Origin of the sequence: Pelomonas sp. Root1217 (genome assembly GCF_001425705.1) — a bacterium.
In the GTDB taxonomy this organism is placed as follows: Bacteria; Pseudomonadota; Gammaproteobacteria; order Burkholderiales; family Burkholderiaceae_C; genus Pelomonas.
This window is the reverse complement of record NZ_LMDC01000030.1, coordinates 114,566-170,658: the sequence shown is the minus strand read 5'-3', so window position 1 is coordinate 170,658 and position 56,093 is coordinate 114,566. Positions and strand designations below refer to the sequence as shown.

Below are 56,093 nucleotides of genomic sequence, written 5' to 3'. Positions count from 1 at the left end.
GCCACCTCAGACCCCGGTTACGACCCCAACAAGGCCGATCCGGCACGTTCGAGCGCGCCGTACCGCGTTTTCAACATCGGCAACCACGCACCCATCCAACTGATGAGCTTCATCGAGGCCATCGAGCAGGCCGTGGGCCGTGAGGCGGTCAAGAACTTCATGCCCATGCAGGACGGCGACGTGCCGGCCACGCATGCCGATGTCGAGGAACTGGCGGCGTGGACGGACTTCCGCCCGGCGATGCCCGTGCCCGAAGGCGTGGAGCGCTTCGTTGCTTGGTACCGCGATTACTACAAGGTTTGATCCACAAGGCTGTCATGGGCCTGCGTTACAAACGCATGACCCGAACCTGAACGAGGACGAGGAATGAAAGTCACCGCCATTGGTACCGGCTATGTCGGCTTGGTCACCGGCGCCTGCCTGGCCGAGATGGGCAACCATGTGGTCTGCCTTGACGTGAACCCCGAGAAGATCCGCGTCCTCAACGATGGCGAGATCCCCATCCACGAACCTGGCCTGCTCGAAGTAGTGCGCCGCAATGTGGCGGCCGGCCGCCTGCAGTTCACGACCGATGTGGACATGGCTGTGCAGCACGGCACGCTGCTTTTTATCGGCGTGGGTACACCGCCCGATGAAGACGGTTCGGCCGATCTGCAGTACGTGGTTGCTGCGGCCCGCTCTATCGGCCAGCGCATGACGGACTACAAGGTCATCGTCGACAAGAGCACGGTGCCGGTCGGCACGGCCGACAAGGTACGCGCCGCGGTCAAGGAAGAACTCGAGAAGCGTGGTCTAGGTGACATGGCATATGCCGTCGTCTCCAATCCTGAGTTCCTGAAGGAAGGTGCGGCGGTCGACGACTTCATGAAGCCTGATCGCGTCGTCATCGGCTCCGACGACGAGCAGGCCACGCTGTTGATGCGCGCCCTGTACGCGCCCTTCAACCGCACCCAGGACCGCATGCTGGTCATGGACGTGAAGAGCGCCGAGTTCACCAAGTACGCCGCCAACGCAATGCTGGCCACACGCATCAGTTTCATGAATGAGCTGGCGCTGCTGGCGGAGCGCGTGGGTGCCGACATCGAGCTGGTGCGCCGTGGCATCGGCTCCGACCCGCGCATCGGCTATCAGTTCCTCTACGCCGGTGCCGGCTATGGGGGCTCCTGCTTCCCGAAGGATGTCAAGGCGCTGGTGAAGACCGCCGCCGACAACGGCATTCCGCTGAAGGTGCTGACGGCGGTGGAGGAGGCCAATGAGCGTCAGAAACGCGTGCTGGTCGACAAGGTCGTGGCGCGTTTTGGGGACGACCTCAAGGGCCGTCGCTTCGCCATCTGGGGCCTGGCATTCAAGCCGAACACCGACGACATGCGCGAGGCACCGTCGCTGGTCATTATCGACGAGCTGACCCGGCGCGGTGCAACCGTGGCAGCCTACGACCCGGTGTCGATGCCGGAGACTGCCCGTGTGATCGGCCCGCGCGATGATGTGACGCTGGTCGAGCGTGCCGAGGCCGCGTTGCAGGGTGCGGATGCGCTGCTGATCGTGACCGAATGGAAGGAGTTCCGCACGCCGGACTTCGATGCCATCAAGTCGACGCTCAAGGCCCCGATCGTCTTCGACGGCCGCAATCTCTACGATCCCAAGCTGATGAAGACGTTGGGCATCGACTACCTTGGCATTGGCCGAGGCTGACGGCCGCGACCTTTGAGGCATTGTCGGCCGGGCTTGCTTGGCCTTATTCCCTCGAGCGGGCATTGCGTCGACGAACGATCCATCCGAGGGCACCCAGGCAGAAGCTGGATTCGCCGCCAAGCGATGCTTCAAGGGTCTTATACGAGGCAAAGCCGCCAGTCAGGGCCGACGTGCGGGACGCATTGCCAGGCCCCTCGATGGTTTCTCCTTTGGTCAGGGCGGCGATTGCCTGAGCGAGAGCGGTTGCCCCTCGGGCGGTGTTGTCAGGGGCCTTGAAATACCATTCGGCGGGCTCACCGGGCGGCGGGGTGCCGGTGTTGTCGTAGAAGCCGAGGGTGGGATGGTCCGCGGCGTATAGAAAGCATTTCTCGTAGCCGGCGGCGAATGATGCGAGCAAGGTCTGGAAAAAGATGCGCTTCAGCCCTGCCTCGGTCATCTTGCGCGGATGCCAGCCGGAATTGCCCACAATGCCGGTGACGTTGCACTCCGTGTTCCAGCGAGGTCCCGACCAACCGCCTGCATTTGCAGCCGCGGTAATGTTGCGTCCCTTGACCAGCATGTCGGAGAAAGCGGTGTTGCCCGGATAGGCATCATCAGCGGCGGGATCGTTGATTCGGGCTGTGTCCAGTTTGGCCGTCGGTCCGCCTGCCGCGCGATCGCTGAAGCTACCGTAGTTGTGGTGGGCCAGCACGTCGATCCAGTCGCGCCCTCTTGTTCCGGAGCCGTCCTTTCCGCCAACCGCGATGCCGGCTGCCGAAGCGTTCAGGAACGATGAGATTTCCTTGACTTCCCCACCTTGGAACGGCGGAGAAAGGACCAGAGTGCGTAACCCGCGTGCGGTGATCTGCTGTTTCGTCAACCGACACAAGACGGCCAACCGCTCGGTATGCCCAGGGCCGACGACGGCATTGAGCTGCACCAGGCGACCGGGCTCGTTGGCCAACTCGATGGCGGCGATGCGTTTGCCTGCATGGTCGAACAGCGCACCCAGGAACTTGAGCACTCGACTCTGGTAGGCCTCCCAATTCTGCGAGGCGAACTCACCTGTCGGAAGCGCGTACTCCAGATACTTGCTTCCGTCCCAATAGGCGCCCTGGGCGCCTATCGACAGCAGTACCTTCAGGTTCTTGCCTTCACAGGCGCTCAGTACCAAATCAAGCTTGCTGAAGTCGTAGCTGCCATCTGACCGCAGCATGCCCTGGTACCACTTGCCGCCTTCCATGCGTCCATAGGGGTAGGAAGGTCGTTCGGCTGTTGTGCCGACCTGCACGAACGCACCACCGACATAACGACCAAACAGATTGGGATCGAAGGCCCGGAACCATCCGACGCTGTCGCCCAATTCGGTCTGCCAGCGGCTCGGGTTCTTGCTTGCAAACGTACCGTCCGTACGGACCGCCGGGTCGTAGGGCCAGCGGACGTAGTGGATGCCGAAGTTGTCGCGAGTCAGTTTGAGACGAGGTAAATACTCGCTCAAGCCAGAGGCCGCCAGGGTCAGGGTGAAGGATTCGGATGCCATGTCTGCCTCTATTCACGTCGCCGGGACGTTGAAAACGGCTCCTAGCTTAGTAGCTGCGGCTCTCCTGACGGCGCAATATGGGCCTGCACGTTAGGTGTCGCGCAAAGGGTTGTGACGATTGAAACGGGACCGCAACCCAGCGGCAAAACGGTTCACCTCCCACTCAATCGAAAGTCTTGGCTTCACTCAAACATGGCGCCGCGATGTCCTTGCCTGAAAGCTGCGGCGTGATGCCGTCCAGCGGCCAAGCGACGGCAATGCTGGGGTCATCCCAGCGTACGGCGCCTTCAAATTCAGGCGCGTAGCGGCCGCTGGTCTTGTAGAGGAAATCCGCGCTTTCGCTGACGACGACGAAGCCATGGGCGAAGCCGGGTGGGATCCAGAGCTGGCGCTGGTTCTCGGCCGACAACTCGAAACCGACCCAGCGCCCGAAATTGGGGCTGGAGCGGCGCATGTCGACGGCCACGTCGAACACGGCGCCGGCGACACAGCGCACAAGCTTGCCCTGAGCGTGCGGGTGAAGCTGATAGTGCAGGCCACGCAGCACCCCGCGCGAGGAGCGCGAGTGGTTGTCCTGCACGAAGTGGACGTCGTAGCCCAGCGCCTTGTTGAAGCGTTCCTCGTTCCAGCTCTCCATGAAGAAGCCGCGGGCGTCGCCGAAGACCTTTGGCTCGATCAGCAGAACCTCGGGCAGAGCGGTGGGGATCACATTCATGTCAGAAGGTGCGGTCGGTCAGCAGCTTGAGCAGGTACTGGCCGTAGCCGTTCTTGGCCAGCGGCTTGGCGAGGGCCTCGACCTGGGTCGCGTCGATCCAGCCGGCGCGGTAGGCGATCTCTTCCGGGCAAGCCACCTTCAGGCCCTGGCGCTTTTCCAGTGTGGCGATGAACTGGCCGGCCTCCATCAGGCTGTCGTGCGTCCCGGTGTCCAGCCAGGCATAGCCGCGGCCCATGATCTCGACATTGAGCTGGCCCTGGCGCAGGTACTGGGCGTTGATGTCGGTGATTTCGAGTTCGCCGCGGGCGCTGGGCTTGATGGCGGCAGCGATGTCGCAGACCTGCTCGTCGTAGAAGTACAGGCCCGTGACGGCGTAATTGCTCTTCGGGCTTTTCGGCTTCTCTTCGATGGACAGCGCGCGCTGCTCGGCATCAAAGTCGACCACGCCGTAGCGCTCGGGATCGGTCACGTGATAGGCAAAAACGCTGGCGCCTTCAGTCCGTGCGGTGGCGTTGTTCAGCAGCCCGGCGAAGTCGTGGCCGTAGAAGATGTTGTCACCGAGCACGAGGGCGCTGGGCGCGCCGCCGACGAAGTCGCGACCGAGGATGAAGGCCTGGGCCAGGCCGTCGGGGCTGGGCTGGACGCAGTAGCTGATGTTCAGGCCCCAGCGTGAACCGTCGCCGAGCAGGGCTTCGAAGCGCGGCGTGTCTTGCGGCGTGCTGATGAGCAGGATGTCGCGAATGCCCGCAAGCATCAGCGTGCTCAACGGGTAATAGACCATGGGCTTGTCGTAGACCGGCAGCAGTTGCTTGCTGACGGCCAGCGTCGCCGGGTGCAGCCGCGTGCCGGAGCCGCCTGCGAGGATGATGCCTTTGCGGTTCTTCATAGGGCCCCTACAGAATTTCTTCGAGCATGCGTTGGACGCCTTGCTGCCACGGCGGCAGGACGAGGCCGAAGCGCTGCTGCAGCTTGGCGGTGGCCAGGCGCGAGTTCAAGGGGCGCTTCGCGGGCGTTGGATAGTCGCTCGTCGGCAGGGCGAGGATCTGGTCTGGCGCGACCTTGACGTTGGCGCCGCGGGCGCGCGCAAATTCGATGACGAAGCGGGCGTACTCGTGCCAGCTCGTCGCACCACCCGCTACGGCGTGATAAGTGCCAGTCAGCGCCGGGTTCACGCGTGCGGCACGCAGCATGTGCACGGTCAGGTCGGCCAGCAGGTCGGCCCCCGTGGGCGCGCCGATCTGGTCGGCGATGACCTTGAGCTGCTCGCGCTCGGCGGCCAAGCGCAGCATGGTCTTGGCAAAGTTGCCGCCCCGGGCGCCGTAGACCCAGCTGGTGCGCAGGATGAGGTGCTGGCAGCCGCTGGCGCGGATGGCGTCTTCGCCCTCGGCCTTGGTGGTGCCATAGATGCTCAGGGGGCCGATGGGCGCCTCTTCGTCGCGGGCATGGCTGCCGCTGCCGTCGAAGACATAGTCCGTCGAGTAGTGCACCAGCAGGGCGCCCATGCGCTTGGCCTCGATGGCGACCAGGGCGGGCGTGGCGGCGTTGATCCGGCGAGCCAGCGCGGGCTCGCTCTCGGCCTTGTCGACGGCGGTGTGGGCCGCGGCATTGACGATGACCTGCGGAGCGATGGCCCTGACCCGGGCCAGCAGCGCTTCGGGCTGGGTGAAGTCGGCGCCGTCGTCATGGTCCATCGCGACGACTTCGCCGGCCACGGCCAGCGAGCGTTGCAATTCCCAGCCGACCTGGCCGCCCTTGCCGAGAAGAAGGATCTTCATGGCTTAGCTGTATTGCTTGGTGACCCAGTCCCGGTAGGCGCCGCTTTGCACGCGCGCGACCCAATCGGGATGTTCCAGATACCACTGCACCGTCTTGCGGATGCCGGTCTCGAAGGTCTCGGCCGGGCGCCAGCCCAGCTCGCGCTCGATCTTGCGCGCGTCGATGGCGTAGCGGCGGTCGTGGCCGGGGCGGTCCTTCACATAGGTGATGAGGCGCTCGTAGGGGCCGTCCGCCGAGGGCTTGAGTTCGTCGAGCAGGGCGCACACCGTCTTGACGATGTCGATGTTGGCCTTCTCGTTCCAGCCGCCGATGTTGTAGGTCTCGCCGAGCTTGCCGCCGGCCAGCACGGCGCGGATGCCGCTGCAGTGGTCGGTCACGTAGAGCCAGTCGCGAATCTGCTGGCCGTCGCCGTAGACGGGCAGGGGCTTGCCCGCCAGCGCGTTGACGATCATCAGCGGGATCAGCTTCTCGGGGAAGTGATAGGGCCCGTAGTTGTTGGAGCAGTTGGTCGTGACGACGGGCAGGCCGTAGGTGTGGTGCCAGGCGCGCACGAGGTGGTCGCTGGCGGCCTTGCTGGCCGAGTACGGGCTGTTGGGCTCGTAAGGGTTGGTTTCGGCAAAGGGCGGGTCTGACGGTTTGAGCGAGCCGTAGACCTCGTCGGTCGACACATGGTGGAAGCGAAAGGCCGCCCTGGCTTCATCCGCCAGACCGCGCCAGTAGGCGCGCGTGGCCTCCAGCAGCGTGAAGCTGCCTTCGACATTCGTCTTCATGAAGGCGCCGGGGCCGTGGATGGAGCGATCCACATGACTCTCCGCAGCGAAATGGACGATGGCGCGCGGCTGGTGCGTGGCCAGCAGCTGGTCGACCAGCACGCGGTCGCAGATATCGCCCTTGGCGAAGATGTGGCGCGCGTCGCCGTCCAGCGAGGCGAGGTTCTCGAGGTTGCCGGCGTAGGTCAGAGCGTCGAGGTTGACGACGGGCTCGTCGCTCTCGCGCAGCCAGTCCAGCACGAAGTTGCTGCCGATGAAGCCGGCGCCGCCGGTGACCAGGATCGTCATGTCGTCATTCTCTTTGGAGTCCGGGACGGCATGCTAGACGGGGAAGCGGCGCGCGAGGCGCCGAAAAGCCGAATCTTTCAGGCTCGCCCGTAGGTGTCCTCGAAGCGGACGATGTCATCTTCGCCGAGGTAGGAACCCGACTGCACCTCGATGATTTCCAGCGGCACCTTGCCCGGGTTGGCCAGGCGGTGGGTCTGGCCCAGCGGGATGTAGGTGGACTGGTTCTCGGTCAGCAGGATGGTCTTGTCGCCGTTGACGATCTCGGCGGTGCCGCTGACGACGATCCAGTGCTCGGCGCGGTGGTGGTGCATCTGCAGGCTCAAGCTGGCACCCGGCTTGACCATGATGCGCTTGACCTGGAAGCGCTCTCCCGAGTCGATGCTGTCATACCAGCCCCAGGGGCGGTGCACCTTGCGGTGCAGGGCATGTTCGCCGCGCTGCTCGGCGCCCAGGCGGTTGACGATCTGCTTGACCTCCTGGCTGCGGGCGCGGTCGCTGACGAGCACGGCATCGGCCGTCTCGACGACGACGATGTCGGTCAGGCCAACGACGCCCACGAGGCGGCTGGTGGCGTGAACCAGGGTGTTCTTGCTGTCGGCGAACAAGGCGTCGCCGACGAAGGCATTGCCGTCGGCATCCTTCTCGGAGACCTGCCAGACCGCTTCCCAGGCGCCGAGGTCGTTCCAGCCGGCATCCAGCGCGACCATGCGCAGCGGGATCTCCGTCCCCGGGCAACGCTCCATGACGGCGTAGTCGACCGATTCGCTGGGCACGGCGGCAAACTCGGCCTTGCCTGGGCGCACGAATTTGGCGTCGGTCTTGCGCGCATCCCAGGCGGCGCGCGTGGCAGCGGCGATGTCGGGGCGGAATCGTTCCAGCGCCTTCATCCAGACGCTGGCACGCAGCACGAACATGCCGCTGTTCCAGTAGTAGTCGCCTTCGGCCAGATAGCGCTGGGCGGTCTCCAGGTCGGGCTTCTCGACGAACTGCGCGACCACGAGGCCCGCGGCGTCGCCCGAGGTGCGGATATAGCCGTAGCCCGTTTCGGGCCGGTCCGGCGTGATGCCCAGGATGGCGATGGCACCCTCGGCCGCGATACGGACGGCGTCCTGCAATGCCGCGGTGAAGGCCGCCGGGTTGGTGACGGTCTGGTCGGCCGGCGTGACGACGAGGACCGGGTCCTTGCCGCCCTCGAGCGCGGCCAATGCAGCCAGCGTCAGTGCCGGAGCCGTGTTGCGGCCCAGCGGCTCCAGCAGCACGCTGCTCGGCTCCTGCCGGGTCTCGCGCAATTGGTCCAGCACGAGGAAGCGGTGCTCCTCATTGCCGACGATGCAGGGACCGGCAAGCTCGAACTCAGGCGAGGCCAGCGCAGCCAGGCGGCGCGCGGCGAGCTGGAACAGGCTCTCGTTGCCGGACAGCACGAGGAACTGCTTGGGGTAGCCGCTGCGCGACAGCGGCCAAAGCCGGGTGCCGGAGCCGCCAGCCATGATGACGGGTTGAACGTGGGTCATGCGGTACTGAAGCCGTGAGGATTGAGTTGTTGCCAGCGCCAACTGTCTTGGCACATGCGGGCGAGATCGAGCTTGGCCTCCCAGCCAAGCAACTCACGCGCCAGGGTCGGATCGGCCCAGCAGGCGGCGATGTCGCCAGGGCGGCGCGCGACGATTTCATAGGGCACGCGGCGGCCGCTCGCTGCTTCATAGGCGCGCACAAGGTCGAGCACGCTGTAGCCCTGACCAGTGCCGAGGTTGACGGTCACCGAGCCGGTATTGGCCAGCAGCCAGTGCAGTGCAGCGACGTGCCCTTCGGCCAGGTCGCTGACATGGATGTAGTCGCGCACGCCGGTGCCGTCGGGCGTTGTGTAGTCATTGCCGAAGACTGAAAGCTTTGTGCGCCGGCCCACCGCCACCTGCGCGACATAGGGCATCAGGTTGTTGGGCGTGCCGCGCGGGTCCTCGCCGATGCGGCCGCTCTCGTGGGCGCCAACCGGGTTGAAGTAGCGCAGGCAGGCGGTCTGCCAGGCGGGATCGGCGATGCCGACGTCGCGCAGGATCTGCTCGCCCATCAGCTTGGTCGCGCCGTAGGGGTTGGTCGATGAGGTTGGTGCGTCCTCGCGCAGGGGCAGTTTGTCCGGAGCGCCATAGACGGTGGCGCTGGAACTGAACACCATGCGCGTACAGCCGTGGCGCTTCATGGCCTCGCAGGTATTGACCAGGCCACCGAGGTTGTTGCGGTAGTAGGCCAGCGGCTGGCTGACCGATTCACCCACGGCCTTGTAGGCGGCGAAATGGACGACGGCTGCCGGCCTGTAGTTGCTGAAGACTTCGTCCATTGCAGCGGCGTCGCAGACATCGGCACGCTCGAACTCGATGGGAGCGATGGCGAGCTCTACCAGGCGCTCCAGCACTATGGGCGAGCTGTTGACGAAGTTGTCCACGCCGACGACGCGATAGCCGGCGTCCTGCAAAGCGAGCCAGGTGTGAGAGGCGATATAGCCGGTCGCCCCGGTGAGCAGGACGGTGGTCATCAGTAGAAGATGGCTTGAGTCGTGCAGCCATAGCTGCCCGCGCTGTAGACGTATTGCGGCACGCTGCTGTTGCGGCTGGCGTGGTCGTACTGGCAACTGAGGTTGATGCCGCGGGTGAAGGCCCAACGCATGCTCAGGTTGTATGCCTTGAAGTCATCCAAGGCGTCGACCACCGTGGCTCCCGCCGTGCTTGCTCGTGACGCGTGGTTCCTGCTGGCCTTGGCGCTCAGATTGATTTTGCTCGTCAAGGCATAGCTGCCTCCCAACTGCCAGGAGGTATAGACCCGGTTCAGGTCCGCAGTGTTGACCACACTTTCCTGCCCCGTATCACGCGCATATTGCAGGTTGATCTGTAGCTTGGCAGTTGGCTGCCAGTTCCAGCCGACGGCGCCGGTCGTGCCGCTGAAGTCTCGCAACCGGTCATTCAGGCTGTTCTGGTTCTTGCTTCTGCTGATCCGCGTGTTCAGCGTGCTATGACCACCGGTGCTCCACCGGGTCGTGAAGTCGATGTCGTCGCGCGTGTAGTCGTTGGGAGCGGACACGACTACGAACGTCAAGGTCTGTGGATCGAACGCCAGACCGATGGGGAAGCGCGGATTCTTGCCCGTAGTGTGCCGTGCGGCCAACCCTAGCCTGACATTGCCGGCGGGGGTGGCGTAGATGCCGAGAGAGCCCGTGTTTTGCCTGAAGTCGAAGCGGTCGTACTCCGAAGCGCTGAAGTCGCGACGACGTTGCGTCCAACTCCCTTCCAGCGTGTAGCGTGTGGCAACACCCAGCCGTACCAATGCCTGGTATTCGTCCTCGCGTTCAACATTCTTCTTGACGATGGGATCAACGCCACCACCGATGTTGAAGTCGGCCAGTGAGCGGTCTGACTTGGCACTCAGCACGCCCGACAAATTGCCCACCGTTTGCCAGTTCAGTGCGCTTCGCAACGTATACGAGCGATTATTCAGGTCGTGGTTCTCTGAGTACCGGTTGTTCTGCAGCGACCCGTCAACCGTTAAATGCTGACGCCCTAATTTCTGGTCAATGCCGCCCAGCAATCCAACGCTGACGACGGTGTCGTTGTTGGTGGCGCTCGACTCCCTGTACACATTGGACACGCGCGCGGCGCCCAGTGACCCACCGATGTAGAAGGGCGTCGTGTCATCTGTCTGAGCCTGCGCGGACTGGGCCGCTGCAAGCGCGGCAATCAGCGGTGCAAGGCGGGTCCAACGGTGGCAATGGTGAGAGGGCTTAATAGGCATGGCGATCAAACACCACCAACCGCACGGTCCGCAGGATGATCTGCAGATCCAGGGCCAGCGACCAGTTGCGCAGGTATTCCAGATCGTATTCGACGCGCGCCACCATCTTGTCGATGGTGTCGGTCTCGCCACGCAAGCCATTCACCTGGGCCCAGCCGGTGATGCCGGGCTTGACCTTGTGACGCACCATGTAGGCCTTGATGAGCTTGCGGTATTCCTCGTTGTGGGCCACCGCATGCGGGCGCGGGCCGACGATGCTCATGCGGCCTTGCAACACGTTGATGAATTGCGGCAGTTCGTCCAGCGAGGTGCGGCGGATGAAGGCGCCAAAGGGCGTGATGCGCGCGTCGCCCTTGGTGGCCTGCTTGACCACGGCACCGTTGTCCTGGGTCCGCATCGAGCGGAACTTGTAGACGATGATTTCCTCGCCATCCAAGCCATTGCGGCGTTGCTTGAAGATGACAGGGCCGGGCGAGCTCAGCTTCACGCCAATGGCCAGGGCCAGCAGGATGGGCGAGATGAAAATCAGGATCAGCGTCGCCAGCACGACGTCGCTGACGCGCTTGATCAGCTGGTTGGTGCCGGTGAAGGGCGTCTCGCAGATGCCGACCACCGGAACGCCCGAGATGTCCTGCAGGCGGCCCTGGATGATGCTGATGCCGAACACGTCGGGTACGAAGAACAGCGAGGCCGTCGTGCCCTGCACTTGTTCCAGCAACTCGACGATGCGCGGCTGCGACCCCAGGGGCAGGGTGATGTAGACCTCGCGCACGCCTTTGTCGCGCACGAATTCGCTCAGCTGGGCCAGTGTGCCCAGGATGGATGCGCCGGCCTCGGGGTGCAGGCGCTCGGGCGCGCGGTCGTCGAAATAGCCCAGGCAGACGACGCCCTGGGAGTCGCGCAACGCGCGCGCCACCTTGTGGCCTAGCACGCCGGCGCCGACGACGACCGCCGTGCGGCGTGCGCCCGGGTCGCGTGCCCGCCACTGCTGGATGCGCCGGCCCGTTTCGATGGCGGCGATCTGGACGACAGGCGTGATGACGGCCCACCACAGCAGCACCTCGTCCTCGAAATAGTGCAGGCTGTTGGTGGCGTAGCCGCACAGCAGCAGGATGCCCAGCAGCACCAGCCAGGAGGAAAGCACGTCAACGATGGCGCTAGCCGGATGGTCGCCGAAGCGGTTGCGGCCCGGGAAGGTGAGGGCGAAGACGAGCAGGCAAAGCGTCAAGGTCGGGCGCAGCACCGGCTCGTCGAAGTGGCCGTTCACGACCAGGAAGGTCAGAACGATGATGCCGGGTTCCAGGAAAGCGGCAATCAAGGATTCGACCGACTGCGGTGCGCTGTAGAACGTCCTCTTGTAGCTGCGGTCCTCAAACATCGTGGCGGATTTGGTAGTCCTCGGGTCAGGGTGTACCCGAGGCTGAAAATGGATCAGGGATTCTCTATCAACAAATTTGACAGCCGAACCATCGGCGTCCCCTGTTCATGGTCCGCTGCCTACAATCTTGTATATGTCTGCTTCCTGGCCTCTGCCGCCCCTGCCTCCGCTGCCGTCCATCACGCCCTTGCTGATGCCGGCACTGCAGGACCGCCTTGTTTTGCTGATCAACCATGTCGTGTCGCGGGAGCCCATCGCGGCGCAGCGCCTGCGGCCGCTGGCCGGACGTGGTCTCGTCGTTCACCTGGCAGGCTGGCCCAGCCTGCTGCCGGCGGCGCCTGATTTGATACTGGGTGTCACACCAGCGGGTCTTTTTGAGCGCTTGGACACACCGCCGACAGGCGCCGGCGGCCTGCGCATCGAGATCGACGCGTCCAACCCCGCCAAGCTGGCCCTGGGTGCGTTCACGGGAGAGGCGCCCACCGTCAGCGTGCAGGGCGATGCCGCTTTCGCTGGCGAGATGCACTGGCTGATGGACAACCTGCGCTGGGATATCGAGGATGATCTGGCCGGCATCGTCGGGCCCTTGCCCGCCCGCCAGCTCGCCCAGTTCGGCCGCACTTTGCGGCGCACGCTGTCGGGCATGGCCGCGCGTTTCGCGACGACGACGTCCGGTAGCGGCGCATGAGGTTTGTCTCGCGGCTGCTGGTCATTCTGTGGACGGTCTGGCGCTTCGGTCTCGATGATCTGGCCTTGTCGGGACTGCGCCGCAAGCGCTTTCGGCTGCTGCGTCGGCTGACCCGGCTCGGCCGGCGCTGGCAGCAGCCGCGTGGCGTGCGCCTGCGGCTGGCGCTGGAGCACCTCGGCCCCATCTTTGTCAAGTTCGGCCAGGTGCTGTCGACCCGGCGCGACCTGCTGCCGCTCGATGTCGCGCTGGAGCTGGCCAAGCTGCAGGACCGCGTGCCGCCCTTCCCGGCAGCGCTGTCACGGGACCTCGTCGAGCGCGCCTTCGGCCGGCCGCTGGAGGAGCTGTTCGCCACCTTCGACGCCGAGCCTGTGGCCAGCGCCAGCATCGCCCAGGTGCACTTCGCGACGCTCAAGGACGGCCGCGAGGTGGCCGTCAAGGTGCTGCGCCCGGGCATGCTGGACATCATCGACGACGACCTGTCGTTGATGCGCCAGCTGGCGGTCTGGATCGAGCGCTTCTCCGCCGACGGCCGGCGCCTGAAGCCGCGCGAGGTTGTCGCCGAGTTCGACACCTATCTGCACGATGAGCTGGACCTGGTGCGCGAGGCGGCCAACGCCGCCCAGCTGCGCCGCAACATGGCCGAGCTGGATCTGATCATGGTGCCCGAGATGCACTGGGACCTGTGCAGCTCCGAAGTCATCGTCATGGAGCGCATGAAGGGCGTGCCGATCTCGCACCGCCCGGCGCTGGAGGCGGCCGGCATCGACATCCCGAAGCTGGCCCGCGACGGCGTGACCATCTTCTTCACCCAGGTGTTCCGCGACGGCTTCTTTCACGCCGACATGCACCCGGGCAATATCCAGGTGAGCCTGGCGCCCGAGACCTTCGGCCGCTATGTCGCGCTGGACTTCGGCATCATGGGCACGCTGACGGAAGTGGACAAGGACTACCTCGCGCAGAACTTCATCGCCTTCTTCCAGCGCGACTACAAGCGCGTCGCCGAGTTGCACATCGCTTCCGGCTGGGTGCCTCCCGAGACCCGCGTCGATGCGCTCGAAAGCGCCGTCCGTGCCGTCTGCGAGCCTCATTTCGACCGGCCGCTGAAGGACATCTCGCTGGGCCAGGTGCTGATGCGGCTGTTCCAGACCTCGCGCCGCTTCAACGTGGAGATCCAGCCCCAACTGGTGCTGCTGCAGAAGACGCTGTTGAACGTTGAGGGCCTGGGCCGCCAGCTCGACCCCGAGCTCGACCTCTGGGCCACGGCCAAGCCCTTCCTGGAGCGCTGGATGAACGAGCAGGTCGGCTGGCCCGCGTTCAACAAGCAGTTGATGAAGGAGGCGCCGCGCTTTGCACAGCTCATCCCCGAGCTGCCGCGCCTGCTGCATGACGCCCTCAAAAGCCAGGCCCGCCATGCCGACAACGCCGAAACCCGCGCGCTGGTGCGCGAGCTGCGGCGCACCAACCGGCTGCTGTCCGGGCTGCTCTGGGGCGCCGCGGGCTTTGCGATCGGCATCGCCGTGGCCTGGCTGACCGTGCGCTTTCTGGAAATCGGCCCGTAGCTGGGCTGGCCAACCGCGCCCTCATAATCCGCGCCAAATTTTCCGGCCTACCTGCGCTCATGAACACCACGCTCATCGTCTTCGTCGTGCTCTATCTGCTCGGCACGCTGGGCATCGGTGTCTGGGCCGGCACGCGGATCAAGAACACCAGTGACTTCGCGGTTGCCGGGCGCAGCCTGCCGCTGATCATGGTCGTCACGACCACCTTCGCGACCTGGTTCGGCGCCGAGACGGTGATGGGCCTGCCGGCCAAGTTCGTGCAGGGCGGGCTTGGTGCCGTCGTCGAGGACCCCTTTGGTGCCGGCTTCTGCCTGGTGCTGGTCGGTGCCTTCTTCGCTGCCCGGCTGTACCGGATGAACCTGCTGACCATCGGCGACTTCTACCGCCAGCGTTTCGGCAAGGGTGTCGAGGTGTTCTGCTCGCTGGCCATCATCCTGAGCTACCTGGGCTGGGTAGCAGCCCAGGTCACGGCGCTGGGGCTGGTCTTCAACATCCTGACCGACGGCGCCATGAGCCCGCAGACCGGCATGGTCGTCGGCCTGCTGGCGGTGCTGGTCTATGTCGTCATCGGCGGCTTCCTGGCCGTGGCCTGGACGGACTTCATCCAGATGATCGTGCTGGTCATCGGCCTGAGCGTCATTGCCGTGTTTGCCTCGGACCTGGCCGGCGGTGCCGGCAAGGTGCTGGACCTGGCCAAGTCGCGCGACCTCGGTCGCTTCCTCCCCGAGCCCAGCTTCACCCAGATCGCCATGTTCCTCGGCTCGGGCCTGACCATGATGCTGGGCTCGATCCCGCAGCAGGACGTGTTCCAGCGCGTCATGTCGGCCAAGGATGCCAAGACGGCCCAGCGCGGCGCCATGATTGGCGGCTTCAGCTACATCGCCTTCGCCTTCGTGCCGATGTTCATCGTGCTGGCTGCCGTGGCCGTCATGGGCGACAAGGCACTGGAGCTGGCCCAGAACGACTACCAGCGCGTGCTGCCCAGCTTCGTCATGGGCCACATGCCGCTGTTCATGCAGATCCTGTTCTTCGGCGCGCTGCTGTCGGCCATCAAGAGCACCTCGTCGGCCACGCTGCTGGCGCCCACCACCAGCTTCGTCGAGAACATCCTCAAGCAGATCCGCCCCGGCATGAGCGACAAGCAGGCCCTCGTGGCCATGCGCGTGACGCTGGTCGTCTTCGCCTTCGCCGTGCTGGCCTACGCCATCGCGCTGCAGGGCACGTCCATCTATGACCTGGTCAGCGCCGCCTACCAGGTCACGCTGGTGGCAGCCTTCGTGCCGCTGGTCTTTGGCCTGTACTGGCGCCGTGCCACCACCCAAGGCGCCGTGTTCTCGATCTTTGCCGGCATCGCCGTCTGGGTGGCTTTCTTTCCGCAGGTGACGACCTGGGGCGAGTTCTTCCCCGGTCAGCTCGCCGGGCTGCTGGCGGCCCTGGTCGGCATGGCCGTCGGCTCGCTGGCGCCGCAGCTGCTCACCGACCGACGCGAGCACGTCAGCCATCATCTCCAGCCTCATCCCTGAGCGTGTCCCTTAAAATGTCGGGCTTTGCGTCTCTTCGAGCCCGACCATGCCAATCTACGCCTATCGCTGCAGCGCCTGTGGCCACGCCAAGGATGTGCTGCAAAAGCTGTCCGACGCGCCGCTGACCACCTGCCCCGCCTGCGGGGCGCAGAGCTTTTCCAAGCAGGTCACCGCAGCTGGTTTCCAGCTCAAGGGCTCGGGCTGGTACGCGACCGATTTCAAGGGCGGCTCGACCGCCACCCCGGCGACGCCGGCCGCCAGCGATGCTGCCAAGCCCGAAGCCGCCAAGGCTGAAGCCTCCGCATCGCCTTCTTCCTCCACCTCCTGCGGCGGCTCCTGCGCCTGCCACTGACCGACAAGCCTCGTGGGCGCTTCCTTACGCAAATACCTCGTTGCCGGCCTGCTGGTCTGGCTGCCGCTGGCCATCACCATCTGGGTGCTGGCCCAGGTGCTGGACGTCGTCAACGGCGTCTTCGGCTCCATGCTGGCCGCCCTGGCCCTGGTCATGCCGGCTTCGCTGAAGGACGGCGTGCTGGAGCTGCGCCATGTGCCCGGCTTGGGTCTAGCGATCCTGGCCGGCGGCCTGCTGACCACGGGCGTCCTGGTTGCCAACATCTTCGGCCAATGGCTGCTGACGCAGTGGGACCGGCTGATGTCCCACATCCCCATCGTCAAGAGCATCTACAGCTCGGTCAAGCAGGTGTCGGACACGCTGTTCTCCAGCAGCGGCAATGCCTTCCGCGAAGCCGTGCTGGTGCAATACCCGCGTGCTGGCAGCTGGACAATCGCCTTCGTCACCGGCACGCCAAGCGGCGAGGTTGCCTGCCATCTGGAAGATGAGCACGTCAGCATCTACGTGCCCACGACGCCCAACCCCACGTCGGGTTTCTTCCTCATCGTGCCGCGCGCCGACGTCAAGCCCCTGCACATGACGGTGGACGAGGCGCTGAAATACATCATCTCCATGGGCACGGTGGCGCCGATGGCTCACCCGGACAGCCCTTGCGCGCCCGTCGACACGTTGGTGCGAAACCAGCCGGGTTGAACGCCCCGGCAGGCGTTCAATCCTGAGAGCCGAGCGAGCTCGCCAGCGCCCCAAGAACATCCCCTGAAAAGAATTCGGAGAACCCCATGCGTACCTGCTATGCCGGCCAAGTCAGCGAAAAGCTGCTCGACCAGACCGTGACCCTGATGGGCTGGGCCCATCGCCGCCGCGACCACGGCGGCGTCATCTTCATCGACCTGCGTGACCGCGAAGGCCTGGTCCAGATCGTCTGCGACCCCGACCGCGCCGACAGCTTCAAGATCGCCGAAGACGTCCGCAGCGAGTACTGCCTGAAGATCGTCGGCAAGGTGCGCGCGCGCCCGGCAGGCACCGAGAACGCCAACCTCGTGTCCGGCAAGATCGAGGTGCTGTGCCACGAGATCGAGGTGCTGAACCCGTCAGTGCCCATCCCCTTCCAGATCGACGAGGACAACCTCAGCGAGACGACCCGCCTCACGCACCGCGTGCTGGACCTGCGCCGCCCCTACATGCAGAACAACCTGATGCTGCGCTACCGCGTCGCGATGGAAGTCCGCAAGTTCCTGGACGAGCACGGCTTCGTCGACATCGAGACGCCGATGCTGACCAAGAGCACGCCTGAAGGCGCCCGCGACTACCTCGTGCCCAGCCGCGTGCATGACGGCCACTTCTTCGCGCTGCCGCAGTCGCCGCAGCTGTTCAAGCAGCTGCTGATGGTGTCGGGTTTCGATCGCTACTACCAGATCACCAAGTGCTTCCGTGACGAGGACCTGCGCGCCGACCGCCAGCCCGAGTTCACGCAGATCGATATCGAGACCAGCTTCCTGACCGAGGAAGAGATTCGCTCGATGTTCGAGGGCATGATCCGCCACGTCTTCCGCAAGGCGCTCAACGTCGAGCTGGGCGACTACCCGGTCATGAAGTACGCCGAAGCCATGCACCGCTTCGGCTCCGACAAGCCCGACCTGCGCGTCAAGCTCGAGTTCACCGAGCTGACCGACGCGATGACGACGGTGGACTTCAAGGTCTTCAGCGGCCCGGCCACGACGCCGGGCGGCCGTGTCGTCGCACTGCGCGTGCCCAAGGGCGCGTCCATGAGCCGCGGCGAGATCGACGCCTACACCGAGTTCGTCAAGATCTACGGCGCCAAGGGCCTGGCCTGGGTCAAGGTCAACGAGGTTGCCAAGGGCCGCGAGGGCCTGCAGTCCCCCATCGTCAAGAACCTGCACGATGAAGCCGTCGCCGAGATCCTCAAGCGCACCGGCGCCCAGGACGGCGACCTGCTGTTCTTCGGTGCGGACAAGGCCAAGGTCGTCAACGACGCCATCGGCGCGCTGCGCCTGAAGGTCGGCCACAGCGAGTTCGGCAAGGCCAACGGCCTGTTCAACGACGTCTGGGCGCCGCTGTGGGTGGTCGACTTCCCGATGTTCGAGCACGACGAGGAGAACAACCGCTGGGCGGCCGTTCACCACCCGTTCACGGCACCCAAGGACGGTCACGAGGACCTGATGACGTCGGACCCGGGCAAGTGCATTGCCAAGGCCTACGACATGGTCCTCAACGGCTGGGAACTGGGTGGCGGCTCGGTGCGTATCCATCGCGCCGAGGTGCAAGCCAAGGTCTTCGAGGCGCTGAACATCAGCGCGGAAGACCAGCGCATCAAGTTCGGCTTCCTGCTGGACGCGCTGCAGTACGGCGCGCCCCCGCACGGTGGCCTGGCCTTCGGGCTGGACCGCATCGTCACGATGATGACCAAGGCCGAGTCCATCCGCGACGTGATTGCCTTCCCCAAGACCCAGCGCGCCCAGTGCCTGCTGACCGGCGCGCCGTCGCTGGTCGACGAGAAGCAGCTGCGCGAGCTGCACATCCGCCTGCGCAACTCGGCGGCTGCAGTGCAGTAAGCCCGCAAGGCTTCGGCACGAAAAGCCTCGCAGTCGCGAGGCTTTCTTCTGTCAGGCCCCCCGCAGGCCCGGGGGAGGGCGCTCGGTCGTCCCGCTTTCCTGGGACGGGTCGGCTTAAGGGGCAAGGCAGACTCCCGCCGATGAAAATCCGTCCCCTGCTTGCGCTTCCCGTTGTCGCTCTGCTGCTCGTCGGCTGCGGCAAATCGTCCACCACGCTGGGCGATGGAGGCTCGGTCATCAGCGGCTCGGCCGGGCCGGCCGGCGCACACAAGGCCAGCCGCGAGCTGGTGAAATGCGATGCGCCGGTGGCGACGCTGGCTCTGGTCGAGAACCCCAACGGCTATGCCTACTCCAGCAGCTACCAGCTGCCGTCCAGCCCCGTGCCGCTGGTGCGCCTGCTGGCGCAGCAGAGCGGTTGCTTCCGCGTCGTCGACCGCGCCGCCGGCCTCAAGGCGACCGTGCGCGAGCAAGAGCTCAAGGAAGCCGGCATCCTGCGTCAGCAAGGCAACACGGTGAGCAAGGGCAAGGGCTACGAGGCCCAGTACAGCCTGACGCCCAGCCTGACCTTCAGCGAGCAGGACGCCGGCCGCCAGATCGGCGGCATCCTGCAGGCCATTCCTTATCTGAATAAGCTCGTCGGCGCGGCCGAGCAGGTCAAGCTCAAGCAAGCCCAGGCCGCGCTGTTGCTGACCGATAACGAGACCACCGAGCAGGTCGCCGCGTCCACCGGTTCGGTCGAGGTGACCGACCTCGGCATGGGCGGCGCAATGGTGGGCAAGCTCGGTGGCGCCACGGGAGCCGGTTGGAGCAATTCCAACGAAGGCAAGGTCATCGCTGCGGCCTTCCTGGACGCCCACAACCAGCTCGTTGCCCAGGTGCGCGAGTTGCAAGCCAAGGAGCTCCCGCCGGAGGTGGCGCGGCGCAAGAAGACCTGATTCTTCATGGGCCGGCCGGCGCTATGCTGGCCGCATGCCCCCGGCCAAGCCTTTCAAGATCCCCGAGTCCGTCCTTGTTGTCATCCACACGCCTGATCTGCAAGTCCTGCTGATCGAGCGAGCTGACCATCCTGGCTTCTGGCAGAGCGTCACGGGCTCCAAGGACACCCCTGGCGAGACGCCTGCGGAGACCGCCCGCCGCGAGGTGCTGGAGGAAACGGGGTTCGACATCGCCGCCGTGGGCGGCGAGTTGCGTGATTGGCATCTCGCCAATGTTTACGAGATTTACCCGCACTGGCGGCATCGCTACGCTCCTGGTGTCACACGCAACACCGAACACGTCTTCGGCCTACAACTGCCCGAGAAGTTGACGCCACGGTTGGCGCCGCGCGAGCATCTATCGTGGGTTTGGCTGCCCTGGCATGAGGCCGCCGACCGCTGCTTCTCACCGTCAAACGCCGAAGCGGTGCTGCAGCTGCCCCGCTTCAGCGCTGCAATCTTATGAAGCCCCTACGCTCACTCCGTTCGCTGCCCCCCGAGGGGGCGCTCATCGGCTTCGGGCGGCCGCACGCCGCTGAGATGCCATGAGATCCGTTGCCCGCCCCACCCCACACCCGCCCGGCGAAGTGCTGCGCGTGGCCACCTACAACATCCACAAGGGCGTGCGCGGCCTCGGGCCGGCCAAACGCCTGGAGATCCACAACCTGCAGATGGGCGTCGAGGCCATGGACGCCGACCTCGTCTGCCTTCAGGAGGTGCGCCTTTTCCACCACCGCGAGGCCGCTTACTTCGACCGTACCTGGTTCGGTTGGCCCGAGAAGGGCCAGGCCGAGTTCCTCGCCCCTGAAGGCTACGAGGTGGCCTACCGCACCAATGCAACGACCAAGTTCGGCGAGCATGGCAACGCGCTGCTGTCGCGCTGGCCCATGGGCGACATCGGCCACCACGACGTGTCAGACCACTCCCTGGAGCAACGAGGCCTGCTGCATGTGCCGGTGCATTGGCATGGCACGGTCGTGCACGTCGTCGTCGCGCATTTCGGGTTGATTCACTCCAGCCGCATGCGTCAGGTCGACCGCCTCGCCGCCTTTGTGCGCGACAACGTGCCCGAGGGCGCGCCCTTCCTTGTTGCAGGCGACTACAACGACTGGGGCGAGCGCCTGGACACGCCCATGCGGGCGCATGGCCTGCGCCGGGCCACGGCGCCTCACGGGCGCGCACGGGCGGCCACCTTCCCGTCGCGGCTGCCCGTATTCGCGCTGGACCGCGTCTACATGCGCGGCCTGCGCTGCACCGGTGTGCAAGTGCCGCGCGGCCCGAGCTGGGCGCGCATGTCCGACCATCTGCCCCTGATCGTCGAACTGGCCTTGGAATGAGACGGCTGGGGTCGAAACGGCGCCGGCGCCACCAAGCCGCCGACCCCGGCTTCGTTGGCGGCAATGAGGTCGAGCTGTTGCGCGGCGGCGAGCAGCTCTTCCCCCGCATGCATGAAGCCATCCACCGCGCGAGTCGCGAGGTCTGGCTGGCCACCTACATCTTTCACAATGACGAGACTTCGCTGGCCCTGGCCGACGCCCTGATCGCGGCGGACCGGCGCGGCGTGCGGGTGCGTCTGGTCGTCGATGGCTTCGGCAGCAACGGCAGCATCCGGGCGCTGCGCGAACGTTTTGCCGGCAGCGGCGTGGCGCTGGCGGTGTTCCGGCCCATGGACCGCTGGTGGCGCTGGTTGCAGCCCGGCCAGCTGCGCCGCCTGCACCAGAAGCTCTGTGTCGTCGATGGCGACGTCGCCTTCGTTGGCGGCATCAACGTCATCGGCGATTGCTTCGACATCCACCATGGCGTCTGCGAGTTGCCGCGACTCGACTTTGCCGTGCAGGTGAGCGGCGGCCTGGTCGATCTGGTCGCGCAGTGCGTGCGCTCGATCTGGTCGCGCGCCTGGCTGGGGCGGGAGTTCGACGACGCGCTCATCGATTACGTGCCTCTGCGTCGCCGCTTCGGCGTCTGGGTGACCCAGCTCTGGCGCGGGCCGCAGCGACTGGGGGAGCCGGTGTCGCAGCTGCAACCGGTCCGCGCTGCCTTCGTGCTGCGCGACAACCTGCGCCGGCGCCGCACCATCGAGCATGCCTACGCCGATGCCATCAACGACGCCCGCGAGAGCGTCGACGTGGTCTGCCCTTATTTCTATCCCGGTCAACGCATTCGCGATGCCCTGCGCCGCGCCGCCGACCGCGGCGTGCGCGTGCGCCTGCTGCTGCAAGGCAAGCTGGATTACTGGATCGCGGGTTGGGCTGCTGAAGCGTTGTATGCGGACCTGCTCGGCCACGGCGTCGAGATCTACGAGTACACGCCGGCCTTCCTGCATGCCAAGGTCGCCGTCGTCGACGGCCAATGGGCCACGGTGGGGAGCTCCAACATCGACCCGCTGTCACTGCTGGTCAACCTGGAGGCCAACATCGTCGTGCAGGACGCCGGTTTCGCGACGCGGCTCTACCAGGAGATAGAGGCGGCCATCGCCGTGTCGCAGCGCGTCGGCGAGCGTGCCGGCACCGGCCTGCGCGCCTTGCTGCACAAGGCCGTCGTCGTGTGGTTCGCCTATGTCTTCTTGCGCGTGGCAGGCGCGGCAGGGCGCTACTGAGCGAAACGCGGCGCGTGCTCGGCCCTGAGTGCTCCGGCCTGCACCAGTGCAGCCGCACGCTCGATATCGGGCGCGAGATAGTGGTCGGCCGGACTGCTGGCGCAATCGGCGCGCAGCCGCATGTGCAGGGCCTCCACGGATCCCGAGCTGGTGAGCGGGCGCAGGAAGTCGATACCCTGGGCCGCGGCCAGCAGCTCGATGGCGACGATGTGGGCCGTGTTGTCGATCATGGCGTGCAGGCGGCGCGCGGCGAAGGTGGCCATCGACACGTGATCCTCCTGGTTGGCGCTTGTTGGCAGGCTGTCGACGCTGGCTGGGTGGGCCAGGCTCTTGTTCTCGCTGGCAAGGGCCGCGGCCGTCACGTGGGCGATCATGAAACCGCTGTGCAGGCCGGCGTCCGCCGTCAGGAAGGGCGGCAGGCGCGAGATGGCCGGGTCGATCAGCATGGCGATGCGGCGCTCGGCGATGGCGCCGACCTCGGCAATGGCCAGGGCCAGGTTGTCGGCTGCGAAGGCCACCGGCTCGGCGTGGAAGTTGCCGCCGCTGATCATCGTGTCGTCGAACACCAGCGGGTTGTCGGTCACGGCGTTGGCTTCTCGCACCAGCACCTGGGCGGCGTGGCGCGCCTGGTCCAGGCAGGCACCCATGACCTGGGGCTGGCAGCGCAGGCAGTAAGGGTCTTGCACGCGTTCGTCGCCCTCACGGTGGCTGGCGCGGATGGCACTGCCGGCGAGCAGCTGGCGATAGACGCCCGCCACCTCGATCTGTCCGGGTTGGCCGCGCACCTCATGAATCCGGGCGTCAAACGGCCCGTCGCTGCCGCGCGCGGCATCCAGCGTCATCGCACCGCTGGCCAGTGCCGTGGCGAACAGGTCCTCGAAGCGCAGCAGGGCGTGCAGCGCCAGAGCAGTGCTGGCCTGGGTGCCGTTAATGAGGGCCAGGCCCTCCTTGGCGGCCAGTGTCAGCGGCTGCAACTCCAGGCGCGCCAACTCATCGCGCGCCGGAATGCGCTTGCCGGCCACCAGCGCCTCGCCTTCGCCCATCAGCGCAAGTGTGAGGTGAGCCAGCGGCGCCAGGTCGCCACTGGCGCCGACCGAGCCCTGGCAGGGCACGTAGGGAATGAAGCCGGCGCTGAGCGCATCCAGCAGCGATTGCACGACCTCGCGGCGCACGCCGGAGAAGCCCCGCGCCAGGCTGCCCGCCTTGGTGGCTAGCATCAAGCGCACGACCTCGGGCGACATCGGCGCGCCGACGCCCACCGCATGGCTGCGGATCAGGTTGAGCTGCAGCGCTGCTAGCTGGTCCTTGGCGATGCGCGTGCTCGCCAGCTTGCCGAAGCCGGTGTTGACGCCATAGACGGGCGCATCGCCCGCGGCGGCAGCGGCGACGAGGGCGGCGCTCTTGTCGACAGCGCTCCAGTCGTCGAGTTGCAGCGCGGCGCGGCCGGCGGCGATGTCGGCGAGTTGGTCGAGCGTCAGTTGTCCGGGGATGAGTTTCATAGAAGACTTCACAGGGAAGGCAGGTTCAGTTCGTTCTTCTTCGCGCAGGCGATGGCGCTGTCGTAGCCCGCGTCGGCGTGGCGCATGACACCGGTGGCGGGGTCGTTCCACAGCACGCGCGAAATGCGCTTGGCGGCCGCGTCGGTGCCATCGCAGACGATGACGACACCCGAATGCTGCGAGTAGCCCATGCCGACGCCGCCGCCGTGGTGCAGCGACACCCAGGTGGCGCCGCCGGCCGTGTTCAGCAGCGCGTTCAGCAGCGGCCAGTCGGAGACGGCGTCCGACCCGTCCTTCATGCCCTCGGTTTCGCGGTTGGGGCTGGCGACCGAGCCGCTGTCCAGGTGGTCGCGGCCGATGACGATGGGCGCCTTCAGTTCGCCGCTCTTCACCATCTCGTTGAAGGCCAGGCCGGCGATGTGGCGCTCGCCCAGGCCCAGCCAGCAGATGCGCGCCGGCAGGCCCTGGAAGGCGATGCGCTCGGCGGCCATGTCCAGCCAGCGGTGCAGGGCCACATGACGCGGAAAGAGCTCCTTCAGCTTCGCGTCGGTCTTGCGGATGTCCTCGGGGTCGCCCGACAGCGCCACCCAGCGGAACGGCCCCTTGCCCTCGCAGAACAGCGGCCGCACATAGGCGGGCACAAAGCCGGGGAAGTCGAAGGCGTTGGCCACGCCCTGGTCCTTGGCGACCTGGCGGATGTTGTTGCCATAGTCCACCGTCGGGATGCCCAGTTGCTGGAAGGCCAGCATGCCCTTGACATGGTCGGCGCAGCTCTTGGCGGCGGCGGCCTTCAGCTCGGCATGTTGGGCCGGGTCGGCGGCCGCGGCCTTCCACTGCTCGACGCTCCAGCCGGCCGGCAGATAGCCGTGGATGAGGTCGTGGGCGGAGGTCTGGTCGGTGACGAGGTCGGGCTTGATGGCCGTGCCCTGCTTGCAGCGCTCGGCCAGCTGCGGGATCAGCCGCGCCGCGTTACCCAGCAGCGCGATGGACTTGGCCTCGCCGGCCGCGGTGTACCGGGCGATGCGGTCCAGCGCGTCGTCCAGATCGAAGGCCTGCTCGTCCACGTAACGGGTCTTCAGGCGGAAGTCGATGCGCGATTGCTGGCACTCGATGTTCAGCGAGCAGAAGCCCGCGAAGGTGGCCGCCAGCGGCTGGGCACCGCCCATGCCGCCCAGCCCGGCGGTCAGCACCCAGCGCCCCTTGGCCACGCCGCCGTAGTGCTGGCGTGCGGCCTCGGCGAAGGTCTCATAGGTGCCCTGCACGATGCCCTGGCTGCCGATGTAGATCCAGCTGCCGGCGGTCATCTGGCCGTACATCATCAGGCCCTTGCGGTCCAGTTCGTGGAAATGCTCCCAATTGGCCCAGGCGGGCACGAGATTGGAGTTGGCCAGCAGCACGCGCGGCGCGTCCGCGTGGGTGCGGAACACGCCGACCGGCTTGCCCGACTGGATCAGCAACGTCTCGTCGTCGTTGAGTTCGCGCAGCGACTGGCAGATGGCGTCGAACGCCTCCCAGTTGCGCGCCGCCTTGCCGATGCCGCCGTAGACCACCAGCGCATCCGGGTTCTCGGCCACGGCGGGGTCGAGGTTGTTTTGCAACATGCGGTAGGCGGCCTCGGTCAGCCAGCTCTTGCAGCTGAGCTGGGTGCCGGTGGGCGCTTTGACTGGGCGGGGCAGGGCTGGCATCGGGTACTCCTGAAAGTGCCGCGAACTCTAGTTGTCTATACAAGTCAAGTCAACTAGGATGGCAGCCATGTCCAGAAGCCCGGCCAGCCCCGAACCCCAGTACCTCAAGGTCAAGAACCATCTGCGTGAAGGCATCGCCAGCAGCCACTGGGTGGCAGGCGATCTGCTGCCCAGCGAAGGTGCTCTTGTCGCCCAGTTCGAAGTCAGCCGCATGACGGTGAACCGGGCGTTGCGCGAGTTGGTGCAGGAAGGGCTGATCGAGCGCGTCCAAGGCGTGGGCAGCTTCGTTGCCCAGCTGCATCGCATCTCGTCGACGCTGAACGTGCGTGACGTGCACGAGGAGATCCTCGAGCGGGGCGGCATGCATGAAGCGCGCGTGCATGCGCTGCTCAAGGGCAAGGCGACGCCGCAGCAGGCGGCCGAGCTCGGCCTCAAGCGTGGTGCGCCCGTCTTCCTCAGCCTCATCGTGCATCTGGAAAACGGCGTGCCCATCCAGTGCGAGGAGCGCGCCGTCAACCCGGCCAGTGCGCCGGACTATCTTGCACAGGATTTCACGCGCATCACGCCGACGCATTACCTGCTTGAGGTGGCCCCGCTGTCCGAAGCGCGCTACATGATCGAGGCGGCCCTGCCCGGCGAGGTTGAAGCCAAGCTGCTCGGCATCAACCGCCGCGCCCCGTGCCTGGTCGTCAAACGCATCACTTACAGCCGCGGTGTTGCCGTAACCAGCGTGAAACTGACCCACCCCGGAGCACGTTACCAATTGCAAGGGAGCTTCGCGGCATGAGCCAGCGCCGCACAGAGCTGCGGAAAATGCTCAGCTCCCGAGAGGCGGGCTTGAGCGCAAGGAAAAGAACATGAGTTGGAGCAGGGTCAGCGCGGCCGATGTGCAGCCGCAGGCCTGGAAAAACACGGGCGGCACCACGCGCGAGCTGCTCGCCTGGCCGCACGCCCATGACTGGGCGGTTCGCGTCAGCGTCGCGCGGGTCGAGCGTGACGGGCCGTTCTCGGCTTTCCCCGGCGTGCACCGCTGGCTGGCCGTCATCGGCGGCGCGGGCCTGCGCCTGTTCGACTGGCCACAGAGCATCGGCGACGAGCCGCTGCGTTTCGACGGTGGCCTCGCCCCCGAGGCCGAGCTCATCAAGGGTGAGACCGATGTCTTCAACGTGATGGAAAGGCGCGGCAACCTGGAGGTCGAGTCGGCCCACCATGTGCTGCTGCCCAGAACCCCATGGGTCGGGCTGTTCACCGTCAATGGCGGCCTGCTCGAGCACGGCCACCGGGCGATGCCAATGGCACCGCTGACGCTGGCCTGGTGTGAGGAACCGGTGGCCCAGAGCTGCGTTTTCACGGGCGAGGGCAATGCCTGGTGGTTGACCTGGAGCGGCGAGTGAAAGGTCGCCAGCTCTGGCGCGGGGGGCATCTCGCCACGCTGGCAGGTGAGCGCGGCTGGGGCTTGATCGATGACGGTGCCCTGTTGGTCGAGGAGGGCCTGCTGCGCTGGGTCGGCCCGAGCGCCGAGGCTCCCGCGGCCGAGCAGATCATCGAGCTGCAGGGGGCCCTTGTCACGCCGGGGCTGGTGGACTGCCACACCCATCTCGTCTACGGCGGCAGCCGCGCCCACGAGTTCGAGCAGCGCCTGCATGGCGCAAGCTATGCCGACATCGCCAAGGCCGGCGGCGGCATCCGCTCCACCGTGGCGGCCACACGCGCGGCAAGCGAGGCCGAGCTGCTGGCCACGGCCCGCAAGCGCGCCCAGGCCCTCATCCGCGAGGGTGTCACGACGCTGGAGGTCAAGTCCGGCTATGGGCTGGACGCCGCCACCGAGGCGCGCATGCTGCGCGTCGCGCGCCAGCTCCAGGGCCTCGGCATTGACGTGCGCACGACCTATCTTGCCGCCCACGCCCTGCCGCCCGAGTTCGCCGATGCCGATGACTACATCGCCGCCGCCTGCCTGTGGCTGCCCGACCTGTATGAGGCCGGGCTGGTCGATGCGGTCGATGCCTTCTGCGAGCACATCGCCTTCAGCCCGGCGCAGGTCGCGCGCGTGTTCGATGCGGCCAAGCGGCTGAACCTGCCCGTCAAGCTGCACGCCGAGCAGCTCAGCGATCAGGGCGGCACCCAGCTCGCGACGCGCTACCACGCACTGAGCTGCGACCACCTCGAATTCCTCAGCCCGGCCGGCATCCAAGCCATGGCCGAGGCGGGCACCGTCGCTGTGCTGCTGCCAGGCGCCTTCTATGCGTTGCGCGAAACCCAGTTGCCGCCGGTTGCCGCGCTGCGCGAGGCCGGCGTGCCTATTGCCATCGCCACCGATCACAACCCCGGCAGCTCGCCGACGCTGTCGCCGCTGCTGATGTTGAACATGGCCTGCGTGCTGTTCCGGCTGACGCCCGAGGAAGCGTTGCGCGGCCTGACCGTCAACGGCGCCCGTGCCTTGGGCCTGAGCGACCGCGGTCAGCTCGTGGCTGGCCAGCGGGCCGACTTCTGTGTCTGGGATAGCGCGCACCCCCGCGAGCTGGCAGCATGCTTTGGGCATAACCCGCTGAAAGAACGGGTCTTCCAAGGAAATCAGGGAGGGTCATGAGCGTCTATCGCCTGCAGCAGGGCCGCGTGCCGCTGCTGATCAGCCTGCCGCATGTCGGCACGGTGATCCCGGCCGAACTGCGGGAGCGACTTGTGCCGCGCGCCGTGGCCAGCGAGGACAGCGACTGGCACCTGGAGCGCCTCTACGGCCCGCTGGCTTCAGCGCTGGGCGCCAGCCTCATCGTGCCCCGCTACAGCCGCTACGTCATCGACCTGAACCGGCCGCCGGACGACCAGCCTCTCTATCCCGGCGCTTCGGGTGGCACCGGCCTGGTGCCGACCCGCTTCTTCACCGATGACCCTCTCTACGTCGACGGCGCCGAGCCGGATGCCATCGAGATCGCCGCGCGCCGCGAGGCCTATTGGCAGCCGTATCACGAGGCGCTGGCAGCGGAGCTGGCCCGCCTGCGCGCCGAACACGGCCATGCCTTGCTCTTTGACGGCCACAGCATCCGCTCCGAGCTGCCCTGGCTGTTCGAGGGCCGGTTGCCGGCCTTGAACCTCGGCACGGCCGATGGCGCTTCCTGCGCGCCGGCCATCACTAAGCGCCTGGGCATGCTGCTGGCCAGCCAGCAACAGTTCAGCCAGGTCGTCAACGGCCGCTTCAAGGGCGGCTACATCACCCGCCACTACGGCCAGCCCGGCCAGGGCTTGCACGCGGTTCAGCTGGAGATGTGCCAGCGTTGCTACATGAACGAGGCCGCCGACCCGATCGGCGCCTATGACGACACCCTCAGCGCCGATGTGGCGCCGCTGATCGAAAAGATGTTGAAAGAGATGCTCGCATGGCAGCCTTGAAGCGACTGCACGCCCCCCTGGCCTGGGTCGACGGCCGCTGGCAGCGAGATGTGTTGCTGACCGTCGATGCGAGTGGGCACTGGTCCGACATCTCGGTCAACCAGCCTGCGCCTGCCGATGCCGAGGTGCTGGCCGGCCCGCTCATCCCAAGTCTTGTCAACGCCCACAGCCATGCCTTCCAGCGCGCCTTCGTCGGCCTGGCCGAACGCCGAGAGGCGGGCCAGGACGACTTCTGGAGCTGGCGCGACCGCATGTATGCGCTGGCCCTGCGCATCTCGCCGGCGCAACTGCGCGCGGTCGCCAGCCAGCTCTATGCGGAGATGCTGCGCGGCGGCTACACCCAGGTCTGCGAATTCCACTACCTGCACCATCCCGCGCAAGGCCAGCACTTCGACGACGAGCTCGAGATGGCATGGGCCCTGGCCGAGGCCGCCGAGGACGTTGGCATCGGCCTGACGCTGCTACCGGTCGTCTATACGCGCAGCGGCTTCGCTGTGAATGAGGCGAACACGGGCTTGCGGCCCGACCAGCACCGCTTTGCCGCCGATGCCGACTGGGTCTGGCGCGCCAGCCAGCGCGTCTTGGCCGCCGGCCTGCCGCGCGTGAACGCCGGCGTGGCCCTGCACTCGCTGCGCGGCGCCTCGCCACGCGACATCGCCCGCCTGCAGGATCTCGTGGGTGCCGCCGACCTGCCCATCCACATCCACGTGGCCGAGCAGACGGCCGAGGTGGCCGACTGCCTCGCTGCGACCGGCCGTCGCCCCATCCAGTGGCTGGCTGACGAGGGTCATCTGGACCCGCGCTGGCAGCTGGTCCATGCCACCCATGCCGAACCGGCCGAGATCGAGGCCGTCGCCCGCAGCGGCGCCGGCATCGTCATCTGCCCCGGCACCGAGGCCAACCTGGGTGACGGCCTGGCCGACTTGGCCGCCTGGCTGGGCGGCGGCGTGCCGCTGACGGTCGGCTCGGACAGCCAGGTCACGCGCGGCTGGGTGGAGGAGCTCCGCTGGCTGGAGTACGGCCAGCGCCTGGTCTTGCGCCAGCGCAATGTCGCGTCGGCGCCCGGCAGCCAACCGTCCAGCGCGGCCAGGCTCTTCGACGCCGCCGTCCACGGTGGCGCCCGTGCCGCCGGTTTCGCGGCCTGGGGCTTGGCGCCCGGCGCCCGCGCGGACGCGTTGGTGCTCAACCGAGACGCGGACGCGCTGCGTGGCCTTCCGGACGAAGCCTTGCTGGACGCTGTCGTCTTCGGCAGCAACGGTTCGCCCTGGCAATCCGTCTGGGTGGCCGGGCGGGCCCGGCCTTGGCGCGCGCCCGCGCGGGTGGGGGATGCCTTCGAGGCGGCCATGCGCGAGCTTTGGGCCACTAATTAGCCCAAATCGATCAGAAATGGCTAATCTCGGCCTTGCCCAACGGGGGGCGAGGAGGGTGCCATGATCGACATGAACCAATTTCCGATCCGGGCGAGGCTGGCCGCCGTGGGCGTGCTGGCTGGCCTGGGCATGTTGCTGATCGGCGGGTCGGGCCTGCTGGCCCAGTCTGACGCCAGCGGCCAACTCAAGCACTTCGTCGACAACGACGTCGAAGCCCAGGCCCAGCTGTCCAATGCACGCGCAGCCGTCGGCAATCTGCGGCGTTACGAGAAGGACACCCTGATCAACATTGCCGACGCCCAAGCGGTCGGCAGATACCGCAAGGAATGGGACGAGGCCGAACAGAAAGCGCGTAGCGCGCTGGACAAGGTTGCCACTCTCCAGCTGAACCCGCAGATTCTCGCCGCCGTGGGCGAGGCCCAGCGCGCGCTGAAGGCCTATCGCGAAGGCTTCCTGCCGTTTGCCGAGCGGGTCGCCAAGGGCGAATTCCCGGACACCGCCCAAGCCAACAAGGGCATGGAGGCGATCAAGGGCCCGGTGCGGGCGTTGGACAAGGAGCTGGCGGCCCTGACCCAGCTCATCGACAAGAACTCCGAGCAGCAGATCGCGCAGATCGACGCGCGCTTCGCGTCATCTCGCACTGGGCTGGTCGTGTTGCTGTTGGTGGCCATCGCCGTGCTGGCCCTGCTGTTGCACGCCAATTCCAAGTCCATCCTCACGTCGCTGCAGCGCGCTGTCGCGGCGGCTGAACGCATCTCGCGGCAGGACCTGACCGGCGACGTGCAGGCCCGCGGCCGCGACGAGACGGCCAAGCTGATGCACGGCCTGGCCGCGATGCAGAACTCCCTGGTGACCGTGGTGCGCAAGGTGCGTGGCGCCACCGACAGCATCGCCACCGCATCCAGGGAGGTGGCCGTCGGCAGCCACGACCTCAGCTCACGCACCGAGCAGGCAGCATCGAATCTGCAGGAAACGGCCTCGGCGATGGAGGAACTCACTGCCAGCGTCACGCACAACGCCGAGTCCGCACGCCAGGCTGACAAGCTGGCTGGCGACGCCGCCGAGGTGGCGCGCCGCGGTGGCGCGGTGGTCAGCGAGGTGGTCGCGACCATGGGCCGCATCAGCAGCTCATCTCACAAGATCAGCGACATCATCGGCACGATCGACGGCATCGCCTTCCAGACCAACATCCTGGCGCTGAACGCCGCGGTGGAAGCGGCGCGCGCCGGTGAGCAGGGGCGCGGCTTCGCCGTCGTCGCGGCCGAGGTGCGCACGCTGGCGCAGCGCTCGGCCGAAGCTGCCAAGGAGATCAAGGGGCTGATCACGCGCAGCACCGAAAGCGTGGACAGCGGTGCGGCCCTCGTCGCCCAGGCCGGCGAGACGATGAAGGAGATCAACGCCTCCATCGCACGCGTCTCCGAAATCGTCGCCGAGATCAGCCATGCCACCAGCGAACAGAGCACAGGCATCGGCCAGATCGGCCAGGCCATCTCGCGCCTGGACCAGATGACGCAACAGAACGCCGCGCTGGTGGAGGAGTCGGCGGCCGCCGCTCACAGCCTGCAGTTGCAGGCCGATGAGCTGTCGCAGTCGGTCGCCGTGTTCAGGCTGAGCTGACGGCGCCTTCCTCGACCTGCGGACGCTTCTTGCGGCGTGTGAAGCGCTGGATCATGTCGTCCACCACTTCATAGAGCACCGGGATCACCAGCAGGCTCAGGAAGGTGCTGGTGATCAGCCCGCCAATGACGACGATGGCCATCGGGGCGCGGAAGCTCGGGTCGGTGCCGAAACCCAGCGCGATCGGCAGCATGCCCGCACCCATGGCCAGCGTCGTCATGACGATGGGCCGGGCGCGCTTGTGGCAGGCGTCCAGCAGAGCGTCCAGGCGCGTCAGCCCCTGTTCGCGCTGGGCAACGATGGCGTACTCCACCAGCAGGATGGAGTTCTTGGTCGCGATGCCCATCAGCATGATCATGCCGATCATGGCCGGCATGGACAGGTCGGTACCGGTCACGAACAGCGCCAGGATGGCGCCCGGGATGGACAGCACCAGCGCGCCCAGGATGGTCACCGGCTGCACCCAGGCGTGGAACAGCAGCACCAGCACGATGTAGATGCAGGCGACACCCGTGCCCATGGCCAGCGCGAAACCCTGGCCGAGTTCGGCAAAGGCCTCGGCATCGCCGATCTCGGCCTTGCTAACGCCCGGCGGCAGGTTGGCGATGCTGGGCAGGGCTGCGGCCGCGGCCTGCACTTCGCTGAGAGGCATGCCGTTCAGCTCGATCTCGAAGTTGACGTTGCGCAGGCGGTCGAAGCGGTCGATCTGGGCCGGGCCGCTGGTCACCGTCAGCTCGGCCACCTGCTGCAGCGGCACGGGGCCATGGGTGCCGGGCACGGTCAACTGGCCGAGCAGGGCCAGGTCGGCGCGCGCCGCGTCGGGCAGGCGCACGACGATGGGCACCTGGCGCTGGCTGAGGTTGAGCTTGGGCAGCAGCTGGTCGTAGTCGCCCGCGGTAGCGATGCGCAGCGTGTCGGCAATGGCGGCGGTGGACACGCCCAGGTCGGCCGCACGCGCCGTGTCGGGGCGCACGATGAGTTCGGGGCGCTGCAGGCTGGAGCTGCTCGTCACCTGGCCGATGCCGGGCAGGCCGCGCAACTCCTTCTCGACCTTGGCCGCGTGGGCGGCCAACGCGTCGCCGTCCTCGCCGGCCAGCACGAGCTGGTATTTGTCGTTGGAGCCGCCGAAGGTCACCTTGACGCGGGCGCCGGCGATGTTCTCCAGCTTTTCGCGCAGCTCGCGCTCGATCTGCTGTTTACTGATGCCGCGACGCTCGTTCCGGGGCGTCAGGTTCAGCGTGAGCGTGGCCTTGCGGGCCTCGGCCGCGCCGCTCATCGCGAAGGGGTCGCCCCCGGCGCTGCCGCCGCCCACCGCCGTGTAGACCAGCTTGACCTGCTTGTGCGCGGCGGCGGCGGCGCGCGCCTGCTCGGCGATGGCGGCCGTCTGCGCATAGGTGCTGCCCGGCGGCAGTTCGATACTCACCTGCGTCTGGCTGAGGTCGTCCGGCGGGATGAAGGCGCCGGGGATGGCGCCCATGAACAGCGGTGTGCAGGCCGCCACGCCGAAGGCCGCGGCAATGGCCAGGGTCTTGCCCTTGTGGGTGAAGGCCCAGCGCGCGGCGCGCAGATAGCGGGCCATCCAGAACGGTTCCTTGTGCTCGCGCTTGGGCGGTTTCAGGATGTAGGCCGCCATCATCGGCGTCAGCATGCGGGCGACGACGAGGGAGAAGAACACGGCGATGGAGGCCGTCCAGCCGAACTGCACGAAGAACTTGCCGACCACGCCGCTCATGAAGGCGGTGGGCAGGAAGACGGCAATCAGCGTGAAGGTCGTCGCGATGACGGCCAGGCCGATCTCGTCCGCCGCCTCGCGCGCCGCTTCCAGGGGCGTCTTGCCCATGCTCAGGTGGCGCATGATGTTCTCGATCTCGACGATGGCATCGTCCACCAGCACGCCGATGACGAGAGACAGCGACAGCAGCGTCACGACGTTGAGCGTGAAGCCCATCCAGTGCATGACCAGGAAGGCGGGAATCGCCGACAGGGGCAGGGCTACGGCGCTCACAAACGTGGCACGCCAGTCGCGCAGGAACAGGAAGACCACCAGCACGGCCAGCGCCGCTCCCTCCAGCAGCAGTTTCATGCTGCCGTCGTAGTTCTCGATGACGGGGTCGACGAAGTTGAAGGCCTCGGTGACCGTGATGTCGGGGTGGGCCGTCTTCAGCTCCTCGAGTGCTGTGCGGATGCGCTCGGCCACGTCCACCTCGCCGGCGCCCTTGGCGCGCACGATCTCGAAGCCGACGACGGGCTTGCCGTTCAGGAAGGCACCGGCGCGCTTCTCGGCCAGCGTGTCGCTGACCGTGGCGACCTGGTCGAGCCGGACGTGACGCCCATCCGACAGGGGAATGCTCATCGCCGCCAGCTCGTCCGCCGTCTGCACGGTGGCGATGGTGCGCAGCGTCTGCTCGGCACCACCCAGCGTCGCGCGGCCGCCGGGGGCTTCCTGCTGCACCTGCTTGAGCTGGCGTGACACGTCGGCCGCGCTGACACGCAGGGCCAGCAGCCGGGCCGGGTCGATCTCCACGCGCAGCTCACGGCTGACGCCGCCGACGCGCGCCACCGAGCCGACGCCGCGCACCGCCAGCAGACGCTTGGCGACCTGGTTGTCGACGAACCAGGACAGCGCCTCGTCGTCCATGCGGTTGCTTGAAACCGTGTAGGTCAGGATGGGCATGCCCGACAGGTTCATCTTGGTGATGACCGGGTCGCGCAGGTCGGCCGGCAGGTCGGCACGCACCTTCGCGACGGCGTCACGCGTGTCGTCCAGCGCCTCCTGCAGCGGCTTCTCCAGCCGGTACTCGACGGTGACCGTGGCGATGCCGTCCTGCACCTTGGTGTAGATGTGCTTGACGCCCTGGGCCGTGGCGACCGAGTTCTCGATCTTGCGGGCCACCTCGGTCTCCATCTGCGCCGGCGCGGCGCCGGGCAGCGAAGCACTGACGACGATGGTGGGCAGTTCGATGTCGGGGAACTGCTGGATCTTCATCTGCTTGAAGCCGTAGAGACCGGCCGCCGTCAGCATGATGAAGAGCATGATGGCCGGCACCGGGTTGGCGATCGACCAGCGGGAGACGTTGAACATGGGGGCGTCTCCTTACGGGGCCACGCGAACGGTGTCGCCGTCCACGAGGAAGCCCACGCCGGACTCCACGACGGCGGTGCCGGCGGTCAGGCCCGACTTCACCTCGACGCGGTTGCCCTCGCGGCGGCCGATCTGCACCTTCTGCTCGCGCACCTTGCTGCCGTCGATGCGGAACACATAGCTGAAGCCGTCGCGCAGCAGCACCGCCGTCTGCGGCAGCGTCAGCGCGTTGCTCTCGCCGAGCATGAAGTCGCCACGGGCGAACAGGCCGGCACGCAGCGCCTCACCGGGCTTCAGGTCCACGTAGACGAGGCCGTTGCGCGTCTGCGTGTCCACCTGCGGTGCGACGCGGCGGATGCGGCCTTCCACCGCCGGCGCGCCGCTGGGCTGCACGCGCACGACCTGGCCTGTCTTCAGCTGCGCGAGCTCGGCGCCCGGCACCTCGGCTCGCCATTCCAGCCGGCCCTGGCGCTGCAGGCGGAACAGCTCCTGCCCCGGTTGCACCAAAGCACCCGGCGTGGCGACGCGTGCGCTGATGACGCCGTCGTCCGGCGCCGTGATCTGCGTGTACGACAGGCGCAACTGGTCGGCCTGCACGCGCGCCTTGGCAGCGGCCACGCGGGCCTGCGCGGCGGCGTCGGCCGCCAGGGCCTGGTCGATGGCCTGTGGCGACAGCGCTTCGCTGCCCTGCAGCGTCTTCACGCGCTCGGCCGTCTGGTGGGCCTCACGGGCCGAGGCTTCGGCCTCCAGCAGGGCGGCCTTGCTGGCGGCGAGATCGGTCTCCAGCGTGCCGGGGCTGAGCCTGGCCAGCAGCTGGCCCTTCCTGACGCGGTCACCCACGTCCACGAGCAACGCGGTCAGGCGCTGGCCGCCGATCTCGGCGCCAATGATGGCCTCCTGCCAGGCGGTGATGGAGCCAGTGCCGGCCAGGGTCTGGGGCCAGGTGCCCGCCTGGGCGACGACGCGCTTGACGGTCAGCGCCGGCTTGGGCGCGGCGCTTGCGGCCTGATCGGCGGCGAAGACGGGACTGGACAGTGCGGCGACAAAGGCCGCCGCCAGGGCGACGGTCAGGGCGGCGGTCAGGAAGGGAATGCGGATCTTCATATCGGTCATCGCTGAGCGGTGTTCGTGTTCGTTGGGGCGTCGGCGGCGGTCCAGCCGCCGCCGAGGCTGCGGTAGAGGCGAATCCAGGCCAGGGCGTGCTCGGCGCGCACGCTGAGCACCGCGTCGTAGGCGGCCAGCGCGTTGCGGAAAGTGGTGTTGCGCTGCACGCCGCTTTGCAGGCCGGCCTGGGCCTGGGAGAAGGAGCGCAGGGCGATGCCTTCCCATTCGCGCTTGACCGCATCCACCTCGCGTTCGCGCTCGGCACCGGCGGCCACGCGCTGCAGCGACTCTTCCACCTCGGCGACGGCTGTCTGCCACTGCGCCTGCAGGGCCGCGGCGGCTTCGTCGGCGGCAGCCTGGGCGCCCTGCGCGCGTGCCTTGCGCTGGCCGCCGTCGAACAGAGGCAGGCTCAAGGACGGCCCCACGGCCCACATCGACGCGCTGCTGCTGGTGCCGCCAACGCGCAGCCGCGATTCGCCCGCCAGGGCGCCAAGGCTCAACTGCGGCCAGCGCTGCGCCTCGACGCTGCGCTGCTGCTGGATGGCGGCCAGCCAGCGCTGGTGGGCGGCGGCCACGTCCGGGCGCTGCGCCAGCAACTGGGCGGGCAGCGCATTGACGTCAAAGGTCGGTGCCCTGGGCTGGCCGCGCCTGAGCTCGAAGCCGGTGCTTGCGACAGCGGGTGGCGCGAGGTCCGCAGCCAGCAGCTCGGCGCGTTCGCCGCACAGCAGGGCGAGGGTCTGCAGCGCGATCTGGGCCTCGGCCCGCCATTGGCTGCGGGCCGCCGACGCGATGGCGCGATCGGTGTTCAGCAGGGCGGCGTCGCTGGCGCTGATCAGGCCCGCCCTCTGCTGCTCGCGGGCCCAGGTGGTGATCTGTTCGGCAAAGCGCAGGTCCAGTTCGGACGATTCCTCGTGGCCCTGGGCCAGGCGCAGTTGCACATACGCCTGGGCGACGTCGGCGGCGAGGCTGACGCGCGCGGCATGCCAGTCCGACGTTGCGGCCTGGGCCTGCAGGTTCTCGGCCGCTGCGGCGGCGCGCTGGCCGCCGAAGAGGTCGATCTCCCAACTGGCGTTGAACTGCGCGCTGCCCTGGGTGCTCAGGCCGGGCACGGCGTTGAGGTTGCGGCCGCGCTGGGCCTGGGCGTTGGCGTTCAGCTGCGGCAGCAGGGCGGCGCGGGCCTGCGTGGCGTTCGCCTCGGCCTGGCGGCGACGGGCGGCAGCCTGGGCCAGCGTCGGGCTGTTGCCTTCAGCCCGCGCCACCAGTCGGGCCAGTTCCGGGTCCTTGAAGGCGCCCCACCACTCGGCCAGGGCCGCGGTGTTGCCACCGTGCGGCAACGGCGAGCGCCAGGCCGCGGGAATGGCGGTCGCGGCGGGCGCGACGGCGGGCGGCGCCGTCATGCAGGCGCTCAGCAGCACCAGCAGGGGCGCGGCAAGGAGAAGGCGTCGTCTGGAGGAGTTCATGGGGCGGCGTGTTTAGCGCTTTCGTAGGCAACCAGGGCGCAGCCCCAGTCGGCGAGGCGGGCGCAGGTCTGTTCGAGCAGGGGGTCGTCGGCCAGCAGTTCGGGGTGGAAGGCGTCGAGCATCGGCCGGGTCATCGAGTAGTCATGGGCCATGGCCTGCAGCCCCATGGCGAGCTGGTGGATGGCGGCCGTCGGCTCGGCCAGGCCGGCGTGGCGGGCCAGCAGGCGGGCGAAGCGGTCGAAGATGGGCCCGACCTCCTGGGCCACCGTCTCCATGAAGATGGGGCTGGGGGCCTGCATCTCGCGGAAGAACATCTGGGCGCTGCAGGCGCCGTCGTCGAACAGGAAGGGCTGCAGGAAGCGGCGGATGGCCTCGTGCAGCGACAGATCGGGGGCGTCGAAGCCGGCGAGTTGCTGCTGCAGTTCCTGCACGGGCAGGCGCAGCACCTCCCGGTAGAGGCCGTCCTTGTCAACGAAGTGATAGTGGATGGCACCCGGGTTGACACCCGCCGCGGCGCAGATCTCCCGCGTCGTCACCGCGTCGAAGCCGCGTTCGCCGAACAGGCACATGGCCTCCCGCAGCAAGCGCTCGCGCGGCGGCAACGGGTCGGGCGAGGGAGGCTTCACGGCACGCATGGGCCTGGACTGTAAAGCCAATCAAGCGCTTGCTTGGTCGCGTTTTGTATCGTTTCTTATCGACTGGCGACTGACACGCCGCCGCACAAGGCGCCAGATGGGCTCAGCCGGCAGGGGGTGCTTCCGGCACGGGAACGGTCTTTGCCGGCCTGCACGGGCGGCGTTGGCCGCGCCGCGCTGCCAGGTGATGGCAGCGTGAACCGCTTCATCAACCTTGGAGAGTTCATCATGAGCAAGAAATTCAACCCCTTGTCGACGACCGTTGCGCTGGCGACAGCCGCGCTGGTGATTGGTGTCGCCGGCTGCGCATCCACGCGTTCCAGCGACGAAACCGCCGGCCTGTCGCGCGATGCCGATACCACCCCGACCCTGGCTGAGGCCACGCCCACCAATCCGCTGGACAGGACGAGCGAGCCCAATCCCGTGGACACGACGACGACGGTAGCGATGCCCGCCGAGACCCCGGCCCCGGCGGCACCTGTGGCCAGCATCGAGTCGCAGCCTGCGACGACTACGACCACCACGACCAGCGAGGCCTCGCCGCCGATCACGCCGGCGACGGATGTCAGCGCCGCACCGCCCATGCCAGCCCAGACGCAGTCGAGCACGCCTGCCTACCCGAGCAGCACCGACACGACGACGTCCAGCACGACCACGACGGCCACGACCGACACGTCGACCAGCGGCTACAGCAACAACGCTGATCAAGCCTTGCCGCCGCGCCGCGACCGCCACTGAGGCAGTCGGCAGTCAGTGGTGTGGCTAAGGTGCGAGCGCTTGGGTGAGCGCTTGCGCCGGCCTCAGCGAGCCGACGTCGATGCCGCGCCAGTTGCGCAATTGCAAGTGGCTGTAGCTGCGTAGCAGCTCGTCTTCGGTCTTCAGCAAGGTCCGCGCGACTGCGGCCATCACGGCCTCGGCCGCGCGGGCAGCCCCGTCGTCGATCTTCAGCGCGATACCCAGGCCCAGTTCCGGCAGCGCCGCGCAATACACGCCCTCGGCGCCGATCTTGCAGAAGATGCGCTCGCCGAAGGCCTGCATGACGCGGGTGTCGAAACGGTCCGTGCCGCCCACCATGAAGGGCGCCACGGCGGCGGCTTGGCGCAGCGTGCGCGCGGCGCGTGCGTTGGCGTCGGACAACCCCTGGCCGGTGCCGCAGCGCGCGAAAGCCAATGCCAGTGATCGCAGCGGCAAGGCAAAGGTCGGGATGGAGCAGCCGTCGATGCCACGCGGTGCCTGCTCGACGTTCACGCCGGTTGCCGCCGACAAGGCCGAAGACACTTCGCGCATGACAGGATGTTCAGCCGCGACATAGCCGCGCGCGAACTCGGCCGGCTCGGCGCCCGCACGGCGCGCCATCAGGCAAGCCACGCAGACAAAGCCGCTGTGCTTGCCCGAACAGTTGTTGTGCAGCGGCGTCGCGACCTCGCCGCGCGCCGCCATGCCGCGCAGCACCGGCTCGCGGCTGGGCCATTGCGTGCCGCATTCCAGCGCGTCGGTCGTCAGTCCCAACTTGGCCAGCACGCCGGCGGCTGTGGCCACGTGCTCGGGTTCGCCGCTGTGCGAGGCGCAGGCCAGGGCCAGTTCGGCATCCGTCAACCCGAAGGTTTCGGCGGCACCACTGGCCACCAGCGGCAAAGCCTGCAGCAACTTGACGGCCGAGCGCGGGAAGATGGGGCGATCGATGTCCCCGAGGGCCGTGTGCACGGTGCCCGACGCATCAACGATGGCCAGGGCGCCGGCATGAAGGGACTCGGCGGTGCTGCCGCGCAGGACTTCGATGAGGACAGGGTTCATGGGCCGCTCGGACGGTACGCGAAGGCGTGAGCCTAAACCGCCGGCGCCATCTCCGGCAGCTTGGCCACCACCTTGATCTCGAACTTGAAGCCATACAGCCAGGTCACGCCGACGCCGGTCAGCGTGGGGTAGGGCGCCTCACCCCAATACTCGGGCACGACGGCCCAGATCTTCTCGAAGTTGGCCTCGGGATCGACGATGTAGACGGTCACGTCCTGCACGTCCGCGAAGCTGCAGCCGGCAGCGGTGAGCACCGCGTTGAGGTTGTCGAAAGCCAGCCGCACCTGGGTCTCAAGATCGGGTTCGGGCGAGCCATCGGGCCGGCTGCCCACCTGGCCCGACACGAACAGCAGGCCGTTGGCGCGCACCGCCGGCGAATAGCGGTTGCGCTCGTACAGGGCCTGGCGGCCGGCGGGGAAGACGACGTCGCGTCGGGTCATGGCGATCTCCAGAAAAGACGATGACTGCACTCTAGGTAACGGCTCGCTTTCGATCCAGACGCTGCGGCGGACACCACTGTTTTGCCGCACTGGACAATCGCGACCCGAGGAGGGCGCGATGGACCGCTTTGATGCCATGCAGGCGTTTGTGCGAGTGGTGGAGGCGGGCAGCTTCACCAAGGCCGCCGAGGCGCTGCAGCTCAGCCGCACGCGGGTGACCCAGCTTGTGCAGGAGCTGGAGGCGCGGCTGCGCGTGCGCCTGCTCAACCGCAGCACGCGGCGCGTGCAGGCCACCGCCGACGGCGCTGCCTACTACGCGCAGGCCGTGCGCCTGTTGGCCGAGCTGGACGAGGTGGAGAGCAGCCTCGCCGGCGCGTCGGGCGTGCCGCGCGGGCGCCTGCGTGTCGACGTGCCCAGCCCGCTGGCGCGGCTGGTGCTGGTGCCGGCGCTGCCGGGCTTTCACGCGCGCTACCCGGAGCTGGAACTGGAACTGGGCGTCAGCGACCGCTTCGTGGACCTGATCGGCGACAACGTGGACTGCGTCGTGCGTGGCGGCGAGCTGGCCGACCCCTCGCTGGTGGCGCGCCGCGTCGGCGCGCTGCAGCTCGGCGTGTTTGCGGCACCGACGTACCTGGCGCGTGCGGGCGTGCCGTCCCACCCGCGCGAGCTGGAGGGCACGCACCATCGCGTCGTGGGCTATCGCGGCGCCCGCGCAGGCCGGCCGCTGGCCTACGCAATGACGCGCGGCGTCGAGACCGTGGAAGTCGCCGGCCGAGCCACGCTGACGGTGGACGACGGCAATGCCTACCTCGCCGCGGGGCTGGCCGGCATCGGCCTGCTCTGGTTGCCGCGCTACATGGCCGATGCGCACGTCGCCGCCGGTGAGCTGCGACCGGTCTTCGAGGACTGGCGCCTCGCGCCGATGCCGCTGTACCTGGCCTACCGGCCCAACCCCCATGTCAGCGCGCGGCTGCGCGTCTTCATCGATTGGGTCGTTGCGCTGCTGGCGCGGCAGCTGCCACGCTGACGGGCTCAGTGCAGCGTGGCGAGAGCATCAGCCGGCTCGCGTTTCTGAGGTATCTCCGCGGGCTTCGATTCTCTTCTTGACCTCCGCCTCGATGGCATCCATAGCCTCGGGCTGAACGCGATGGGTGTATTGCTTGCGCCGGTTGCTAGAGAGGGCACCGTTCTGCTCGAACGCGCTCACGATGAGCGTCGCCAGATCCGAACCGCGGAGATCGAAGCGGTCGTTGATGCTCCGATGAACTGCGTCGTAGTCCGCGAGGTACTGCGCCTCGTGAAGCAGGTCATGCTCCAGGGCATCCTTGGCCATCCGAAGTGTGAACTCCACGCAGGGCGTGACGTCCATGAACCTGAATGCAGACGCCGCTCGTGCATCCCAGTCATACGGATAGTCCTCGCCGCCCAGCCAAGTTACCTCGCAGAGCGAGCGTGCTGGCCGGCTGAATGAGGTCAGCCAGGCATACCCCACGGGACCCGCAGGCCGGAGCGGCATTTGGAGGAAGGGGGGGCGTCACGCCTGCCATCACACTTGTGTTTTTTTTAAGATCACAGCGATTTTCTTCAGATCGCGTGTGGTGGCCAACTTTTTTTTAAGTCAGCCGGCGGTGTTCAACGAGGATCCATAGGTGCCCGCTTGCCTTCGGTGGGCGCTTCAGTCCACATGCACCCGATTGCGTCCACCCCGCTTGGCCGCATACAGCGCCTGGTCCGCCCGCAGGAGCAGGCTGTCGCCCTGATGCTGCTGCGGCGCGCCGCCCGAGATGCCGACGCTGATGCGCACCAGCAGGCCGGGCGTGACGGCGGCCCAGTCGTGCTCGACGACGGCCAGGCGCAAGCGCTCGCAGATCTCGGCGGCCTGTTGGGGGGCAATGCCCACCAGCACGGCTAAAAACTCCTCGCCGCCGATGCGGGCCAGCAGGTCGGCGCTGCGCAGGCGGTGGCGCAGCAGCTGGGCGAGCTGCTGCAGCACGGCGTCGCCGACGGCGTGGCCATGGCTGTCGTTGATGCGCTTGAAATGGTCGACGTCCAGGGCCGCGACGCTGATGACCTGGTTGGCCATGCGCGCGCCCTCAACGAGCAGCGGCAGGGCGAACTCCGCGTGGCGGCGGTTGTGCAGGCCGGTCAGCACGTCCTCGTGGGCGGCGCGGTCCAGGGCCATGGCGTGCTCGCGCAGGCGCGCCTGCTCGGTCTCCAGATGCACGGCGCGGGCGCGTTCGCGGCGGGCGTCGGCGGTGGCGCTGTCGGCGCGGGCCTGGGCTTGCTCGACCTGGTCGCGGATCAGGATGACCTCGGTCTGCAGCACGAGGTTGTCGCGCGAGATCTGGCGGTCCAGGCCGACGAGTTCCTCCAGCCAGGCCAGGGCTTCGCGGTATTGGCCGCAGGCCTTGTAGGTCTCGTACAGCGAGCGGATCAGCAGGCGGCGCAGCTTCGGCGGCGGCTCTGCGGCGGCGTGCAGCAGCGCCTCCAGGATGCGCGCGGCCTGCAGGGGCTCGCCCTTCAGGCGCAGGAAGACGGCGCGCTGCGCATCGGCCTCGACAGCCAGCGTGCGGTAGCCGTGGTCGTGGGCGAGATGGCCGAATTCGTTGAGCAGCGGCAGCGCGTCGTCCAACAGGCCGCCCGCCAGCAGCGCGTTGACCAGGTTGGACACGGCCACCGCCACCTGGAAGGGGCTGCCAGACTGGCGGGCCAGCGTGGTGGCCTGGTCGGCGGTGCGGCGGGCACTGGCGACAGCGTCGGCCAGGGCTGCGGCGTCGCCCAAGGCCCGGGCCTCCTCGACGCGGCGCAGCCAGAAATAGGCCAGGTTGTTGTGGCAGGAGAACAGCACCTCGGCACAGTCGGTGCTGGCGGCGATCTCCAGCGCCTGCCCGGCTGATGCACAAGCCTGAGCGGGGTTGTCCAGGCTGGAATAGGCGACGCCGACGCGGTTCAGCGCCCAGGCCTCGCGCACCGGGTCGGCGGCGCGGCGCGCGGCAGCCAGCGCCTTCATGCCTGACTCCAGCGCCTCGCGTCCCATCAGCAGCTGGCCGTAGACATAGCACTGGCTGGTCAGTGCGTCAGCCCGCAGGCCGTCGTCGTTCAGGCGTTCGGCCAGCGCCAGGGCTTCCGTCGAGCAGCGCGCACTCGCCGTCAGCTTGCCCAGGCGCGGGTATTGATGTGCCAGCAGGGCCAGCGTTTGGGCGCGCCGACGCTGCTGCGTCGGCGGGCAGGTCAGCAGCAATTGCTCCAGCGCCTCGCTGGACGCCTCATAAGCCCCGGCTGCGGCGCGCAGGCACGCGGCGGCAAAGGCCTCGTCGAATGTGGCGGCGTCAAAACCGCGGTCTTCGGCAGGCAGGGTGGGGAGGTCGAGGAGGGCTGACATGGGATCGGCCGATTCTGCCTAGGCCCAGAATGAAGGCCATGACGGACATCACTGTTTTCGGGGTCGACTTCACGAGTGCGCCCCGGCGTGTCAAGCCGATTCGTATCGCCGCCGGGCAGCGACACGGTTCGGTTGTCCGTTTGTCGGCATTGACAGCGTTGGACAGCCTGGATGCCTTCTCGGCTTGGTTGGCGCGGCCTGGGCCCTGGGTGGCCGGTCTGGACCTGCCCTTCGGCCTGCCGCGCGAGCTTGTCGAACACCTCGGCTGGCCGACCGACTATGCGGCCCTGATGGCCCACTACGCCGGCCTCTCACGGGCCGAGATACGCGATCGGTTTGCAGCCTTTTGCAATGCGCGCCCGGTAGGTGCCAAGTTCGCCCACCGGGCCTGCGACGGGCCAGCGGGGTCGAGCACCAGCATGAAATGGGTCAACCCGCCGGTGGCGTGGATGCTGCATGCCGGCATGCCGCGGCTCATCGCGGCCGGCGTGCACTTGCCGGGTCATCTGGTTGGCGATGAAAGCCGAGTCGCGCTCGAGGCCTACCCGGGGCTGCTGGCCCGCGAACTGGTCGGTCGGCGCTCGTACAAGAGCGACACCAAGGCCGCGCATACGCCCGAGCGGCTGATCGCACGCAAGGACATCGTCGAGGGCCTGGAACAGGGCCGCACGCGGCTGGGCCTGCGCCTGAAGCTCAGCCACGCGCAGCGCGACGAACTGGTGGCGGATGCCAGCGGCGACAGCCTGGATGCGGTGCTGGCAATGTTGCAGGCGGCCTGGGCCGCACAGCAGCCGCGCTACAGCTGGCCCGAGGACGTGGACCCGCTCGAGGGCTGGATCGTCGGGGCCTGAAGGCCGTCGAGGCCGCTACTGCCGGCGCGCGATGTTCAGCGCTCGCTGCAGCTCCGCGGCCCGCCAGGGCTGCTCGCGGATGGCACGCTGCAGGACGGCGTCAGCTTGTTCGGGCCTGCCGTGCTGGCGCAGCACGCGGGCGGCTTCCAGCGGATCCAGGTCCGGGATGATCTTCAGGCCTTTGGCCCTGGCCCAGAGCGCAACGAGGAGGGCGATCGCCAGTGGCACTGAAAACAGCCGCTGTTCCGCGATGGGCAGGCCCGAGAAATAGATGAACTTGATCATCGCGGCAATGAACGCCAGCGCCGCGATCGCCCTGCTCAGGCGCAGCCATCGCCGGGGCACCATCGGAAAGGCGATGCCCAGTCCGGCGCCCACCAGCGCCAGGCCGAAGACACCGACCGCCCAATCCCGGGGCGAGGGCAGCAGGCCGCGGCGCGCGCCCGGGCGTGGATGGGCCTCGATGACGCCCAGCGACAGCAGCAGGATGTAGGCGCCCAGGCCGATGAAGAGCAGGGCGGCCCAGCGGGGGAAGGTGCGGCGGCGCATGGACTTCAGCGCAGTCCGACCTGGCCCTTCCAGGCATTCAGGATCTTGGCGCGGTCCCAGGCACGGCCGGCCTTCATGGTCCAGGCGACCTCGGGCAAAGCCGGCTTGGCCGCATCGAGCGGCGCAGCGAAGGCCACCAGGTCGGCGCGCAGGCCCGGTGCGACCCGGCCGATGTCGGCGCTGCGGCCCAGATAGGTTGCGCCATTGGACGTCATGATCCGGACCGTGGTCGCCGCGTTGAAGCCCGCCTCACGCAGCAGCTCGAACTGCCGCAATGATGACCAGCCGGGAATGACGCCGCCATAGCCCGTCGGATCGGTGCCCGCGACGAGCAGGCCGCCCGCGTCGTGAAAGCGCTTCTCCCAGACCATGTTCTTCGCAAAAATGCGGCCATGTGGGTTGGGCCCGCCGCGCTGGATGGCGGTGTAACGCAGCACGTATTGCTCGCGCAGCTGCGGCATCAGCAGGTCCAGCGCCGCGGCCGGGGCCATCGGGCGGCCATGGGAGAAGGTCTCGAAGATGGTCAGCGTCGAGGTGAGGGCCACCTTGCGTTCGATCATCTGGCGCTGCAGGGCCGCCATGCGCGGGTCGTCGACGGCCAGTGCGTCGAGCGACTTCGGCACCGCGTCACCGCTCGGGCAGGCGTCGGGCTGCTTGCCGTCGACGAAGTCGCTGGCCGCAAAGAAGCCATGCTCCAGGTTGTCGATGCCCATGGCCGTGGCTTCAGCGTAGGTCACCGCACACAGATGGGCCGTGACCTTGGCCTTGCGCTCGTGCGCGGCCTTGACGATCGCGTCGAGCTGCTCGTGCGTCAGGTGCATATAGCCCTTGTAAGAGGTCGCGCCGACATCGGCCCAGTAACCCACCTGGCGTACGGCGTCGTCGGCCGATGCGAGCCGCGGCACTTGGGCGACGAAGGCCTGGATGCCATTCAGGAAGGGCGCCGTCACGTCCAGGTCCGGCCCTGGCGCCTTGCCGTCACGGATGTCCTTCCAGGTGTTGAGGTCGGCATAGGGGCTCATGCTGCCGGCCGTGCGCATCGTCGTCACGCCGCCGGCGAGATACAGCAGCGGGAAGCTCTGGAAGAAGGCGCCGTAGCTGCCGCGCTCGGTCGGGTAGAAGAGGTGCTCGTGCAGCAGCACGAAGCCGGGCATCAGCGCGCCGCCGGCGAGATCCTTCACCAGCGCGCCGGCTGGCGCCCTCAGCTCGGCGTCGGGGGCCACCGAGGCGACGCGGCCGTCGCGGATCAGCACGCTCATGTGCTCGCGCGGTGCACTGCCTGTGCCGTCGTAGAGCTGCGCGTTGCGCAGCAGCGTGACGGGGGCGTGGAAGAGGGTGTAGCGCTCGGTATCGCTGGGGGCCTGGGGCGCCTGGGCAAAGGCCTGAACGGCCCATGAAAGTGCGATCAGTGCGAGCGGTTTTTTCATGCGCGGCATCCTCGCATGCACAGGCGGTTTCACAGGTCGGCGATGCGCTCGTGTTCCCCTGCCAGCGCGAGATGGCTGACCAGCGGCAGGCCTGGCCCCCAGGCGTGGATGAGCCAGCCGGCGGGCTCCAGCGCCAGGGCCAGCGGGGCGTCGGGCGCGAGGTCCAGTGCGACCTGGTGGGCGGTGGAAGGCGCGCTGATGACCGCGGCATGGGCGATGCGGCCCAAGGTCATGCGGTGCAGATGGCCGCAGACGACGCGCTGCACCTGCGGGTGGCCGGCGATCAGCGCCTCGAAGCCGGCCAGGCCCGCTTGCAGCGACATCGCGTCCATGGCTGCAAGGCCCGTGGCGTGCGGCGGGTGGTGCAGGGCGACCAGCGTGGGCATGTCGGGTCGCTCGGCGAGCAGGGCCTGGGCTTGCGCCAGGCGCGCCTCGTCGAAGCCACCCTCGGGCCGGCCGGGCACCAGGCTGTCGAGCACGACCAGGCGCAGCGGGCCGGGCAGGTCCAGCGCGTACTGGATGGCCGTCGCACCGGGTTCGCCGCGGTGCACGCGGGCCAGGCCCGCGAAAGCCTCCTGCAGCGGGCCACGCGCATCGTGGTTGCCGGGCAGCAGCGCAAGCGGCAGGCCGGCGTCGACCAGCGGCATCAGCAGTTCGCGTAACTGCGCGTACTCGGCCGGGTGGCCGGCATCGACAAGGTCGCCACTGACCAGCACGGCCACCGGGCGCGGGCGGATCTGCAGCACACGTTCAACCGCATGGCGCAGTGCCGCGGCGGTGTCGACGCGGCCGGAGATCAGCCGGCCCGAATGGGTGATGTGCGGGTCGCTGAGCTGAACGAGCAGGTAAGGCGTGGCGTCCATGAACGGCTCTACTTGCGCATCAGCGTCGACTTGCCGAACAGGCTTTCGATCAGGTCCACCGCCACCAGCGCCGTCTTGTTCTTCTCGTCCAGCGCCGGATTGAGCTCGACGAGGTCCAGCGAAGCCATGCGGCCGGTGTCGGCGATCATCTCCATGCACAGGTGGGCTTCGCGGTAGGTCGGGCCGCCGCCGACCGTGGTGCCGACGCCGGGCGCCATGACGGGGTCGAGGAAGTCGACGTCGAAGCTGACATGCAGATGGGTGTTGTCGTCCAGCGTGGCCAGGGCCAGCTCCATGGTGTGGCGCATGCCCATCTCGTCGATGAAGCGCATGTCGAACACTTCCAGGTCGTGTTCATGCACGAAGGCGCGCTCGCCCTCGTCGACGCTGCGGATGCCGATCTGGCGGATCCACTTCGGGCTGATGGCGGGCACATGGCCGCCGATCTCGACCAGCTCCTTGGGGCCGAAGCCGCACAGGCAGGCCACGGGCATGCCGTGGATGTTGCCGCTTGGCGTGAGCTCGCTGGTGTTGAAGTCGGCATGCGCGTCCAGCCACAGCACGCGCAGCTTCTTGCCGGTGTCGCGGCAGTGGCGAGCCACGGCGCTGATGGAACCCAGGCCCAGGCAGTGATCGCCGCCCAGCATGATGGGCAGGCGGCCGGTCTTCAACTCCGCGTAGATGGCGTCGTGGGTGGCCTGGTTCCAGGCGACGACTTCCTGCAGATGGCGGTAGCCGTCGGTCGGCGGCAGCCAGGGGTTGGAAGGGCCCGCCAGGTTGCCGCGGTCGATGACGTCCACGCCGCGGGCGCGCAGCGCCTCGGCCAAGCCCGCCACGCGCATGGCCTCGGGGCCCATGCTCGCGCCGCGCGCGCCGGCGCCGATGTCGGTCGGCACACCGATGAGGGAGACGTTTCTGAGTTTGGTCATGGCGTTACAGGGCGGGCCAGTTCGGGTGCGGATTCGAGGATGGCCCAAGCTTCCTCGGCCGTCTCGACGTAGTGAAAGAGCTGTGCGTCGACGGGATTGATCATGCCGGTCTCGATCAGCAGCTCGATGTTGATCAGCTTGGTCCAGAACTCGCGGCCGACCAGCAGGATGGGACGTGGCCGGCTCTTGCCGGTCTGGATCAGCGTCAGCGTCTCGAACAGCTCGTCCAGCGTACCGAAGCCCCCGGGGAAACATACCAGGGCCACCGCGCGCATCAGGAAGTGCATCTTGCGCAGGCCGAAGTAGTGGAAGCGAAAGCACAGCTCCGGCGTGATGTAGGGGTTGGGGTACTGCTCGTGCGGAAGCACGATGTTCAGCCCGACGCTCTTGCCGCCCACCTCGTAGGCGCCGCGGTTGCCGGCTTCCATGATGCCGGGTCCGCCGCCCGTGGCGATCACCACGTGGTTGCCGCGCTCGGCGCAGGCGGCGGTGGCGATCTGCGCGAAGCGGCGCGCCTCCTCGTAGTAACGGCTCATTGCCAGCTGGCGGCGCGCCTTCGCGGCGCCAGCCTCGTCGCTGCGGTCCTCGGCCACCGTCAGCAGGGCCTGGGCGGCCTCAGCGGCCAGGATGCGGGCGCTGCCGAAGATGACGATGGTGGACTTGACGCCCTGCTCGTTTTGCATCAGCTCGGGCTTCATCAACTCCAGTTGCATGCGCACGGCACGCATGTCCTGGCGCAGCAGGAAGCTCTCGTCCTTGAAGGCCAGTTCATAGGCGCTGCCCGGCCCGTCATAGTCGGGATGGGGCTGCAGCGTGCGGCATTCCTCCTTGGCGGTCGGAAAGTTGCGCGTCGGGACGTCGGTGGGCTTCATGAGCGGTGAGATTGTGGGCAGGTCAACGCTGGATTTTGTGCTTCATTGCGCAGCCGCCGCTGCATGAAATCCGGGGCCGAGCGCCGGGCCGCTCCCAAGCCGGCCCGTCAGGGGCCGCTTGCGGCTCGACGCCGTGAGCGGCCGCGTCCCCTCGGGGGCTGAGGCCGGACACTGCAAGTCCTGTGGACTTGCAGTGCCTGCCGAAGGGTAGCGGCTCTGCCCGCTGCGCGGTCTGCAAGACCGGCTGGGCACGCCCGCGTTCAGCGAGGCGAGACCGGACGAGGGGCTCCATATCCGCCGCCGCAGACCGAGCACTCCGGGTCACGCTGCATGGCGATCTCGCTCCACTGCATGCGCCGGCCGTCCAGCATCAGCAGCCTGCCGGCAAGCGGCTCTCCCACGCCGGCCAGCAGCTTCAGCGCCTCCGCGGCCTGCATGGCGCCGATGATGCCCACCATCGGCGCGAACACGCCCATCGTCGCGCAGGCCACGTCCTCGAAACCGGATTCGGGCGGAAACAGGCAGGCATAGCAGGGCTGCTCACGCGAGCGGCTGTCATAGACGCTGATCTGGCCGTCGAAACCGATGGCCGCGCCCGAGACCAGCGGCTTGCCGTGGCGCACGCAGGCGACGTTGACGAGGTGGCGCGTTGCGAAGTTGTCGGTGCAGTCGATGACGACGTCCACGCGCGGGACTTCCTCGTCGAGCAGGGCGGCATCGGCCTTCTGCGCGAGGGTGCGCACCTGCACGCCGGGGTTCAGCGCCGCCATGCGCGCCGCGGCGGACTCGACCTTGGGTTTGTCGAGGCTGCTCATGTCATGGGCGATCTGACGCTGCAGATTCGTCAGCGACACCGTGTCGTGGTCGACCAGCGTGATGCGGCCAACGCCGGCCGAAGCGAGGTACAGAGCCACCGGCGAGCCGAGCCCGCCAGCGCCGACAACCAGGGCTTTCGCGTCAAGCAGGCGCTGCTGGCCCTCGATACCGATCTCATCGAGCAGAAGGTGGCGGGAGTAGCGCAGCAGGTCGTCGTCCGTCATGTCGGCAGGATACTAAGTCTGCCGCGAGCAAGGTTTGGGTCGCGCCACGACACTGGCGCCGATGAAGTCCACGCCTACCTTGACCGCACTCGGCCCCGCGCTGACGCTGCTGCTGGCAACGGCCACCGGCCTGGCCGTTGCGTCTCTCTATTACGTGCAGCCGCTGCTGGGCCTGCTGTCCGAGCAGTTCGGCGTCGGCAGTGCCGCCATCGGCCTGTTGCCCACGCTGACCCAGCTCGGCTACGCGGCGGCCATCCTGCTGCTGTCGCCGCTGGGTGACCGCTTCGACCGGCGCCGCATCATTGCGGTCAAGTCCGTCGCGCTGGTAGCCGCGCTGGCCTTTGCCGCGCTGGCACCGGGCTTTGCGGCCCTGTGCATCGCCAGCGTGGCCATCGGCCTGACGGCCACGCTGGCCCAGGACATCGTGCCCGCCGTGGCGACACTGGCGCCCGAGGCCGAGCGCGGCAAGCGCGTAGGCCAGGTCATGACGGGGCTGCTGCTAGGCATCCTGCTGTCGCGCGTGGCCAGCGGCTCGCTGGCGGCGGTGGCCGGCTGGCGCGCCGTCTATGCCGTGGCGGCGCTGGCGGTGGCAGCCTTGATTCCGCTGCTCTGGCGCGGCCTGCCGCGCTTCGTGCCGGCGACTTCGGCGAGCTACGGCGCCTTGCTGCTGTCGATGGCAGCGCTGTGGAACCGGCATGCGCCGTTGCGCCGGGCCGCACTGGCCCAGGGTCTGTTGAGCGTGGCCTTCAGCGCCTTCTGGTCGACGTTGGCCCTGGTGCTGGCAGGCCCGGACTTCGGCCAGGGCAGCGCGGTGGCGGGGGCTTTCGGGCTGGCCGGTGCAGCCGGCGCCCTGGCGGCGCCACTGGCCGGTGGCGTGGCGGACAAGCGTGGTCCGCAGGCGGTGATCCGCGTCGGCGCGCTGCTCGTCTTCGTCGCCTTCAGCGTGCAGGCACTGGCGCCTGCTTCGCTGGGGCTGCTGGTCGGCGTGGCCGTGGTGTTTGATCTCGGCGTGCAGGCGGCGCTGGTGTCGCACCAGAGCGTGGTCTACAGCCTGGACCCGGCCTCACGCAGCCGGCTCAACGCCGTGCTGGTCAGCACGATGTTCGTTGGCATGGCCAGCGGTGCGGCGTTGGGATCGTCCCTGCTGGCCTCATTCGGCTGGCGGGCCGTGCCCGCCCTGGGCGCTGTGGCGTCGCTCGGCGCCCTGGCCTTCATCCGGCGACGCTGATACTGGCGGCACAAAAAAAGAGGGCCTCTTGCGAGGCCCCTGTGCTTTGAAGTCAGAAGTCTTTGTAGTTATTCCGTCTTGGCTTCGGCCTTGCGCTCGACAGCCGACTTGGACGCAATGACCGGTTGACCCTTGAGCTTGTTCAGGGCCTGCATCAGCGGGAAGTCTTCCGTCGAGCCGAACTCCGGCAGCGGCTTGGGCGGCTCGGCGCGCTTGGCGTACTCGGCTTCCAGCTTCTGGCGCGCTTCCTCGCGGGCCTTCTGGCGGACTTCGTTGTCGTCCTCGGGGCCGTTGTTCAGATGCTTCTCGAGGTCGGCCTCACGCATGCGCAACGCGGCGAAGACATTGCCCTCGGCGGTTTCGTCCAGCAGCACGTCGGGCACGATGCCCTTGGCCTGGATGGAGCGGCCGCTCGGCGTGTAGTAGCGCGCGGTGGTGATCTTCAGTGCGGTTTCCGGGCCCAGCTGGCGCACGGTCTGCACCGAGCCCTTGCCGAAGGTCTGGGCACCCATGACGGTGGCACGGTGGTGGTCCTGCAGCGCGCCGGCGACGATCTCGCTGGCGCTGGCCGAGCCTTCATTGACGAGCACCACCAGCGGCACGTTCTTCAGCGCGGCGGGCAGGCGCTTGATCGGGTCGTCGCCGCTGCGGCGGCGATAGTCGTCGGGGCTGGCCTTGTAGCTGGCCTTGGATTCGGCGATCTGGCCGTTGGTCGACACGACCTCGACATCCTTGGGCAGGAAAGCCGCCGAGATGGCGATGGAGGCATCCAGCAGGCCGCCCGGGTCGTTGCGCAGGTCAAGCACCAGGCCCTTGAGGTGGGGCTCCTGCTTGTAGATCTCTTCGAGCTTCTTGGCGAAGTCGTCGACGGTGCGATCCTGGAACTGACTGACGCGGATCCAGGCATAGCCCGGCTCGAGGACCTTGGCACGCACGCTCTGGACCTTGATCTCCTCGCGCACGATGGTCACGGGGAACGTGCGGTTCTCGCCCTTGCGGTAGATGGTGAGGCTGACCTTGGTCGACGGGTCGCCGCGCATCTTCTTGACGGCCTGGTCGATGGTGAGACCGCGCACGGCGGTGTCATCGATGCGGCTGATCAGGTCGCCGCTCTTCAGGCCGGCGCGGAAGGCGGGCGAGCCTTCGATGGGGGAGACGATCTTGACCAGGCCGTCTTCCATGCCGATCTCGATGCCGACGCCGACGAACTTGCCGGTCGTGCCTTCACGGAATTCCTTGAAGGTCTTCTTGTCAAAGAACTGGGAATGGGGGTCCAGGCCGGACACCATGCCGGCGATGGCGTCGTTGATCAGCTTCTTTTCGTCGACGGATTCGACGTAATCGCTCTTGACGAGGCCGAAGACGGCCGCGAGCTGCTGCATTTCGTCCAGCGGCAGGGGAGACAGGGTACTGCGCGCATTGGCCTGCAGCTGCATGGTGGTGAGTGCACCTGCGACGGCACCGAGGGCAACCCAACCGGCGACTTTCAATCTGGAGCTCATGTAGCCGAGTCCTCTATCAACGTGGTTCCCGCCAAAAACAGCTTGACAGGTGCGGCCAGTTTAGCCGGGGGCACTTTCGATGCTGTATCGATTTACCTGCTGGAAACCCTTCAAATCGGGTGCGCAGTGATGGAATGCGCGGGCGTTACTTCTCGCGTCGCCTGCCGAAAGTCATTGGTGACGGGAAGTGTCTGCAATGCGGCTCAGCAGCTGAGTTTCTGACCGGCCAAGCGGCAGGTCGACAGCGGCTGGCCCAGGGCGTCCAGGGCCTGCAACTGCCAACCCTCAGGCGTGGCCGTCAGCAGTGACAGGCCGAAATCGGTATGGGTGCGCACCGTCTCGAGCCGGGCACCGGGCAGCAGCTCGTGCTTGAGCGCCGCCGCGTCGTTGACATGGCCTGATGCCGCCGAGCCACCGTTGCCGACGACCAGGGTGACCGGTTGGTTGCTGGCGAAGCCCAGGGCCTGGTGCATGTGGATGTGGCCATGAAGGGTGGCCTGCACGCCTGGCGGGAAGAGGCGCCCGGGTGCCGCATCCTGCAGCAGCGGCGTCAGGCCCGATCGGGCGGCACGGGGCGCGCCGATCGGGCTCGGGCTGAAGGCCAGGCTGGGGTGGTGGCTGGCAAACAGGCTCTGGGCGCTGCCCTGGGCCAGCTCTGCAACGCGATCGAGCTGCTGGCGCCAGCGGGCCCAGGCGGGGGAATCCCGGGGCGGCGTGCGGCTGCCGATCTCCGAAGAATCGAAGACGATGAGCTGGCTGCGCGGCGACAGCGGCACGGGGAAGGGCGCGGTGAAGTCGCCCTCGTTGACGCCTAGGCCGGCGGGCTGGCAGGCACGCGCCGGACCGGTTTCGGCGTCCAGATAGCGCAGCCAGCCCTGGCCGGCACGTGCGCAGGCCTCGTGGTTGCCGCGCACGAAGACCCAGGGCGCGGCGGCCAGAAGGGCCTTGGCGGGGTGGAAGAAATCGGCCTGCCAGGTGTCGTCGCCATAGCCCCAGGGGCTGCCGGCGCAGACGGCCATGCCGGGCGGGCAGGGGCTTTCGCGGTAGTGGTAGTCGCCGACGTGGATGACGAGGTCGGGCTTGAGCCTCAGGGCCAGGGCCAGCACGCGCGGGAAGGGCCATTCCGAGGCGTCGTTGCAGCCCTGGAAGTCGCGGTCCGAGGCCTTGAGACGGCAGCCGGTGTCGCCGATGACGACGATGCGGCGGGCTTCGGCAGTGGGGGCATGCAGCTCGATGTCGTCCACCTGCACGCTGGCCGCATCGGCGGGCCAGGGCGCCTCGCAGGCACGCAGCGTGAAGTGCGTCGGCTTGCGCTCGGGCTCCTTGTTGCCCGCGGGCGGCGGCTCGTCGCCGGGGGCGCTGCGTTCCTGCATGGCGGTGACGCTGCTGCCCCAGCGCAGCGTGGGGCAGCTGGCTTCGCCCGTCAGCGCACGTACCGCCCAGGCCGGCCCGGCGACGGCCTGCACCCAGGCTTGCTGCAGGCCAACCGGCGGCGCCGCAGCGGGCAGCGGTGGAGGAGGGCTGGCACAACCGGCCAGCACGAGCAGGGCGGCCAGCCACGGGAAACGCGCGCGATGAATCATGTCTCGATCAACTGTGTGAGCGGCGCGAGATTAGCGCCCTCGCGGCCCGCGCGAGCCGGTAGATTGCCGGCCACCCCCAAACTTCGGCGCCCGTCATGCCTCTTGCCTGTCGTTTTACCCTGCTTGCCCTGGCCCTGAGTTCGTCAGCCTGGTCCGCGCAGATCGGCATTGTCCCGCCGGCCCAGCCGCTGACGGCCGAACGGGTCGCGGCGCTGCCGGCGACTGAACGCGGGCCCTGGGTGGCCTATCTGGCCCGCTCCGACGCCCAGGGCACCGCCGACCGTGCCGCGCTGGCGGCAGAGCGCAAGGGGCTGACGGCCTGGCCCGCGCCGCCCGAGGGCGGCCATGCCGAGGGCAGCATGCCGCTGGACAAGCCGGCCGCCTGGTACGCGGGCGACGCGGCCTTGCTGGTGGCCCGCAACATCCTCAGCTTCCAGACGCCAGCCGGCGGCTGGGGCAAGAACCAGCCGCGCGACCGGCCGGCGCGCCTGCCTGGCCAGTCCTATGTTGCCGACAACAACAGCAAGCGCGCCACGCCCGGCGATTTCGACCTCGCCCGGGATGCGCAGTGGAGTTATGTCGGCACTATCGACAACGACGCGACCATCACGGAGATTCGTTTTCTCGCCAAGGTCGCCGCGCAGCAGCCCGGCCAGACGGGGGCCGCCTACCGCCAGGCGGCACAGCGCGGCGTGGCCTACCTGCTCGCCGCGCAGTTTCCCAACGGCGGCTGGCCCCAGGTGTGGCCCCTGCAGGGCGGCTACCACGACACCATCACGCTGAACGACAACGCGGTGGTGGAGGTGGCCGAGCTGATGGGCGCGATCGGGCGGGGCGAGGAGGGTTTGGGCTTCCTGCCCGCAGCTCAGCGCGCGGCGGCGCTGGCCGCCGAAGCCAAGGTGGTGGACCTGCTGCTGGCCGCGCAAATCCGCGTGAACGGCAAGCTGACGCTGTGGGCCCAGCAGCATGACGCGCTGACGCTGGCGCCGGCTTCGGCGCGCAACTACGAGCCGCCGGCGCTGAGCAGCGGCGAAAGCGCCAAGGCGCTGGAGTTCCTGATGAGCCTGCCCAACCCGTCGCCGGCCGTCGTAGACGCCGTGCGCGCGGGTGTCGCCACGTTGAAGGCCATCGCGGTGCGCGACCGCGCCTTCGTCAAGGTGGACGACGCGCGCCGGCTGGTGATGCAGCCGGGCGCCGGCCCGCTGTGGTCGCGCTTCTACGACCCGGCCTCGCTCAAGCCGGTGTTCGGCGACCGCGACAAGAGCCTGCACGACGATGTCAACGACCTCAGCGCCGAGCGCCGCAACGGCTACACCTGGTGGGGCAGCTGGCCGGTGAAGACGCTGGCGGCCTACGACGCCTGGGCGGCGGCGCGCTAGTTCAGGCCTGCGTGTAGGCGGTCTTGACCGTCGTGTAGAACTCAGCGGCGTGGCGGCCCTGCTCGCGCGGACCGTAGCTGCTGCCCTTGCGGCCGCCGAAGGGCACGTGGTAGTCCACGCCCGCCGTCGGCAGGTTGACCATCACCATGCCGGCCTGCGAGTGGCGCTTGAAGTGGGTGGCGTGCTTGAGGGACGTCGTCGCGATGCCGGCGGCCAGGCCGAAGGGCGTGTCGTTGGA

General features: G+C 67.9%; 51 protein-coding genes (2 of these 51 running past the window's edge). 23 read left to right on the top strand and 28 right to left on the bottom strand.

Going from position 1 to position 56,093, the window contains the following annotated elements:
* Positions 1–303, top strand: the 3' end of a protein-coding gene (locus ASC95_RS27660; protein WP_057300923.1) for an NAD-dependent epimerase. The gene continues 705 nt to the left of window position 1, outside the view; 303 of the gene's 1,008 nt are visible here — the last part of the coding sequence; the start codon falls outside the window, past its left edge; it ends in the stop codon at positions 301–303.
* Between the two features lie 63 nt (positions 304–366).
* On the top strand, positions 367–1,692 hold the full coding sequence (locus ASC95_RS27655) for a UDP-glucose/GDP-mannose dehydrogenase family protein (RefSeq protein ID WP_057300922.1): 1,326 nt from the start codon (positions 367–369) through the stop codon (positions 1,690–1,692).
* Positions 1,693–1,735: 43 nt separating this feature from the next.
* Here the strand turns inward: ASC95_RS27655 and ASC95_RS27650 are convergent, their stop codons facing one another.
* The 9 genes from ASC95_RS27650 to ASC95_RS27610 form a co-directional block, all read right to left on the bottom strand.
* Positions 1,736–3,211, bottom strand: a complete 1,476-nt coding sequence (locus ASC95_RS27650) for a hypothetical protein (RefSeq protein ID WP_057300921.1) — start codon at positions 3,209–3,211, stop codon at positions 1,736–1,738.
* A 163-nt stretch (positions 3,212–3,374) separates the two neighbouring features.
* Positions 3,375–3,926 (bottom strand): dTDP-4-dehydrorhamnose 3,5-epimerase, encoded by a 552-nt coding sequence (rfbC, locus tag ASC95_RS27645; RefSeq protein WP_057300920.1) that lies wholly within the window; start codon positions 3,924–3,926, stop codon positions 3,375–3,377.
* Position 3,927: 1 nt separating this feature from the next.
* Positions 3,928–4,812 (bottom strand): glucose-1-phosphate thymidylyltransferase RfbA, encoded by an 885-nt coding sequence (gene rfbA / locus ASC95_RS27640; RefSeq protein ID WP_057300919.1) that lies wholly within the window; start codon positions 4,810–4,812, stop codon positions 3,928–3,930.
* A gap of 7 nt (positions 4,813–4,819) precedes the next feature.
* Positions 4,820–5,701: a dTDP-4-dehydrorhamnose reductase gene (gene rfbD, locus ASC95_RS27635; RefSeq protein ID WP_057300918.1), complete on the bottom strand. Its 882-nt coding sequence runs from the start codon at positions 5,699–5,701 to the stop codon at positions 4,820–4,822.
* A gap of 3 nt (positions 5,702–5,704) precedes the next feature.
* Positions 5,705–6,760 carry a dTDP-glucose 4,6-dehydratase gene (gene rfbB / locus ASC95_RS27630; RefSeq protein WP_057300917.1) on the bottom strand — a complete coding sequence of 352 codons (1,056 nt, stop codon included), beginning with the start codon at positions 6,758–6,760 and terminating at the stop codon, positions 5,705–5,707.
* A gap of 77 nt (positions 6,761–6,837) precedes the next feature.
* Positions 6,838–8,271 (bottom strand): mannose-1-phosphate guanylyltransferase/mannose-6-phosphate isomerase, encoded by a 1,434-nt coding sequence (locus ASC95_RS27625; RefSeq protein WP_235538072.1) that lies wholly within the window; start codon positions 8,269–8,271, stop codon positions 6,838–6,840.
* Entirely contained in the window at positions 8,268–9,290 is a 1,023-nt protein-coding gene (galE, locus tag ASC95_RS27620) for a UDP-glucose 4-epimerase GalE (protein ID WP_157256559.1), read from the bottom strand. The genes ASC95_RS27625 and galE overlap by 4 nt, the downstream gene beginning before the upstream one ends.
* On the bottom strand, positions 9,287–10,537 hold the full coding sequence (locus ASC95_RS27615) for an outer membrane beta-barrel protein (protein WP_157256537.1): 1,251 nt from the start codon (positions 10,535–10,537) through the stop codon (positions 9,287–9,289). Before ASC95_RS27615 ends, galE begins: the two co-directional genes overlap by 4 nt.
* Positions 10,527–11,915, bottom strand: coding sequence for an undecaprenyl-phosphate glucose phosphotransferase (locus ASC95_RS27610; RefSeq protein WP_157256536.1), 1,389 nt, complete (start codon positions 11,913–11,915; stop codon positions 10,527–10,529). The genes ASC95_RS27615 and ASC95_RS27610 overlap by 11 nt, the downstream gene beginning before the upstream one ends.
* A 133-nt stretch (positions 11,916–12,048) precedes the next feature.
* Between ASC95_RS27610 and ASC95_RS27605 the strand changes: the two genes are divergently transcribed.
* From ASC95_RS27605 to clsB, 10 genes are all read left to right on the top strand, one after another.
* Positions 12,049–12,603 (top strand): hypothetical protein, encoded by a 555-nt coding sequence (locus ASC95_RS27605; RefSeq protein WP_057300914.1) that lies wholly within the window; start codon positions 12,049–12,051, stop codon positions 12,601–12,603.
* Complete coding sequence (ubiB, locus tag ASC95_RS27600) at positions 12,600–14,162, top strand: ubiquinone biosynthesis regulatory protein kinase UbiB (protein ID WP_057300913.1); 1,563 nt, start codon at positions 12,600–12,602, stop codon at positions 14,160–14,162. The genes ASC95_RS27605 and ubiB overlap by 4 nt, the downstream gene beginning before the upstream one ends.
* A gap of 59 nt (positions 14,163–14,221) precedes the next feature.
* Positions 14,222–15,685: a sodium:solute symporter family protein gene (locus ASC95_RS27595; protein WP_057300912.1), complete on the top strand. Its 1,464-nt coding sequence runs from the start codon at positions 14,222–14,224 to the stop codon at positions 15,683–15,685.
* A gap of 46 nt (positions 15,686–15,731) precedes the next feature.
* Positions 15,732–16,037: an FmdB family zinc ribbon protein gene (locus ASC95_RS27590; RefSeq protein WP_057300911.1), complete on the top strand. Its 306-nt coding sequence runs from the start codon at positions 15,732–15,734 to the stop codon at positions 16,035–16,037.
* A 12-nt stretch (positions 16,038–16,049) separates the two neighbouring features.
* The gene (locus tag ASC95_RS27585) at positions 16,050–16,730 is read left to right on the top strand and encodes a DUF502 domain-containing protein (protein WP_057300910.1); all 681 of its coding nucleotides are present in this window, start codon (positions 16,050–16,052) and stop codon (positions 16,728–16,730) included.
* An 86-nt stretch (positions 16,731–16,816) separates the two neighbouring features.
* On the top strand, positions 16,817–18,610 hold the full coding sequence (gene aspS / locus ASC95_RS27580) for an aspartate--tRNA ligase (protein WP_057300909.1): 1,794 nt from the start codon (positions 16,817–16,819) through the stop codon (positions 18,608–18,610).
* Positions 18,611–18,750: 140 nt separating this feature from the next.
* Entirely contained in the window at positions 18,751–19,545 is a 795-nt protein-coding gene (locus tag ASC95_RS27575) for a CsgG/HfaB family protein (RefSeq protein WP_057300908.1), read from the top strand.
* Positions 19,546–19,579: 34 nt separating this feature from the next.
* Positions 19,580–20,050 carry a dihydroneopterin triphosphate diphosphatase gene (gene nudB, locus ASC95_RS27570; protein WP_057300907.1) on the top strand — a complete coding sequence of 157 codons (471 nt, stop codon included), beginning with the start codon at positions 19,580–19,582 and terminating at the stop codon, positions 20,048–20,050.
* A 79-nt stretch (positions 20,051–20,129) separates the two neighbouring features.
* Positions 20,130–20,921: an endonuclease/exonuclease/phosphatase family protein gene (locus tag ASC95_RS27565; RefSeq protein ID WP_057300906.1), complete on the top strand. Its 792-nt coding sequence runs from the start codon at positions 20,130–20,132 to the stop codon at positions 20,919–20,921.
* Entirely contained in the window at positions 20,918–22,180 is a 1,263-nt protein-coding gene (gene clsB, locus ASC95_RS27560) for a cardiolipin synthase ClsB (protein WP_057300905.1), read from the top strand. Before ASC95_RS27565 ends, clsB begins: the two co-directional genes overlap by 4 nt.
* On the opposite strand, the gene hutH is transcribed toward clsB, so the two are convergent.
* Both hutH and hutU read right to left on the bottom strand, forming a co-directional pair.
* Positions 22,174–23,679, bottom strand: coding sequence for a histidine ammonia-lyase (gene hutH / locus ASC95_RS27555; protein ID WP_057300904.1), 1,506 nt, complete (start codon positions 23,677–23,679; stop codon positions 22,174–22,176). The two genes, clsB and hutH, sit on opposite strands and share 7 nt — an antisense overlap.
* Before the next feature lie 8 nt (positions 23,680–23,687).
* Positions 23,688–25,364, bottom strand: a complete 1,677-nt coding sequence (gene hutU / locus ASC95_RS27550) for a urocanate hydratase (RefSeq protein ID WP_057300903.1) — start codon at positions 25,362–25,364, stop codon at positions 23,688–23,690.
* Between the two features lie 67 nt (positions 25,365–25,431).
* Between hutU and hutC the strand changes: the two genes are divergently transcribed.
* From hutC to ASC95_RS32395, 6 genes are all read left to right on the top strand, one after another.
* Positions 25,432–26,151: a histidine utilization repressor gene (gene hutC, locus ASC95_RS27545; RefSeq protein WP_057300902.1), complete on the top strand. Its 720-nt coding sequence runs from the start codon at positions 25,432–25,434 to the stop codon at positions 26,149–26,151.
* A 70-nt stretch (positions 26,152–26,221) separates the two neighbouring features.
* On the top strand, positions 26,222–26,758 hold the full coding sequence (locus ASC95_RS27540) for a HutD family protein (RefSeq protein WP_057300901.1): 537 nt from the start codon (positions 26,222–26,224) through the stop codon (positions 26,756–26,758).
* Positions 26,755–27,951 (top strand): imidazolonepropionase, encoded by a 1,197-nt coding sequence (hutI, locus tag ASC95_RS27535; RefSeq protein ID WP_057300900.1) that lies wholly within the window; start codon positions 26,755–26,757, stop codon positions 27,949–27,951. The genes ASC95_RS27540 and hutI overlap by 4 nt, the downstream gene beginning before the upstream one ends.
* Positions 27,948–28,748 carry an N-formylglutamate deformylase gene (gene hutG / locus ASC95_RS27530; RefSeq protein WP_057300899.1) on the top strand — a complete coding sequence of 267 codons (801 nt, stop codon included), beginning with the start codon at positions 27,948–27,950 and terminating at the stop codon, positions 28,746–28,748. The genes hutI and hutG overlap by 4 nt, the downstream gene beginning before the upstream one ends.
* Positions 28,736–30,118 (top strand): formimidoylglutamate deiminase, encoded by a 1,383-nt coding sequence (gene hutF, locus ASC95_RS27525; protein ID WP_057300898.1) that lies wholly within the window; start codon positions 28,736–28,738, stop codon positions 30,116–30,118. The genes hutG and hutF overlap by 13 nt, the downstream gene beginning before the upstream one ends.
* Positions 30,119–30,178: 60 nt before the next feature.
* Positions 30,179–31,735, top strand: a complete 1,557-nt coding sequence (locus ASC95_RS32395; protein ID WP_057300897.1) for a methyl-accepting chemotaxis protein — start codon at positions 30,179–30,181, stop codon at positions 31,733–31,735.
* Here the strand turns inward: ASC95_RS32395 and ASC95_RS27515 are convergent.
* From ASC95_RS27515 to ASC95_RS27500, 4 genes are read right to left on the bottom strand one after another with little or no spacing between them, the layout of a single operon-like run.
* Positions 31,722–34,817, bottom strand: a complete 3,096-nt coding sequence (locus ASC95_RS27515) for an efflux RND transporter permease subunit (RefSeq protein WP_057300896.1) — start codon at positions 34,815–34,817, stop codon at positions 31,722–31,724. The genes ASC95_RS32395 and ASC95_RS27515 overlap by 14 nt on opposite strands.
* 12 nt (positions 34,818–34,829) lie before the next feature.
* The gene (locus tag ASC95_RS27510) at positions 34,830–35,930 is read right to left on the bottom strand and encodes an efflux RND transporter periplasmic adaptor subunit (RefSeq protein ID WP_057300895.1); all 1,101 of its coding nucleotides are present in this window, start codon (positions 35,928–35,930) and stop codon (positions 34,830–34,832) included.
* Positions 35,927–37,381 (bottom strand): efflux transporter outer membrane subunit, encoded by a 1,455-nt coding sequence (locus tag ASC95_RS27505; protein ID WP_057300894.1) that lies wholly within the window; start codon positions 37,379–37,381, stop codon positions 35,927–35,929. The genes ASC95_RS27510 and ASC95_RS27505 overlap by 4 nt, the downstream gene beginning before the upstream one ends.
* Positions 37,378–38,007 (bottom strand): TetR/AcrR family transcriptional regulator, encoded by a 630-nt coding sequence (locus ASC95_RS27500; RefSeq protein ID WP_235538071.1) that lies wholly within the window; start codon positions 38,005–38,007, stop codon positions 37,378–37,380. The genes ASC95_RS27505 and ASC95_RS27500 overlap by 4 nt, the downstream gene beginning before the upstream one ends.
* 237 nt (positions 38,008–38,244) lie before the next feature.
* On the opposite strand from ASC95_RS27500, the gene ASC95_RS30985 reads away from it, so the two are divergent.
* The gene (locus ASC95_RS30985) at positions 38,245–38,754 is read left to right on the top strand and encodes a hypothetical protein (protein ID WP_157256535.1); all 510 of its coding nucleotides are present in this window, start codon (positions 38,245–38,247) and stop codon (positions 38,752–38,754) included.
* 24 nt (positions 38,755–38,778) lie between these two features.
* Here the strand turns inward: ASC95_RS30985 and ASC95_RS27490 are convergent, their stop codons facing one another.
* Together ASC95_RS27490 and ASC95_RS27485 are read right to left on the bottom strand one after the other, a co-directional pair.
* Positions 38,779–39,810, bottom strand: coding sequence for an asparaginase (locus ASC95_RS27490; protein ID WP_057300891.1), 1,032 nt, complete (start codon positions 39,808–39,810; stop codon positions 38,779–38,781).
* A 32-nt stretch (positions 39,811–39,842) separates the two neighbouring features.
* Positions 39,843–40,250 (bottom strand): RidA family protein, encoded by a 408-nt coding sequence (locus tag ASC95_RS27485; RefSeq protein WP_057300890.1) that lies wholly within the window; start codon positions 40,248–40,250, stop codon positions 39,843–39,845.
* 118 nt (positions 40,251–40,368) lie between these two features.
* Here ASC95_RS27485 and ASC95_RS27480 point away from each other — a divergent pair, with 118 nt between their 5' ends.
* A complete protein-coding gene (locus tag ASC95_RS27480; protein WP_057300889.1) occupies positions 40,369–41,277 on the top strand; it encodes a LysR family transcriptional regulator in 909 nt (302 codons plus the stop codon).
* 27 nt (positions 41,278–41,304) lie between these two features.
* Here the strand turns inward: ASC95_RS27480 and ASC95_RS27475 are convergent, their stop codons facing one another.
* Positions 41,305–41,619, bottom strand: coding sequence for a hypothetical protein (locus tag ASC95_RS27475; protein WP_057300888.1), 315 nt, complete (start codon positions 41,617–41,619; stop codon positions 41,305–41,307).
* Between the two features lie 306 nt (positions 41,620–41,925).
* Positions 41,926–43,632, bottom strand: a complete 1,707-nt coding sequence (locus ASC95_RS27470; protein WP_057300887.1) for a diguanylate cyclase — start codon at positions 43,630–43,632, stop codon at positions 41,926–41,928.
* Between the two features lie 38 nt (positions 43,633–43,670).
* Between ASC95_RS27470 and ASC95_RS27465 the strand changes: the two genes are divergently transcribed.
* A complete protein-coding gene (locus ASC95_RS27465) occupies positions 43,671–44,483 on the top strand; it encodes a DUF429 domain-containing protein (RefSeq protein WP_057300886.1) in 813 nt (270 codons plus the stop codon).
* 15 nt (positions 44,484–44,498) lie between these two features.
* Here the strand turns inward: ASC95_RS27465 and ASC95_RS27460 are convergent, their stop codons facing one another.
* The 6 genes from ASC95_RS27460 to ASC95_RS27435 form a co-directional block, all read right to left on the bottom strand.
* Positions 44,499–45,032, bottom strand: coding sequence for a hypothetical protein (locus ASC95_RS27460; RefSeq protein ID WP_057300885.1), 534 nt, complete (start codon positions 45,030–45,032; stop codon positions 44,499–44,501).
* 5 nt (positions 45,033–45,037) lie between these two features.
* Entirely contained in the window at positions 45,038–46,459 is a 1,422-nt protein-coding gene (locus ASC95_RS27455) for an amidohydrolase family protein (RefSeq protein WP_162250862.1), read from the bottom strand.
* Positions 46,460–46,488: 29 nt separating this feature from the next.
* On the bottom strand, positions 46,489–47,322 hold the full coding sequence (locus tag ASC95_RS27450; protein ID WP_057300883.1) for a phosphodiesterase: 834 nt from the start codon (positions 47,320–47,322) through the stop codon (positions 46,489–46,491).
* Positions 47,323–47,330: 8 nt separating this feature from the next.
* Entirely contained in the window at positions 47,331–48,251 is a 921-nt protein-coding gene (gene rocF / locus ASC95_RS27445) for an arginase (RefSeq protein ID WP_057300882.1), read from the bottom strand.
* Positions 48,248–49,123 (bottom strand): TIGR00730 family Rossman fold protein, encoded by an 876-nt coding sequence (locus tag ASC95_RS27440; protein ID WP_057300881.1) that lies wholly within the window; start codon positions 49,121–49,123, stop codon positions 48,248–48,250. The genes rocF and ASC95_RS27440 overlap by 4 nt, the downstream gene beginning before the upstream one ends.
* Positions 49,124–49,383: 260 nt before the next feature.
* Positions 49,384–50,163, bottom strand: coding sequence for a HesA/MoeB/ThiF family protein (locus ASC95_RS27435; RefSeq protein ID WP_057300880.1), 780 nt, complete (start codon positions 50,161–50,163; stop codon positions 49,384–49,386).
* Between the two features lie 61 nt (positions 50,164–50,224).
* On the opposite strand from ASC95_RS27435, the gene ASC95_RS27430 reads away from it, so the two are divergent.
* The gene (locus tag ASC95_RS27430; RefSeq protein WP_057300879.1) at positions 50,225–51,391 is read left to right on the top strand and encodes an MFS transporter; all 1,167 of its coding nucleotides are present in this window, start codon (positions 50,225–50,227) and stop codon (positions 51,389–51,391) included.
* Positions 51,392–51,459: 68 nt separating this feature from the next.
* Here ASC95_RS27430 and ASC95_RS27425 read toward each other — a convergent pair whose 3' ends face one another.
* The gene (locus ASC95_RS27425; protein ID WP_057300878.1) at positions 51,460–52,893 is read right to left on the bottom strand and encodes a S41 family peptidase; all 1,434 of its coding nucleotides are present in this window, start codon (positions 52,891–52,893) and stop codon (positions 51,460–51,462) included.
* 203 nt (positions 52,894–53,096) lie between these two features.
* Positions 53,097–54,476 carry a metallophosphoesterase gene (locus ASC95_RS27420; RefSeq protein ID WP_057300877.1) on the bottom strand — a complete coding sequence of 460 codons (1,380 nt, stop codon included), beginning with the start codon at positions 54,474–54,476 and terminating at the stop codon, positions 53,097–53,099.
* 95 nt (positions 54,477–54,571) lie between these two features.
* On the opposite strand from ASC95_RS27420, the gene pelA reads away from it, so the two are divergent.
* Positions 54,572–55,855 carry a pectate lyase gene (gene pelA, locus ASC95_RS27415; protein WP_082568169.1) on the top strand — a complete coding sequence of 428 codons (1,284 nt, stop codon included), beginning with the start codon at positions 54,572–54,574 and terminating at the stop codon, positions 55,853–55,855.
* A 1-nt stretch (position 55,856) separates the two neighbouring features.
* Here pelA and ASC95_RS27410 read toward each other — a convergent pair whose 3' ends face one another.
* Positions 55,857–56,093, bottom strand: the end of a protein-coding gene (locus ASC95_RS27410) for an aldehyde dehydrogenase family protein (RefSeq protein WP_057300876.1). Its footprint extends 1,203 nt past the window's final position; 237 of the gene's 1,440 nt are visible here — the last part of the coding sequence; its start codon lies off the right edge, out of view; it ends in the stop codon at positions 55,857–55,859.

Bases quoted from the DNA above. Each gene is read 5' to 3' on its own strand.
- ASC95_RS27655 (WP_057300922.1), top strand. From the start codon at position 367: ATGAAAGTCACCGCCATTGGTACCGGCTATGTCGGCTTGGTCACCGGC.
- ASC95_RS27650 (WP_057300921.1), bottom strand. From the start codon at position 3,211: ATGGCATCCGAATCCTTCACCCTGACCCTGGCGGCCTCTGGCTTGAGC.
- rfbC (WP_057300920.1), bottom strand. From the start codon at position 3,926: ATGAATGTGATCCCCACCGCTCTGCCCGAGGTTCTGCTGATCGAGCCA.
- rfbA (WP_057300919.1), bottom strand. From the start codon at position 4,812: ATGAAGAACCGCAAAGGCATCATCCTCGCAGGCGGCTCCGGCACGCGG.
- rfbD (WP_057300918.1), bottom strand. From the start codon at position 5,701: ATGAAGATCCTTCTTCTCGGCAAGGGCGGCCAGGTCGGCTGGGAATTG.
- rfbB (WP_057300917.1), bottom strand. From the start codon at position 6,760: ATGACGATCCTGGTCACCGGCGGCGCCGGCTTCATCGGCAGCAACTTC.
- ASC95_RS27625 (WP_235538072.1), bottom strand. From the start codon at position 8,271: ATGACCCACGTTCAACCCGTCATCATGGCTGGCGGCTCCGGCACCCGG.
- ASC95_RS27615 (WP_157256537.1), bottom strand. From the start codon at position 10,537: ATGCCTATTAAGCCCTCTCACCATTGCCACCGTTGGACCCGCCTTGCA.
- ASC95_RS27610 (WP_157256536.1), bottom strand. From the start codon at position 11,915: ATGTTTGAGGACCGCAGCTACAAGAGGACGTTCTACAGCGCACCGCAG.
- ASC95_RS27605 (WP_057300914.1), top strand. From the start codon at position 12,049: ATGTCTGCTTCCTGGCCTCTGCCGCCCCTGCCTCCGCTGCCGTCCATC.
- ubiB (WP_057300913.1), top strand. From the start codon at position 12,600: ATGAGGTTTGTCTCGCGGCTGCTGGTCATTCTGTGGACGGTCTGGCGC.
- ASC95_RS27595 (WP_057300912.1), top strand. From the start codon at position 14,222: ATGAACACCACGCTCATCGTCTTCGTCGTGCTCTATCTGCTCGGCACG.
- ASC95_RS27590 (WP_057300911.1), top strand. From the start codon at position 15,732: ATGCCAATCTACGCCTATCGCTGCAGCGCCTGTGGCCACGCCAAGGAT.
- aspS (WP_057300909.1), top strand. From the start codon at position 16,817: ATGCGTACCTGCTATGCCGGCCAAGTCAGCGAAAAGCTGCTCGACCAG.
- ASC95_RS27575 (WP_057300908.1), top strand. From the start codon at position 18,751: ATGAAAATCCGTCCCCTGCTTGCGCTTCCCGTTGTCGCTCTGCTGCTC.
- nudB (WP_057300907.1), top strand. From the start codon at position 19,580: ATGCCCCCGGCCAAGCCTTTCAAGATCCCCGAGTCCGTCCTTGTTGTC.
- ASC95_RS27565 (WP_057300906.1), top strand. From the start codon at position 20,130: ATGAGATCCGTTGCCCGCCCCACCCCACACCCGCCCGGCGAAGTGCTG.
- clsB (WP_057300905.1), top strand. From the start codon at position 20,918: ATGAGACGGCTGGGGTCGAAACGGCGCCGGCGCCACCAAGCCGCCGAC.
- hutH (WP_057300904.1), bottom strand. From the start codon at position 23,679: ATGAAACTCATCCCCGGACAACTGACGCTCGACCAACTCGCCGACATC.
- hutU (WP_057300903.1), bottom strand. From the start codon at position 25,364: ATGCCAGCCCTGCCCCGCCCAGTCAAAGCGCCCACCGGCACCCAGCTC.
- hutC (WP_057300902.1), top strand. From the start codon at position 25,432: ATGTCCAGAAGCCCGGCCAGCCCCGAACCCCAGTACCTCAAGGTCAAG.
- ASC95_RS27540 (WP_057300901.1), top strand. From the start codon at position 26,222: ATGAGTTGGAGCAGGGTCAGCGCGGCCGATGTGCAGCCGCAGGCCTGG.
- hutG (WP_057300899.1), top strand. From the start codon at position 27,948: ATGAGCGTCTATCGCCTGCAGCAGGGCCGCGTGCCGCTGCTGATCAGC.
- hutF (WP_057300898.1), top strand. From the start codon at position 28,736: ATGGCAGCCTTGAAGCGACTGCACGCCCCCCTGGCCTGGGTCGACGGC.
- ASC95_RS32395 (WP_057300897.1), top strand. From the start codon at position 30,179: ATGATCGACATGAACCAATTTCCGATCCGGGCGAGGCTGGCCGCCGTG.
- ASC95_RS27515 (WP_057300896.1), bottom strand. From the start codon at position 34,817: ATGTTCAACGTCTCCCGCTGGTCGATCGCCAACCCGGTGCCGGCCATC.
- ASC95_RS27510 (WP_057300895.1), bottom strand. From the start codon at position 35,930: ATGACCGATATGAAGATCCGCATTCCCTTCCTGACCGCCGCCCTGACC.
- ASC95_RS27505 (WP_057300894.1), bottom strand. From the start codon at position 37,381: ATGAACTCCTCCAGACGACGCCTTCTCCTTGCCGCGCCCCTGCTGGTG.
- ASC95_RS30985 (WP_157256535.1), top strand. From the start codon at position 38,245: ATGAGCAAGAAATTCAACCCCTTGTCGACGACCGTTGCGCTGGCGACA.
- ASC95_RS27490 (WP_057300891.1), bottom strand. From the start codon at position 39,810: ATGAACCCTGTCCTCATCGAAGTCCTGCGCGGCAGCACCGCCGAGTCC.
- ASC95_RS27485 (WP_057300890.1), bottom strand. From the start codon at position 40,250: ATGACCCGACGCGACGTCGTCTTCCCCGCCGGCCGCCAGGCCCTGTAC.
- ASC95_RS27480 (WP_057300889.1), top strand. From the start codon at position 40,369: ATGGACCGCTTTGATGCCATGCAGGCGTTTGTGCGAGTGGTGGAGGCG.
- ASC95_RS27475 (WP_057300888.1), bottom strand. From the start codon at position 41,619: ATGGACGTCACGCCCTGCGTGGAGTTCACACTTCGGATGGCCAAGGAT.
- ASC95_RS27470 (WP_057300887.1), bottom strand. From the start codon at position 43,632: ATGTCAGCCCTCCTCGACCTCCCCACCCTGCCTGCCGAAGACCGCGGT.
- ASC95_RS27465 (WP_057300886.1), top strand. From the start codon at position 43,671: ATGACGGACATCACTGTTTTCGGGGTCGACTTCACGAGTGCGCCCCGG.
- ASC95_RS27460 (WP_057300885.1), bottom strand. From the start codon at position 45,032: ATGCGCCGCCGCACCTTCCCCCGCTGGGCCGCCCTGCTCTTCATCGGC.
- ASC95_RS27455 (WP_162250862.1), bottom strand. From the start codon at position 46,459: ATGAAAAAACCGCTCGCACTGATCGCACTTTCATGGGCCGTTCAGGCC.
- ASC95_RS27450 (WP_057300883.1), bottom strand. From the start codon at position 47,322: ATGGACGCCACGCCTTACCTGCTCGTTCAGCTCAGCGACCCGCACATC.
- rocF (WP_057300882.1), bottom strand. From the start codon at position 48,251: ATGACCAAACTCAGAAACGTCTCCCTCATCGGTGTGCCGACCGACATC.
- ASC95_RS27440 (WP_057300881.1), bottom strand. From the start codon at position 49,123: ATGAAGCCCACCGACGTCCCGACGCGCAACTTTCCGACCGCCAAGGAG.
- ASC95_RS27435 (WP_057300880.1), bottom strand. From the start codon at position 50,163: ATGACGGACGACGACCTGCTGCGCTACTCCCGCCACCTTCTGCTCGAT.
- ASC95_RS27430 (WP_057300879.1), top strand. From the start codon at position 50,225: ATGAAGTCCACGCCTACCTTGACCGCACTCGGCCCCGCGCTGACGCTG.
- ASC95_RS27425 (WP_057300878.1), bottom strand. From the start codon at position 52,893: ATGAGCTCCAGATTGAAAGTCGCCGGTTGGGTTGCCCTCGGTGCCGTC.
- ASC95_RS27420 (WP_057300877.1), bottom strand. From the start codon at position 54,476: ATGATTCATCGCGCGCGTTTCCCGTGGCTGGCCGCCCTGCTCGTGCTG.
- pelA (WP_082568169.1), top strand. From the start codon at position 54,572: ATGCCTCTTGCCTGTCGTTTTACCCTGCTTGCCCTGGCCCTGAGTTCG.